The organism is Amycolatopsis rubida (assembly GCF_900115345.1).
In the GTDB taxonomy this organism is placed as follows: domain Bacteria; phylum Actinomycetota; class Actinomycetes; order Mycobacteriales; family Pseudonocardiaceae; genus Amycolatopsis; species Amycolatopsis rubida.
On record NZ_FOWC01000008.1, the window covers coordinates 284,755 to 341,844 of the forward strand.

Below are 57,090 nucleotides of genomic sequence, written 5' to 3' on the forward strand. Positions count from 1 at the left end.
GCGCGGGCGGCACGCGGAGGCCGCCGCCGTGTTGCGGGGTCTCGGTGCGGACATCCCGGCCAGCACCACGTTTTCCGTCGAGGACGCCGACCGCGAGGCGGGCGCGGTGCGCAACCTGTTCCGTGCGCCGGTGCGCCGTCGGTTCCTGCCGATGCTGCTCACGTCGTTCACTTTCAGCTGGGGTTATTGGGGTTTGCAGACGTGGCTGCCGGTCCTGCTGCAGAACCGCGGGCTGAGCGTGTCCGGCGCGCTGTGGTTCGTCGCGGTGACGCAGGTGGTGTCCGTGCCCGGCTACCTGCTCGCCGCGTGGCTGACCCGCCGCCACGGGCGCAAGCGGATCTTCCTGCTGTTCGCGCTCGCCTCGGCGATCGGCGGCGTGCTGTTCGGTCTCGCCACCGGTTCCACGCAGCTTTACGCGGGCAACCTGATCCTCGCGTTCTTCTCGCTCGGCGCCTGGGGCATCTGGAACACCTGGTCGGCCGAGGTCCTGCCGACCGGGCTGCGCGGCGTCGGCTATTCCTGGTCCACCTCGGCGATCCTGCTGGCGAACACCGTTTCGGTGCCGGTGATCGGCGCGATGATGGACCACGGCGTGGCGTCCTCGCTGACCGTCGCGTCGATCGTGGCCTTCCTGGTCGTCGCGCTGCTCGCCGTCCTTCCGCTGCCCGAGACCGAGGGTCACGCGCTCACCTGATTTCCCTTATCCGACAAGGAGTTCCCATGACCTACCGGGTCGCCATGGACATCGGCGGCACCTTCACCGACGTGGTCGTCCACGACGGCGCGACGCAGCGGCTGCGCGCGGGCAAGGTGCTCACCACCCCCGACGACCTCGCGCGCGGCGTTTTCGGCGCGCTGGAAGGATTCGACCTGCCGTTCGCGGAGATCGAGTTCTTCGTGCACGGCACCACGCAAGGCCTGAACGCGCTGCTCGAACGGCGCGGCGCGAAGGTGCTGATCCTGACCACGAAGGGGATCGGCGACGTCTACCGGATCGCGCGCGGCAACCGGAACCGGCTGTTCGACCTGCATTATCGCAAGCCCGCGCCGCTCGTCGGCCCGGAAGCGGTCGCGGAGGTCGCCGGACGGCTCGACGCCACCGGAGCGGAACTCGAACCGCTCGACGAGGACGCCGTGCGGACGGTCGCGAAACGCGTGCGCGAAGAGGGCTTCGAGGCCGTCGCGGTGTGTTTCCTGTTCTCCTACTTGGATTCCGGGCACGAACGGCGGGCAGGCGAGATCCTGCGCGACGAGCTGGGCGACGACGCGCTGGTCGTGCTCTCCCACGAGGTCGCGCCGGAATGGCGGGAGTACGAGCGGACGTCGACTGCCGTGCTCGAGGCCTACACCGGCCCGTCGGTGCACCGTTATCTCGACCGCATCGAAGCGCGGTTCACCGAGAAGGGCCTGCACGTCCCGGTGCACGTCATGCAGTCGTCCGGCGGCCTGGTCAACGCCGGGTTCGCACGGCGGCATCCGTTGCAGACGCTGCTGTCCGGTCCGGTCGGCGGCACGATGGGCGGCGTCGCGGCGGCGAAACTGCTCGGCCGTCCGGACCTGATCTGCGTGGACATGGGCGGGACCTCGTTCGACGTCTCGCTGGTGATGGACTACGCCGCCGATGTTTCGCCGGACGGCGAGGCGGAGGGATTCCCGCTGCTGATGCCGCTGGTCAACCTGCACACTGTGGGCGCGGGCGGCGGTTCGCTCGCCTACGCCGAGGGCGACGCGCTGCGGGTCGGGCCCGAGTCGGCGGGCGCGGTGCCCGGTCCGGCGTGCTACGGCCGCGGCGGTGCCCAAGCGACGGTCACCGACGCGAACTGCGTGCTCGGCCGGGTCGATCCCGAGTCGTTCGCCGGCGGGGGCATGCCGCTCGACCTGGACGCCGCGCACACCGCCGTCTCGACGCTGGCGCAGCAGCTCGGCATGGATCCGGTCGAGCTGGCGTCCGGGATCTGCGACGTCGGCAACGCCAAGATGGCGCAGGCGATCCGCACCCTGACCGTCGAGCACGGCCGGGAACCGGGCCAGTTCGCCCTGCTCGCGTTCGGCGGTGCGGGACCGATGCACGCGGCGTTCATCGCGCGGGAAATCGGCATCACCGAGGTGATCGTGCCGCGGTTCCCCGGCGCGTTCTCGGCGTGGGGAATGCTGGAGGCCGACGTCCGGCGGGACTTCACCATGCAGTTCTTCGCCACCGGAGCCGAACTCGACACCCGCGCGTTGCGTACCGCTCTCGACTCGCTTCGCGATCAGGCGCTGGAGGCGTTGCGGGAACAGGGAATCCCCGAGGACCGCCGGTCGGTGACGCACGGCGTCGACATGCGGTACGAAAGCCAGGACTACACCCTGACCGTCCCGATCCTGGACGGCGATCCCGTTGACAGCCCGGAATTCCTGCCCGCGGTCGAGGCGCGGTTCGCCGAGATCCACCACCAGCGCTACGGCCACGCCACCCCCGGCGCGCCAGTGCAGTTCGTCGCGCTCCGCACCACCGGACACGGCGTCGTCGACCGTTCCGCGGCGGCCGCCGAAGCGAACCCCGAGCGGCCGGATCGAGTGGTCCGCGACGTCGTCTTCGCCGGACAGCCGGTGCCCACCACGATCGTGGCGCGCTCGTCGCTCGGCCCCGGAACCCGGTTGCCGGGACCCGCGATCGTGCACGAGGAAACCGCCACCACGGTCGTCCCGCCGGACGCCGAACTCGCCGTCGACGACCACGGCTTCCTGGTCGTCACCCTCGCGGCCGCCGGCCACTTGCAGGAGGAGCACGCGTGAGCATCAGCCCCGTCACCACCGAAATCATCCGCTCGGCGCTGATCCAGGCGGCCGAGGACATGAACATGACCCTGATCCGGTCGTCCTACACGCCGACGATCTACGAGGGCAAGGACTGCGCCGTCGCGCTGCTGGACCGGCGGCACCGCGTCCTCGGCCAGTCCTCCGGGCTGCCGATTTTCCTGGGAAACCTGGAGATCTGCACCAGGCACACCGAGGACCTGTTCGGCGCGGACGTCTGGCAGCCCGGCGACGTGTGGGTGCTCAACGACTCCTACATCGGCGGCACGCACCTCAACGACTGCACCGTGTACGCGCCGATTTTCGTCGGCGAGGACCTGGCCGGCTTCGCGGCTTCGCGCGCGCACTGGATCGACATGGGTTCCAAGGACCCCGGCGGTTCGATGGATTCCACCACCATCTACCAAGAGGGCCTCCGGATGGGTCCGACGCGGATCGTCGCCGGTGGCGTCGAATGCGCCGACATCCTCCGGCTGATCGAGACGAACGTGCGGTTTCCGTATGTGACCCTCGGGGACATGCGCGCGCAGATCGCGTGTGCCCGGATGGGCGTGCGGCGGCTGGGCGAGCTGTTCGCCCGCTACGGCGCGGAAACCGTCGACGCCGCGCGCGAGCAGATCTTCGCCCAGACCGAACGGCTGGAACGCGAACGGATCGCGGCGATCCCGGACGGCGACTACGAAGCGACCGGCTACCTGGACAACGACGCGCTCGACCCGGACACGCCGCTGAAGGTGCGCGTGCGGGTCGCCGTCGAGGGCGAATCGATGACGATCGACCTCACCGACTGCGCCGACCAGGCCACCGGCCCGGTCAACTGCGGCCGCTCCCAAGCGATTTCGGCCGCACGGGTCGGGTACAAACTGCTGATCTCGCCGCAGGTCAGCCTGAACGGCGGTTCGTTCGCGCCGCTGGACGTGCGGGTCCGCGACGGGTCGATGCTCGGCGCCCGGGAGCCGGCGGCCTGCCAGTACTACTACTCGAGCCTCGGCATGCTCATCGATCTCGTGGTGGCCGCGCTCGCCCCCGCGATGCCGGACCGGGTCGCCGCGGCCAGCTACGGCGATTCGATGATCGTGCAGTTCGCCGGCGACCACCCGCGGACGGGGGAACCGTTCGTGACGCTGGAGGCGACCGTCGGCGGCTGGGGCGCCTGGGATGGCGGCGACGGGGAGACAGCGCTGATCAACAACGTCAACGGCTCGCTGCGCGACCTGCCGGTCGAGGTGGTCGAAACGCTGTATCCGGTGCGGGTGAACGAATACCGCATCCGCACGGGTTCGGGCGGCGCGGGCCGCTGGCGCGGGGGCGACGGGGTGATCCGGGAGTACGTGATGGCCGCGGATCAGGACCTGTCGCTGTGGTGGGAACGCTCGGTGACGCCCGCGTGGGGCCTGTTCGGCGGGTCGTCGGGTGCTCCGCCGCGCGTGGTGCTGAACCCGGGGACGGCCGACGCTCGGGAGATGCTGAAGGTGAACAGCCTCCGGGTGCGCCGGGGTGATGTGCTGCGCTGCGAGTCTGGCGGGGGAGGGGGTTACGGGGCACCGGAAGCTGCTGGCGCGTAGCTTTTCACTCCGGCACGGGCTCCGTCGAGCGCACCGGTGGAAGTCCGTGAGGGGAACCTGATTCCGTCAGGGTTCCCCTCACGGACCTCTGCGCAGGTGATCCGGGTGCACTGGAAAGACCCGGACCCTGGTCGAATGGGCGGACGACGAGATCACCGACGGCGACCGGGAATGGGTGCGGACTCGGCATGCTGGACCTGCGCTTCTGCACCGCGCCGAGCCGCGGCGCGGATCGCCGGGCTGGACGCGTACCTCTGCGAAGAGCCTCCGCACATCGGGCGGTGGCTGGACACCTCGGAGCTGACCGCCGAGCGGGCTGCGGACGAGATTCCTGCCCGCGCCGAAGCGGCGGTCTGACCGGCGTCAGTTCGGGGGCCGCTGCGGCCCTTCGCCCGGGTTGGACTGCGGCGGCAGCGGCTGGGCGTAACCGGACTGCTGACCGGGATCCGCCTGCGGATAACCAGGCTGCGGCTGCCCCGGCTGCGGCTGAGCGGGATAACCCGGCTGCGCGTACCCAGCCTGCGGATACCCGGCCTGGCCGTACCCGGTCTGCGGATACCCGGGCTGCCCGCCCATCGGATGCCCGCCCGGCGCGAAACCGGGCTGCGGCGCGCGATTGCCCTTCACGACCGCGAGCACGACCAGCAGCCACGACAGGATTTCGAGAAGGCTGAGCGAGATGCTCACGACGAGGACGATCGTCTGCACCTCGTCGGCGCTCAGGTGGTCCGAGGCCATCCAGGACGGCACGTTCGACAGCATGAGCTGCCAGGCGATGCTCAGCGCCGTCGTGACGAGCATGACCGCGAAGGCGGCCACCATCAGCCCGGAGCCGCCGCGCGAGCGCCTGCCGATCGAGAGGATCAGCCCGAACAGCCCCACGATCAGCAGCAATGCCTGCGGGATGATCTCGAGGATCGTGTACGTGAAGGTCGTCATACCTGCTCTCCGCTCACCGAACGTCAGGCAGATCCTAGGAGACGTCCCCGTCCCTCGTGGCCGGTTCGCCGAGGAGGCCGGTCTCGAAACGGCGTCAACTCCGGTATCCGGCGAACCGCTCGTCGACCTCCTCGGCGGTCAGGCCGAAGTCGGCGAGGTCGTAGCGGTGCCTCGGCTTCGCGTCGCCGGTGCGGCTCCGCTCGTGCAGCGCGGTCATCGCTTCGCGCGCCTGCGGTGCGAGATTCAGGCCGAAGTGCTGATAGACGCCCTCGACGGTGCCGATCGGGTCGGCGACGAAGTCCTCGTACCGGACGTCGCAGAACTGCGCGGGGTCGTGCCGGGCGCGGGCGGCGGCGAACTGTTCCGCGCCGCGGGCCCACAGGTCGAGCTGGCTGCGGCCGACGACCTCGCCGCGGAAGGTGTCCGACCAGCCCTCCGAAGCCTGTTCGGTGAGGCTGCAGACCGAGGCGATAATGGTGCTGGGCGCGCGATGGGTCTGCACGACCAGCGCGTCCGGATAGACCTCCAGCAGCGCGTCGAGGGCGAACAGGTGGCTCGGGTTCTTGAGCACCCAGCGGCGGCCGGCGTCGGGCAGGCCGATGAGCTGCAGGTTGCGCCGGTGCCTGCGGTAGGCGTCGGTCCAGTCCTGGTCGTCGAGCCAGCGCGAGTAACCGGGCACGTGCGCGAGGCATTCGTACGAGACGGATTTCAGCGACTGCCGCAGCAACTGCCAGCATTCCTCGACCTGGCCGGCCGACATGTGGTGCAAGCCCATGAACTCCGGATGGTCGACATGGTGCTGGTCGTATCCGGCCTGAATCGCTTGGAACACCGGGTTTTCCGGCCACGTCTCGCGCGGTGGGCGCGGCTGCGGCATTTCGGTCAGCCACACCTGGAGGCCCTGGTGTGCGGGGTCCTCGGTCAGCAGCCGGTGCAGCGCCGTGGTCCCGGTGCGCGGCAGGCCGGTCACGAAGACGGGCCGCTCGATGGGCACGTCGGCGTAGTGCGGATGCTGCTTCCACGAAGCTTCGCTCAGCAGCCGCGCGACCAGCGCGCCACGCAGGAAAGCACGGTGGACTTTGTTGCCGTACGGGGTCAAATCGGCTTCGCCGGCATAGGAATCGAGCAGCACCCGGAGGCCTTCGAGATAGTCGTCGCCGCCGAAGTCGTCGAGGCCGGTGAGTTTCGTGGCGGACGCGTGGAGGTCTTCGACCGTGCCGACGCTGTCTCGTCCTGGACGCATGCTCTTCCCCTCAGTGATGGTATTCGCCTGCGTTGACGTCGAGGCATTGCCCGGTGACGCAGCGGGCGAGCGCGGACGCGAGGAACACGACGGTGTCGGCGATCTCGTCCGGTTCCGGGAGGCGGCGCAGGTCGATCGTCTCCGCCGTCTCCGCGTACACCTGCTCCGCGGGCACGCCGCGTTCCTTGGCCAGGTAACCGAAATACCACTTGAGCGAGTCCGCCCAGATGTAGCCCGGGGCAACGGAATTCACTCGGATCCCTTGCGGGCCGAGTTCCGACGCGAGGCTCTGCGCGAGTGCGAGCAAACTCGCCTTCGCCATTTTGTACGCGCCGAAAGTGCGGCGCGAATGCCGCAGCACCGCCGAGTTGATCATCACGACCGAACCGGCGCTTTCGGCGAGCGCGGAGGTGCAGAGCCGGGTCAGCCGGAGTGCGGCGAGCACGTTGGTTTCGAACCCGGCGCGCACCGCGTCGAGGTCGACTTCGGCGAGATCGGTGATCGGCGGGATCGCGAAAGCGTTGTTCACCAAGGTGTCCAGCCGCCCGAACTCGCTCAGCGCGGTCTCGACGAGTTTGGTCGCCGAGGCGTCGTCGGTGATGTCGGCGGGGACCGAGACGGCACGTCGGCCGAGCGCTTCGACCTCGGCGGCGACCTCGGCGAGCCGGGATTCGGTGCGGGCCGCGAGGACGACGTCGGCCCCGGCCGCGGCGGAGCGCAGGGCGATGGAGCGGCCCAGTCCCGGGCCGATTCCGGAAACGAGAACGACTTTGCCGGTCAGGAGATCCACGGGGTCAGCCCAGCATCCTGGCCGCCACGGCGGCCTGTCGAGCGGCGATCCGCTGTGCCCATTCCTCCGGGGTCACGCGGGCCTCCTGGCGGTAAGGCAGCCGGTCGGCGAGGTCGCCGAACTTCACGACCTCGACTTCCGGGCCGTCCTCGGCGGTCAGGTCCCGGGAAAGCCGCTGCCAGCGGATCTGGACGTAGCCGCGGTCGTGGCCGGTGCGTTCGAGCCAGTTCGCGACGCCGGGGTCGCGTTCGCTGATCACGAACCGCATCCTGCCGTCCGGGTCGACGCGGGCCTGGTCGGCGGTGAGGCTGGTCTGGTGGTTCAGGTAGTCCAGCGAGACGTACCAGCTGCTGCCGAGCTGAATGCCCTGGTACGGCGCGTCCGAGCGGGGCACGGTGACGATCATGACCTCGTCGTCGGCGAGGTCGTAATGCCCGGCCGAGGAGTACTGCGTGGGCAGGCCGCCGGGCGTGCTGCGCGGTTCGGTCATCGTGTTCGCCGGCAGGTTCAGGTAGAACCACTTCGGGAAGGCGAGGAACGTCCGGATCCGGCTGAGCAGGATCTTCCCGGTGACCCCGTAGCGTTTCTCCATCGCGGTGCGCGACAACGCGGGCGGCGCCTGGCCGGTGGTGCCGGCGCAGCGGAGCCGGATCGAGCCGCGGCGTTCGGTCGCCCAGTCGCTGTAGACCTCGCGGACGACGAGCATCGACGAACCCGGGCCGAGCACGAAATAGCCGGGCTCCGGGTCGGGTTTGGCCGGGCCGAAGCGGATCTCGAAGGAACCGTCGGCGGCGACGGGGATGTCGCGGTCGTCGAAGGCGGTCATGCTGTCGGGCACCTCGACCGGCGTGTAGTCCCCGTTGAGGACCTGGAAGCTGAGGTCGGCGGTGGTGCCCCGGGCGCCGGTGACGACGTACTCGCGGTCCTCGCGGATGTTCGCGTTGAAGTACAGGGTGTCCGGGTTGTCCAGGCCCATTTTCGTGTACGGGCCGGTGGACTGGGCGAAGTACGGGAAGTCCCGGTCGTAGGCCCACGCGGTCTGGATCGAGGCCCGGATGCTGCCCGCGAGGTAGTCGTAGCCCTCGATCAGGTCCTGTTCGGTCCGGACGTGCGGCGCCTCGGCGATGATCTTTTCGGCTTCGGCGATCGCGCCGGCGAGCGGTTCGGTCAGCACCGGAGACTCCTCACACTGGTCCAGATCTGTACCGGAGTGGTACGTTCAGGGTCGATTGAGACTAGAACGCGTTCTAAGGACGGGTCAATGGCGGTTGCCCGGCGCTCCCCGCCTACGCAGCGGGTCGTGCGGCTGCTGGACTATTTCGCGGCCCGGCCGGGGCGGCGCTTCGGACTGTCCGCGCTGGCTCGCGAACTGGACCTGAGCAAACCGACCTGCCTCGGCATCCTGACCGAGCTGACCGCGGGCGGCTACGTGGTCCGCGACCCGAGTACCACGACCTACCGGCTCGGACCGGCGATGATCGCGGCCGGACGCGCGGCGGGAGAAGGCTTCGGCGCCAGCGAAATCGCGCGTACCCGCCTGGAAGAACTCAGCGCCCGGTACCAGGCGACGTGCACCGCGTCGGCGGTGGTCGACGGGCGCATCCTGATGCTGCAGAGCGCCGGGCCGGGCAAAGTGCGGCTCGGCGAGACGTATCCGTTCGCGCCGCCGGTCGGGCTGATGTACGTGCTGTGGGACGCCGGCTCCGCCTTCGACGCGTGGCTCGCGACGCCGCCCGCGGTGCCGGTCCGGCTGGACGAGGCGTACCTGCGGCGCGTGGTCGCGGAGTGCCGGGAACACGGCTATCTGGTGGAAAGCCTGACGTCGGCGGGCCGTCGGCTCTACACGCTGATGGCGGGCGTGGCGGCGGGAGATCTGCCGCCGGAGGTGCGCGGGCTGGTCGGCGAGCTGGTGTCGAGCCTGGGCGAGCGGGTGTACCTCGGCGCGGACCTGGAACCGCGGAAGAAGCACGCGGTGAGCCTGCTGGCCGCCCCGACCTTCGACGCGTCGGGGCGGCAGGAACTGGTGCTGACGTTGTCGGTCGGGGAGCCGGTCACGGGCGCGGAGATCGCGCGGCGGGGTGCGGCGCTGGTCGCGGTCGCGGACGCGGTGACGGCCGAGGCGGGCGGGGTCCGTCCAGATCAGGCCGGCTGACCCCACATGTTCGCGGTCAGCTTCCAGCCCGGCTGGTCCTTCATCGAGACCAGGGTTTCGTACAGCCGCTCGTACCCCGTGCTGCTGATCCGCCACGCGCCGTCCTCGCGCCGGTAGGTGTCCTCGTAGTACGCGGCTCCCTCGATCACCACTCGGTGCTCGGCGACGATCACCTTGTCCTGGAACATCCACCGGCCGGTCGCGGTGCCGCCGTCGATCTCGATTTCCGGGTGGCCGGCGAAGTGCATCGTCGTGATGCCGGGGCCGACGGCGGTGCGCAGGAACTCCATGAGCGCGTCGCGGTTCTCGAAATCGAGCGGTTCGCCGTAGGAGGGCGTGCCGTAGTGCACGCGGGCGTCGGCGGTGAGCGTCTCCGCCATCTCGTCCCAGCGCTTCAGGTCGAGGCACCGGAGATAGCGGAATTTCACGCGGCGGATCTCTTCGAGTGCGGCCAGGTCCATGCGCTCAGCGTCCTCCGCCGCTTGACCGAGCGCAAGAACTTGTTCTAGTTTTCTTCCTTCGAACCTCGGAAGGACGGATCCGATGGCGACCCAGGCCTACGAGCTGAGCCACCTCGGTGCGCTCGAAGCCGAAGCCGTGCACGTCTTCCGCGAGGTCGCGGCGACCTTCGAACGGCCGGTGCTGCTGTTCTCCGGCGGGAAAGACTCGATGGTGATGCTGCACGTCGCGGCGAAAGCGTTCTGGCCAGCGCCGTTGCCGTTTCCGGTCATGCACGTGGACACCGGGCACAATTTCGACGAGGTGATCCGGTTTCGCGACGAAACCGTCGAGCGCCGCGGAGTGCGGCTGCTGGTCGTCAGCGTCCAGGACGACATCGACGCGGGCCGGAGCGTCGAGGATCCGAAGGCGGGCCGGAACCGGCTCCAGACGGCCACGTTGCTGCGCGGCATTCGCGAGAACGGCTTCGACGCGGTGTTCGGGGGTGCGCGCCGCGACGAGGAGAAAGCCCGGGCGAAAGAACGCGTGTTCAGCTTCCGCGACGAGTTCGGGCAATGGGATCCCCGGCGGCAGCGTCCGGAACTGTGGAATCTCTACAACGGCAGGCATCGCAAGGGCGAGCACATCCGCGTTTTTCCGCTGTCGAACTGGACCGAGCTGGGCATCTGGCAGTACGTCGAAGCGGAGGACGTGACCCTGCCGTCGCTGTATTACGCGCACCGCCGGCCGGTGGTCCAGCGCGACGGGATGCTGCTCGCCGACACCCGGTTTCTTGCCGTGGGCGAGGGCGAAGTTCCTTACCCGGCAACGGTTCGATTCCGCACGATCGGCGACGCGACCTGCACCGGCTGCGTCGAATCGGCCGCTTCGTCGCCGGCGGAAGTGGTGGCCGAGGTCGCCGCGACCCGGGTGACCGAACGCGGCGCGACCCGGGCCGACGACCGGATTTCCGAGGCCGGGATGGAAGACCGCAAAAAGGAAGGCTACTTCTGATGAGCCGGGTCACGACGGTGCGGCTCGCCACGGCGGGCAGCGTGGACGACGGCAAATCGACCCTGATCGGCCGGCTGCTCTTCGACTCGAAGACGGTGTTCACCGACCAGCTCGAAGCGATCGAGCGCACCAGCCGGGACCGCGGCGACGCGTATCCGGATCTCGCCCTGCTCACCGACGGCCTGCGCGCGGAACGCGAACAGGGCATCACCATCGACGTCGCGCACCGGTATTTCGCCACGCCCCAACGGAAGTTCATCATCGCCGACACCCCGGGACACGTGCAGTACACCCGGAACATGGTCACCGGAGCGTCCACTTCGGACGTCGCGCTGATCCTCGTCGACGCGCGCAAGGGCGTGCTCGAACAGTCGCGCCGGCACGCGTTTCTCGCCAGCCTGCTGGGCATCCGCCATCTGGTGGTGTGCGTGAACAAAATGGACCTCGTCGACTGGTCGCAGGAACGGTTCGAGGAAATCCGCGAGGAATTCCGCCGGTTCGCGATGAAATTGCAGACCCCGGATCTGGCTTTCGTGCCGATGTCCGCGCTGCACGGCGACAACGTGGTGCACCGGGGCGCGAGCATGCCTTGGTACGAAGGCACTTCGCTGCTGCACCACCTGGAACAGGTGCACGTCGCTTCCGATCGGAACCTGGTCGACGCGCGTTTTCCGGTGCAGTACGTGATTCGCGAGCACAGCCGGGATTTCCGCGGCTATGCCGGGACGGTGGCGGGCGGCGTTTTCAAACCCGGCGACGAGGTGACTGTGCTGCCGTCCGGGTTCACCACGACCGTGCGCGCGATCTGGGGTCCCGGCGGGGTCGAGGTGCCCGAGGCGTTCGCGTCGCTGGCGGTCGCCATCGAGCTTGCCGACGAGCTGGACCTCGGCCGCGGCGACCTGATCTGCCGTCCGGGCAACCGTCCGCACGTGGGCCAGGACGTCGACGCCATGGTGTGCTGGTTCTCCGAACAGGCCTCGCTCGCCCCGGGCGCGAACTACCTCGTCCGGCACACCACGCGCGAGACCAGGGCCGAGGTCCGCGCGCTCGACTACCGGCTGGACGTCACCACGCTGCACCGCGACGAGGCCGCGGAATCGTTGTCGCTCAACGAAATCGGCCGGATCCGGCTGCGGACCCGGCAGCCGCTGCTGTTCGACCCCTACGCCCGCAATCGGCCGACCGGCGGTTTCCTCCTGGTCGACGAACACTCCGGCGACACCGTCGGAGCGGGCATGATCACCGGCCCGAGCGCGACCGCGCCGAATGTGGTCTGGCATCCGGCGGCGGTGTCGCGGGACGAACGCGCGACCCGCGGCCGGACGGTCTGGCTCACCGGGCTGTCCGCCTCGGGCAAGTCGAGCGTGGCCGTGGAACTGGAGCGCAGGCTGGTCGCCTCGGGCCGCCCCGCCTACCTGCTCGACGGCGACAATCTCCGGCACGGGCTCAACGGCGACCTCGGGTTCGCCCCGGCACAGCGGGCCGAGAACATCCGCCGCGTCGCGGAGGTCGCGAAGCTGTTCGCGGACGCCGGGGTGGTGGCGGTGGTGTCGTTGATCAGCCCGTACCAGGCTGACCGCGAACTCGCGCGAACTGTCCACGAAACCGCGGGTTTGCCGTTTTTGGAAGTTTTCGTCGACACCCCGCTCGAAGTGTGCGAGGACCGCGATCCGAAGGGCATGTACGCCAAGGCGCGTTCGGGTGAAATCACCGGATTCACCGGAGTGGACGCGCCGTACGAACGGCCCGCGTCCCCGGACCTGGTGCTGCGCCCGGAAAACGGCGACCCGGCCGCGATGGCCGCGCTGGTTCTCGCTGCCCTGGAGTAACGCCCAGGCGGCGCAGGATCTGTTCGTACGGCTGGGCTAATGCGCGCGCGGCCGGATTTCCGGCCGAGAGCCGATCGGGCAGGCGTCGCGGTTTCTTCGGGTAACGACCTTTGACCTCGCGTCGCGGGCGCTGCGAGGCTGGAGTTCTGCCTCCGGCGGATTGCCCGGTGGGTGCTTCGGCAATGGTGCTGGGAGTGTCAGGCGTGGATGTCACTTTTTTCGAAGAAGCTTTGCGACGCGAAGTCCGGCCGGGTTCCTTCACCGTCGAAATAGGGGACAGCGCGCTGCCGGTCGCTCCGCAACCGCTGGAATGGTGGAAACGGGAACCGGGAGCGAAGCCGCCGGTCGGCTCGGATGTGCTCGATTGGGTCCAGGACGGCTACGTGCTCGACATCGGCTGCGCCACCGGTCGTGACCTGGAGATACTCGCCCGGCGAGGCGTGCGCGGGCACGGGATCGAGCTGATCCCGGCCGCCGTGGAGATGGCGCGCGCGGCGGGTGTTTCCTGCGTGCGGGCGGACGTTTTCTCCTACGTGCCGCCGCGAACCGTGGACGCCGTGCTCGCGGTCGGCGGAAACGGCGGAATGGCGGCCCGGCTCGCCGCCCTGCCGGAATTCCTGCGCCGATTGTCTTCGTGGCTGAGCGAAACCGGCCGCATCGTGTTCACCAGCACTGATTGGCGCAAGCTTCCGCCCGGAACGTTCAACGACGGCGAACTTCCCGAAGGCGGGTACCGCGGGGACATCCGCATGCGGCTGTGGCTTGAGGACGTGGCGGGACCGTGGTTCCCGTGGCTGTTCGCCGATCCGGAAGCGCTGGAAAAGGCCTGTTCGGACGTGGGGCTGCGGATCGCGGACCGCAAGGAATGGCAGGGCGGGATCGCGTACGCGGCGCTGCTCGAACGAGCGGCTTCCGCCTGATCGCCCGGGAAATCCGCCCCCGAATTTCCCTGACCTTCAGGGAAAGGTGAAAGAAAGGAATACCGGCATGAACGAAATCGTGCTGCCCACGGCCGCCGAACTGGAAGCCGACCTGGCGAGCGTGCGCTCGGAAAAGATCTCGACCTTCCAGTCGCCGTTCGCCGAGGGCGTGGCCGAGAGCAGCGAACTCTGCGGCTGCTGACCAGCGTCGGGCTGGCGGCGGTGCCGCCAGCCCGATCGGCACCGAGGAAACGAGGGGAAGATGACGCAGCAGGCGGCCCGGGGTACGGCGAAAGTGGTGTTCGACGGAACGCACCGGAGCCGTCGGCCGGAGGAGACGTGGGAGTGGGTCAAACCGAAACTGCCGCGGCTCGGCATCACCCGCGTCGCGGACGTCACCTGGCTCGACGAGATCGGGATCCCGGTGTTCCAGGCGATGCGGCCGAACGCGCTGACCCTCTCGGTCTCGCAGGGCAAGGGCGCGAGCGCCGCGCTCGCCCGGGTGTCGGGAGTGATGGAGGGCGTCGAGCTGTGGCACGCGGAGCATCCGCTGGACTTCTCGACCCAGACGGCCGCCGCCGGCGAGGCGGAGCGGTTCACCGGATATCGCGTCGACGAACTCGCCCTCGCCGCCCGGAACTGCCTCAATCCGGACACGCGCCTGGAGTGGCGGACGGCGCGGCTGGTCGAGGGCGGCGGCACGTCGCTGGTGCCGGTCGAGCTGATCACGCTGGACTTCCGGTTCGACCAGCGCTGGCTCCCGCCGCTGTTCCGGATCAGCAGCAACGGTCTGGCCAGCGGAAACACCCTGGACGAGGCGCTGCTGCACGGGATGTACGAGGTGGTGGAGCGCGATTCGATGGCACGCAGGGGCCGAGGGGAACAGTCGTTGCTGGTCCATCCGGAGACCGTCGGGAACGCCGGGCTGGGCGCACTGCTGGAGAAGTACCGGGCGGCGAAGGTGCACGTCCAGATGAGCTTCCTGCCGAATCCGTTCGGCATCCCGGCGTTCGACGTGCTGATCTGGAGCGACGCCTTTCCCGCGACGTTCACCGGTTCCGGGGCCCACCTCGACGCGGCAGTCGCGCTGTCCCGGGCACTCACCGAGGCCGCCCAGTCCCGTGCGACAGCCATCGCGGGCGCACGGGACGACATCGGCAAGGCGCCCTACCGGGAGGCCCGGGTCTTCGGCGTCCGGCGTTCGTCGGATTCGCCGCCGTTCAAGGACGACGACGGCCCGGCAATCCCGTTCGGCGAAATCGAGTCGGCACCGCTGGCCACTTTGGACGGTGAAGTGCGCGACGTCGCGGCGCGGGTCAAGCGAGTGACCGGACATGCCCCGCTGTACGTCGACCTGACCCAGCCGGAGATCGGCATCCCGGTGGCGCACCTCGTCTGCCCTGGCACCTCCTTCCAGCACCAGTGACCCGGAACGGACGCCTCATGCCCCGTCGCATTCTTTTCGCCGGTCCGAGCCTGCCCGATGCCGCGCAGCTGGCGCGGGATTCGGAGATCGAGGTGCTGCCGCCGGTGGCCGCGGGCGAGCTGCCCCGGCTGTCGCTGGCCGAGGGCGACGCGGTCGGCATCGTCGACGGCTACTTCCACCAGATCGGCACGGTGCGGCACAAGGAAATCCTGGCGTTGCTGGGCGAGGGCGTGCGGGTGCTCGGCGCGGCCAGCATGGGCGCGTTGCGGGCTGCCGAACTGGACGTCTTCGGCATGGAGGGCATCGGCCGGATCTACGCGGACTACCGCGACGGGCGGCTGGAGGCGGACGACGAGGTCACCCTCCTGCACAGCACCCCGGAGGAGGACTACCGGCCGCTGTCAGAACCCTTGGTGTGCATGCGCGCCACCTTCTCGCAGGCCGTGGCGGCCGGGGTGTGCGACAGCGCGACCGCCGAACGCCTGATCGCCGTTCTGGCCCGCTGGCCCTTCGGCCGCCGATCTTACGACGGCCTGGCCGCGGCCGGTCGAGAAGCCGGGATCGAACCGAAGCTGGTCCGCGAGATCGGCCAGTACTGTGTCGCGCACCGGCTGGATCCCAAACGCACCGACGCGATCCTGCTGCTGGACGCCTTGCGCCGCGAACGGCAGGCCCCGCTCGACCCGCCGGCCGTGAACCGGACTTCCTTCCTCTATCTGTGGCAAACGGCCGCGTTGGGTCTGGAGATCGGCGACTCGCCGCATCAGGGCGACCTCGGCGCGCTGCGCGCCTGCCAGCTGTTCGCAGCCGACTATCCGGAATTTCACCGAAAGGTGATTTTCCGCGCCCTGGCGGCGAAATGCGTCGAGAAATGCGGCACCGCGCCCTCGGTCGACGATGCGGAGACTGCTGTGCGGCACGGCGAACACCAGGGCGTCTACCGCCTCCCGGCCGACCCCGCGCGGCTGGAGTTCCTGGCGCAGTGGCTGACCGCGGACGAGCGCGAAACCCTGCCTCCGGCAGAGCGGCTCCGCACCTTCCTCGTCCGCAGCTTCCGGGTGAATCCGGGCCTGACGTGGGAGGAACTGCCTCTCCGGCACCTGCGCGAGAAGCCGTCGTGGCAGCAGGCGCGGGACCTCGTCCGCGTTGCCTGGGAGGTCAACGACCGGGTGTTCGCCGAAGGAGAGGAACGCGACGTCAACGACCTCTCATCCGAGAAGATCCTCGACCTGTTCGCGCAGCGGTGGGAAGTCGCCCGCGAGGAGCTGGAACTGGCGGCGATGGACCGCGGGCTGGAGTCGCTGGACAGCCTGGTGATGGCGGCCCGGGCGTTCTACCTGCTCGCCCGGTACAACCCGGACCTGGTGCGGCTCACCGTCGAGGCTGAGGTCCCGGCGGTGAGCCGGAGTGCTGGCTAGCGCGACAGGGCCAGGCACCGGATCCCGAAACGGTCGCCGTATTTGGTGAAACAGGGGACCAGGCTGAAGCCCTTGGCGACCCAAGCCGGATTCTGCCAGCGGCACGCGGCGCGGAATAGCCGAGGGAGTTGCAGCATTGGTTGACCGCGATTCCGCCGACGTCGGCGTACGCGGACGGATTGGCCCAGCATCGGCCGCCGTTGTTGGGCACGGTGAAGTCGGCCTTTACCCGGTCGGAGAATTGCCACCGGCAGGCAGCGGTCAGCGGAACCGCGGTGTCGATTTTGTGGTTCCCGACGCAGAACCAGACTTCGGCGCGCCGGGTGACGTCCGCGAAGCGGTTCGCCTGGCAGAACTCGCGGAGCAGCATGCCGCCGCGGCCAGCGCCTCGCGAAGCGGCCCGGGTATCGTCGCGCGCCGGACGGGTGAGCACAATCAGCCCAGGAGCGTAAGGTGCCGCGTCATTCGTGCTATGCGGCGGAGACGTCGTCGATGATGCGGCGCGCGAGCGCGGCCGAGGAACCCGGGTTCTGGCCGGTGTAAAGAGTGCGGTCCACGATCACGTGCGACTTCAGCGGCAGGCCGGACGTGTAGTCCGCGCCGGCTTCCTTGAGCCGGTCTTCCAGCAGCCACTTGGCTTTCCACGCGAACGGGTTCAACCGTTCCTCGACATTGGACAGCCCGGTCATCCGGTAGCCCGCGAAGGGCCAGCTGCCGTCCGGGTTTTTCGCGGCCAGCGCTGCCGCGGGGGCGTGGCACAGCAGTGCGAGCGGCCGGGCCGAGGAGAGCCGTTTGGTCAGCAGTGCGCCGGAAACCGGGTCGAGGGCGAGGTCTTCCATCGGGCCGTGGCCGCCGGAGTAGAAGACGACGTCGAAGTCGTCCGGGTCCGCTTCGGACAGATCGGCCGGCTCGGCCAGCACGGGGGAGAGGCGGTCGAGTTCGGCGCGCAGTTTCTTGGCGGTGTGCGGAAGAACGCCGCCTTTGACGCCGAGGCTGAGCTGGTCGACGACGGGCTGCTTGCCGCCGGGAGTGGCGACGGTGACGTCCCAGCCCGCTTCGGTGAACAGCGTGCAGGGGACGACGAATTCCTCGGCCCAGAAACCGGTCGGGTGCTCAGTGCCGTCCTTCAGCGTCCAGACCCGGGCCGCGGAAAGCACCTGGAGAACCTTGGTCATCGCGAAACTCCTTGCTGGGGAACCGAGTACGGGACCGGCAGGTGCAGGGCGTTCTGGCCTTCGGCGAGCACGTCCAGCCGGACCGGACGGGTCGGGTTGAGCGAGCGCAGGTCGTCGCTCATCCGGCCGCGGCCGAGCCGGAGATCGACGTGGCGCGGGAAGGTTGTGCTGCCCGCCGACAGGGCGTTGGTCTGGCTGAGCGTCGAGTGCCAGGCACCGTTGACGGTGGTGTAGGAGGTGAGGGCCGAAACGCGTTCGCCGCTCGGGTACCTCGTCTGCGCGGGGGTGGCTGCCGACAGCGACAGGTCGAGTTCGCCGGAGTCGTTGGCGACCCGGGCGGTGGTGCGGCCGGCGTCGATGTCGACGTCGAGTCCGGTGACCCACTTGGGGAAGCCGTAGCCGTCGTGGCCGCGGACCTGCGCGATGTCGGTGTTGACCGGCAGCGAGAGGACGTAGGTGTCGAGGTGGTCGTTCTTCAGCGCGGCGAGCAGGTCGACGAATCCGAGCTTCCCGTGCCGTGCGGGCCGGACCGCGATGCCGACGGCGGCCTCGGTGTAGAAGTCGATGTCGCACACGTCGTAGCGGAAGAACATCACCGACACCAGGCCGAGGCCGGGCGCGACCTCCAGCGGCGCCAGCTCCCTCGGCAGCCGGGCGCGGATGGCGCGGGACCGGGCGAGCATGGTCAGCCGGGCCGACGACATCCGGTAGTAGAAGTTCGGCGTCAGCGTGGGACCGATCGGCGACTCGACCCTCGTCTTGGGCAGCCCGCGGAAGAACTCGACGCCGCTGACGCGCGGGTCGCGGGCCACCTCGTCGAGGTCGGTGTCCATCCGGTAGCGGTCGAACAATCCGCCCTCGGGGACAGTGACGCGGCGGCCGCCGAGGTCGACCTCCACGGATCCGGCCGTTGCCGGGCTGCTCGGTGCCATCGCGGGCGCTCCCATCGGGTCATGTATGCAGTGCTTACATGACGGTAGGCCTCGATGTGAGCACTGTCAACACGAGGGTCGTCACTCACCCGTACGGGCGGCGAAGACCGCGGTGAAAGACGCCCGGACCTGGTTCGCGACGTCGTCGGCGGAGGCGCTGGGGAGCTTGCCGTCGAGGTGCAGGCAGGCCAATCCGTGCACCATTCCCCAGCCCGCGATGGTGATGGCGGCCAAGTCGGCCTCGGGGAACACGTTCGCGACGGCGTGGGCGAGGGTCTCGTGCACGGCGGCGGCGGCGCTGACGCGATCGTCGCTGGTGTCGTCGCACGCGTTGCCGAACATGAGCCGGAACAGTGCCGGGCGGCGGAGGGCGAAGCCGACGTACGCGACGCCGAATTCGGCCAGTTCGGCGACTGTTTTCGGCGGGGTGCCGCCTTGGCTCAGGTCGGCATTCAGGTCGCGCAGCCCTTGGGCGGCCAAGGCTGATTCGAGGGCGTCGCGATCGGCGAAGTGCCGGTACGGGGCGGTCGGGGAGACGCCCGCTTTCCGTGCGACAGCCCGCAGGGAGAACTGCTCGCCCCGTTCGAGCATCTCCATCGCGGTCGTCAGCAGCGCTGCCCGCAGGTCGCCGTGATGATAGCCGTCCTTCGTCGAAGTTGACACTGCTTACATCGCCTCCTACTCTCATGTGAGCACTGCAAACATACCGCACGGATCGAAGGAATCATGACGACCTCGCCCCTGTTCACGCCGTTCGCGCCCGCCCACGGGCCCGCGCTCGCCAACCGGATCGTCAAAGCGGCCATGGAGGAGAACATGGCCGGCCCCGGGCAGCTGCCCGGCGAGCGGATCCGCCGCCTGTACCGCCGCTGGAGCGAAGGCGGCGCCGGGCTGATCATCACCGGCAACGTGATGGTGCACGCCGAAGCGATGACCGGCCCGGCGGGCATCGTCCTGGACGAGCAGTCGCCGCTGGAGCCGTTCCGCGCGTGGGCGGACGCGGCCAAGAGCGGCGGCGCGCGGGTGTGGATGCAGATCAACCACCCCGGACGCCAGGTGATGGCGAACATGCCCGGCGTCGCGTGGGGTCCGTCGGCGGTCAAGGTGAACGTCGGCAAGCAGAGCAAGCGGCTCGCGCGGCCGGCCGAGATGACGGCAGTCCAGATCGGACAGACGGTGGCGCGGTTCGCCGAGACCGCGCGTCGTGCCGAGGAGGCTGGGTTCGACGGGGTCGAGATCCACGCCGCGCACGGGTACCTGCTGTCGCAGTTCCTTTCACCGCTGGTCAACCGGAGGGCCGACGAATGGGGCGGCAGTCTGGAGAACCGGGCGCGGCTGCTGCTCGACATCGCGCGCGCCGTGCGCGACGTGGTGTCACCGGCGTTCGTGGTCGCGGTGAAGCTGAACTCGGCTGATTTTCAGCGCGGCGGTTTCGACGCCGCAGACGCTGGCCGGGTGATCGAGATGCTGGCTCCGCTCGGGGTGGACGTGGTCGAGCTGTCCGGTGGCAGCTACGAAAGCCCGGCGATGTCGGGTCGTTCCGCCGACGAGCGCACGGTGGCGCGGGAGGCGTACTTCCTGACGCTGGCCGAAGAACTCGCCCGGACCAGCCCGCTGCCGTTGATGCTGACCGGCGGCATCGTCCGGCGGCCGGTCGCGGAGCAGGTGCTGGCCGGGGGTATCGACCTGGCCGGGATGGGGACGGCGCTGGCGGTGGACCCCGACCTGCCGAAGAAGTGGCTCCACGGCGAGGATGCCGCGGTGGAGCTCGCTCCGGTGGCGATCAGGGACAAGGCGCTGGCCTCGGCCGCGGGGATGGCCCGGGTGCGCCGCCAGTTGCGGCGGGCGGGAGCGGGCCGTTCGCCGCGACTGCGGACGAATCCCAAGCTGGCGCTGGCGAAAGAGACGGTGCTGCAGCAACGCGCGTTGCGTCGCTACCGCGGTTGGCTCGACCGCCGCGGCATCAGCAGGACGTTTTCCGCGCCGCAGCCGTGACCGCCTTGTTCCACACTGTCGCGGCGGACCCGTCGGCCCTGATCTCGACGACCGGGCACGGCTTCTCGACCGGGTTGCCCTACCGCGCCTGATCGGGGCTGAACTGGATGGTCCCGCTCGCGCCTCGGCCGACGTTGTGGCACCGCATCGTCCTCGATGAGGCCGAGTTGGGACACAGGCGTGCGCACCGCCGTGCCGGCGTTGCCGTTCGCGCACGGCGGCCGTGATGGCGTCGTGGGCGAGGATGCCTTCGCCGCGGCCCAGGTCGGCGACGGAGAACGGCAGCGGGCGGCATCGTCGTCCGCGCGGACCGGCCGTTGCACACGCTGGGTTTGCCGGTGCAGACCGCCTGGAATGTGGTGCATGCGGCCGGTGGGCCCCATTCGTCGGGGCTGGCCAGAGAAGTGAACAGCACCCGGACGTGGCCGCCGCGGACGATCGACAGCCCGGCGGCGCGGCGAAGGGCAGGCCGCCGGAGAGCCGCTGGACGACCTCGTCGAAGACAGCCGGTTCGGCGGGATCGGGGCGAGGTTGGGCGGGCGGTTCAGCCACACGGAATACCCCGCGCGGGTCGGAGAGCCGCCCCTTTCGGCAGTGGTGCCCAGATGATGGGTCCACTGCTCGAAATCGGCCGGGGACCGCGAGGGGATGCCAGGGCAGTCCGTCTTCCTCCGCCACGGCAGAAGGTGGATCGGTTCGGATGCGGACCGTGTCACAGGCATCGCGGCGGTTCACTCAAAAGTGCGGCTCTCGCGGTCGATCGCGCAAGCGGCTGTCCGGGCGTGTTCTGCTCAGCGGAGGTCAGGCTGCGCCACGATCGGGCGAAGGATTCTTTTCCTCGCGTTCGCGGGCGCTTTCTTGTCGGGGCGGCTGCTTAGAGTGCGGTCATGGCAGTGGACGAGCGCGAACGGGCGCGACGGGTGCTGAGCTTCGCTCTCGACGTGGCGATGCAGATGTTCCGGCAGGGCATCGAAACTGCCGTCGTCGTGCGCACGGTCCGCGGGCTGGCGTCGGCAGGCGGCGTCGAGGATCTGCGGATTTCGGTGGGAGTACGGGCTATTCACCTCCAGTATTGCGGCGGCGGGGAAGAACCGCTGGTGCTGTTCGGGAGCGTGCAGGCGAACGACGCGCGCGACATCGGCCGGATGGGCGACTGGGAGGCGCTCGCCGTGCGCGCCGCCGCCGGTACGATTTCGCCTGCCGAAGCCGAACGTGACGCCGGAATCCTCGCTCAAGCGGGGCCGACGTGGCCGTGGTACGGAAGTTTGCTCGGCGGCTGCTTGCTCGCGGCGATGATTTGCCTCCAGGCGAACGGGACCGTGCTCGCCGCCGTGGTGTCCGCCGGGTTGTTCGTTTTCGCCAACCGCGCCGGATGGGCGTTGAGCACGGTCGGCATCGCGGAGTTCTTCCAGGTCGCGGCCAAAGCGAGCGCGGTGCTGGCCGGCGCGGTCTCGTTGCTGTCGCTCGGTGTGCTCACCGGGCACGAGGCGGCGAGTCTTTCGGCGGCGAATCTCGTGCTGTTGCTGCCGATTCTGTCGCTGGTGTCGCTGGTCGAGGACGCGGTCGGCGATTTCCCGTTGATGGCGGCCGCCCGGATCGTGACAGTGCTGCTGCTCACCGGGGCGATCGCGACCGGCGTGATGGTCGTGGTCTCGGTGGCGAACGACCTCGACATCCTCGGCGAGGCCAGCCGGGTGCACCTCGCCGCGCTGCCGCTGGCCCTGGTGCCGGTGACGGCCCTGGTCGGCGCGCTGGGCAACGCGATCCTCATGGGCACTCCCGCGCGCTGGTGGCTGCTCGCCTGCGGGGCCGGGGTCGTGACGTCGCTGGCGAACTGGACGGGACGGTCGGTGCTCGGCCTGTCGGCTCCGGTGTCGATCTTTCTCGCCACGACGGTGCTGGGCGTGCTCGCTGGGGCGGCGGCGCGGACGCTGAAGGTGCCCACTGCCGCGGTCACGATCCCGGGTCTGACCGGTGTCGTGTTGCCGGGGCCCGCGATGTATTTGAGCCTGTCGCAGGTTTTCGCGCGGGTCCCCGGCTCGGGGGACGCGGTGGCGGAGGCGATTGTGTCCACCGCGGCGATCGGGGTCGGCGTTGTGCTCGGGTTGCAGCTTGCGGCACTGCGCCGGCCTGCGGCCGCGATGTCGGGGAGCCCGCTTGCTTGACTGACATCGGACCGAGTGCTGCCGGGGGTCCGCCACCGCCGCGACGACATCGACGCTCAGTCACGGCATCGGCGGCGCTGTCCGCGTGCTGTTTTCGCTTATCGACCCGATGCGGTCAATCTGCGCGCGAATCCGCCGTGCCGCCGGACGAGCTTGCTCAGCACCGTGCCTGGTCCGCTGTCCACCATGGTGCGGACGCCCTGGGAGGCTGCGAAGTCCAGCGCGGCGGCGAAACGGACCGGCAGCACCAGCGCGCGCACGAGCGCCCGCCGGATTTCGGCTGGTGTCGCGCACAGCCGCACCTCGGTCGACGACACGAAGGGAATGCGGGCTTCGCGGATTTCCACCGTGTCCAGGAACTTCGCCCAGTCAGGCACTGCGCCTGCCATATGCGGACCGTGAAACGCTCCCTTGATCGGAAGGATCCGTGCCTCCGCGGCATGCGCGATCGCGTCCTCGGCGGCGGTGTGCACAGCGGGCCGGTCGCCGGACAGCACCAGCTGCCGGGGCCCGTTGACGGCAGCCGTCTCCAGCTGCGCTCCGGGCAGGTTTCCCAGCACCCGCCTGCGGAGCCATTCGACCTCGGCCGGGGGCAGGCCGAGGATCGCCACCATCGCGCCGTCCCGCTGCAGTGACTGCTTCCAGCACAGCTCGCCCCGGATCGCGGCGACCCGCAGGGCGTCCTCCTCGGACAGGCAGCCGACGTAGGCCAGTGCGCTGATTTCACCGAAACTGTGTCCCAGTACCAAGGCGACATCGCCGGTACGGGGCGCCATCGCGCGGGCACCGGACAGGCTGAGCGCCAGTATCGTCGGCTGCACGACCCTTGTGTCAGTGAGGTCCAGGTCGTCGAGCGAGTGAGCCGACAGGGTCGCCAGCAACCGGTCCGCTCGGCCGGGGCTCAGCCGGCGCAGCCCGCAGGCGAGATCGGCCGCCGGTATTCCTTGGCCGGGGAAGCACAATGCGACCTGGTCAGGTTCGCCGGTCATCGGAGCCGTCCTTTTCAGCAGAGCGAGAAACCACCGTCCACCACCAGGTTGTGACCGGTGACGGCGTCGTTGTCGAGCAGGAAGAGCACGGCCTCGGCCGCGAGTGCCGGATCGAGCGGCCGGTTGCGGACGGTGCGGGCCAGAATGGCGGCTCGGGCCTGCTCGGAGACGTCGACGGTGAGTTCGCTGTCCATGAATCCTGGTGTGACTGCGTTCACGAGGATGTTCCGCGGCGCGTATTCGGCGGCGAGCGTCCGGACCAGGCCGAGCAGTCCTGCCTTGGCGCTCGCGTACGCCGACTGCCCGGGTACGCCGCGCAGAGCGGACGGGGACGACGCCACGACAATGCGGCCGTACCTGCGTCGGACCATCGACGGGAGAGCGCACCGGATAACGCGGTAGGCTCCGACGAGGTTGACGTCGACGACCTCGCGCCAGGTTTTCTCGTCCTGGTCGATGATCAGCCCATCGGCAGCGGTCGCGGCGCAGTGTACGAGGATTCCCACCGGGCCGAGACGTTCGCGCACCTCGTCCATCATGGCCTCGACTTCCGAGGAATTCCCGAGATCGGCCCGGACGGAAATCTGCGGCAGGCCCGGTGCCGGCGACGGATTCCGGTTCGCGTAGTGGTGCGCGGTGGGAATTCCCCGTCGGCCAAGGAGGTCAGCGACTCGCGCGCCGAGCAGGCCGGATGCTCCGGTCACGAGGGCGACCGGCGCTGCGGCCGTCACCGGCTGTCCCGCGCTGGCCACGACGAGAGCGTGAGACCGCCGTCAGCGACCACAGTCTGCCCCCGGATCCAATCGGATTCCGGTGAGACCAGGAACCCGACGAGCCTGGCGAGATCCTCGCCTTTTCCCAGGCGTGCGGCGGGGGTCCGCGCCACGAGCGAGTCGTGGACAGAATCGCCCGCCGCGAGCGCGGACAGCGCGGGAGTGTCCAGCGGTCCCGCGGACGCGCAGTTCACTCTGATGCCCAACGGAGCGAACTCGTCGGCGAGATATCGGGTCAATGCTTCGACTGCGGCCTTCGTTGTTCCCACCGCGGCGTATCCTGGAACTGTATTGTGCGCTCCAGTCGAAGAGAGATTGCAGATCACTCCGCCGCGATGCATCATCGCGGCTGCTGATCGGGAGCAGCGGAGTGTGCCGTACAGGTTCGTGTCCACCGCTCTCGTCCAATCCTTTTCAGTAAGCGTGCGAATGCTGCCAAAAGCGCCGGAAGCAGCATTGTTCACGAGGATGTCGAGAGCGGGCCACCGGTTCGCAACCTGCTCGAACAGGTGTCGTACGCTTTTCTCGCGGGCCACCGAAGCTCGAATCAGTTCTACCGACGCACCGCGTCCGAGCAGTTCCTCCTCGGTTTCCTTTGCCGCTTCTTCCGCATGGCAGTAATTGATGATCACGTGCGCGCCGAGCCGGGCGATCCGGTCGGTGACAGAACGACCTATTCCCTTGGCCCCGCCGGTCACCAGCGCGACCTTCCCTTCGAGTGCTCCTGATTCGAGCGGCATCCTGCCCTCGCCCGGTCGTCGGTTGTCCTTGGCTCAGTCTCGCCTTCGGCGGGTCGGCATTTCAATGCGACCATCGGCACGTATTAATACCCGGAACCGGCTCTGTGGTTATCCCTATTGGCGGTCACGACTACTTTACGTAAACGCTACGCTGTTGTTATCCGAGGAGGAGGGTTCAAGAGACTGTGCGTGCATCGAATCTCGATGGGTGGGGCGAGATCGAAGGCGTGATCTCGAGTCTGCGCAACGCTGTCGAATCACAGCAGGCGGCAATCGACAAGCTGCAGCATCTGCACTCCCTTTTTCCGGCTCCGGTGCCCGTCGCGAAAAGCGAATTTTCGGGAAATCCGGCTGCCCCGCCGGAGGTGCGGGAGTCTGCTTCGTTCACGAAACGGCAGGCGGAGGTACTCGACCTGCTTGCCCGAGGGGCGAGCAATCGCCGGATCGGCCGGGCGCTCGGCATCAAGGAACAGACGGTGAAGGCCCATGTGCACGCGGTCTTCCTGAAGCTCGGTGCCACCCATCGGACCGAGGCGGTGAGTCTTGCCTACCGCCTCGGCATACTGTCCACAGGGGACGGATCGGGATGGCAGGCGGCGAGGAGCGATATCGCGTAGGCAATGACTCCGGTGGCCGGGAAGCCCGGTTCGCCGTCCTGCTGCTCGTCGTACTCGACGGTCGCCATCCGGTCGATCTCGTCGCGCGACACCACGGTGCCCGGCGCGTACCCGGCGTGGAAGCCTTGACGGTAGACCGGGGCGAGGACCCGGGCACCGGGGCGCGGCAGGACGGCGGGAGACTCGGGATTCGGGTTCGGCCGGCATTCGACGTAGACGGACAGGTCGAGCAGGAACTGTGCGCGCCGCGCTGTCACGGCTTCTTCCTCTTGTCCGTCCGGCGCAGACCCCCGGCGACGACGCCGAGTATCTCGTCGGCCAAGATATCGGGGTCCGAGCGGCGCCTCGGCGAACGCCATTCATAGGTCCAGTTGAGCGCACCGAGCAGGACTCGGACCGAAGGAGCTACGTCCGTCTCGCGATAGGCTCCCTCGGCGATCGCCTTGCGCATCGCGGCGCGGAACAACCCCTCGTACCGCCGCCGGAGCGAGATGATCTCTCGCTGGTGTTCGTCGCTCAAGGTCCGCCAATTGTGAAAGTACACGATCACGGCGCTCGCCCGGTCCGTCATCACGCGCATGTGGGCTCGGCACAGGGCGCGGAGCTGGTCTTCGCCGGTGTGCGCGGGCGCGACGGCGGCAAGGGCGGAATCGGTGAACTCCCGGGCGACGTCGAGCACGATCTCGCGCAGAATCTCGGCTTTGCTGCCGACGTGCGAGTAGAGGCTGGCGCTCTTGATCTCCATCGCGCCCGCGATCTGCCGGATCGTGGTTGCCTGGTAGCCGTTGCTGCTGAACAGTTCCGTCGCGATCTCGATGAGCTTGCTGTACCGGGGCCGGGCGCTGTCGAAGACGGCGGCGCCGGTCACTGCGGAGCCAGCGTCTGAACGAGAAAGTAGCTGTTGTCTTCCGGGTCGCGGAATCCTGCCATGCGTATTCCCCATGCCTCTTCGGTGACGGGCTCGCTGTCGAACGCGACTCCCCGGTCCCGCAGTTCCCGGTAGGTCTGGTCGACGTTGTCCACGGTGAAGCTGACGTGGTCGAAGCCCGGCGGATTGCCGATCAGATCGCTGTGCCGCTCCGCGGCGGCCGCGGACGACTTGACCTCGAAGACGTACAGGTACTGCGAACCGGTGGTGACCTGGGCCGACGGTGGCTCGCCGGCCAAACTGAGCTCAACCGGCAGGCCCACCTTGTCGCGGAAGAACTCCGCTGCCCGCCGGACGTCCTTGACCGCGATCCCGATGTTGTCCAGTTGCTTGATCGGCACAAGCGTCCTCCTGTCTCCGAGGCTATCGACCGACAGCCCTATCATCCGCTAGCCTCCCGCGATCCGCAACGCGGAAAGACGCGGCCTTGAGCACCTCGCCGTCGCGGGTGCTCGCGAACAGCCGGAACCGGGCGGGGTCCGGGGTCGGGCCCACCGAGAACCGGACGGTCGAGGGCAGGGGCACCGGCCGTGCGAATCTGGCGATCGCCTCGGTCAAGTCCCCGTACCGCGCCACGCCGAGCTTCGGCCACGGACCGCATCTTTGCCTGGGCGCCCAGATGGCGCGGCTGGAACTGCAGGTCGCACTGGCGACGCTGCGGGCTCGGTTTCCGGATCTGGAGCTCGCGGCCGAGGTGCCGTGGCTGACCGCACGACCGCAGCGGCTGGAGCTGACCTGGAAGACGGCGTTGCCCGCGTGGTGGCCGAGGGTTCGCCGGGAAGTCTCCCGGCGAACCCGCTCGCGCCGGGCCGAGGTCCATCCGCTGGCAGCGAGAGCTCCGGGAACTCACGGACCAGCAAGCCAGCTGAGCAGTATCAGGGCCGCGAGGACGAGCCACACCGTGAACCACGCGGGCGCGGTTCGCTCCGGAACCAGCCGGAAAAGCAGGCGTCCGGCAGCGGTGCCTGCGGCGCGGGGGCCAAGATCGCGGCTTCGTCCCGAGGGGCCGGCTCATGCCCGCGAAGTTGTCCGGCGAAGAGAATTTATCGCAGCGCTCGCGAGAGGGCTGGTGGTGAATTGCAGGCGAGCCGCGTCACCACCCGCTGCGGTAAAAACTCCGCGACACGTAACTGCTGGCCTCCGCCGCCCGCAGCGCGCACAGTTCCTGCTTCACCGCCCGCGCCTGCTTCACCAACGGATCGTCCCCGGGCGCGAGCGCCAGCAAATCGATGACATGCAACGCTTCCTGCACTCGCCCGTCCCCGCGCAGCCGCTCGGCCTGGTCGAGCACCGCCTGCTTGTCCGTGATCGCCTCCGCGCGGGCCGCGGCCGCCACGTCCGGGCGGGACGGGTGCAGGGTCGTCGGATTTCCGTCCCACCAGCCGGTTTCCGAGCGGACGATGTCGCGGACGATGTACTCCCGGTGGCCGTAGTGCTCGCGCATCCACGGCACGTCGAACAGTTCGGCCGGATACCGGAGATCGTGCACGATGTCGTCCACCCGCCGGCCCTGGTTGAGCTGGTCCACGACCGCGCCGCGCAGCCACCGGAGCGCGGCCGCGGTCATGGTGAGCTGCCGGACCGGGTCCTCGCGCACGACCGGGCCGAACTCCGGCACCAGGACGGCCGGGTTCAGCGCCGCGAGCCGGTCGAGCGTGTCGGCCCAGCGGACCGTGTCGCGCATGGTCCGCATGGGTGTCCCGATGTTGGGGATGCCGTTGATCACCGCGGCGCTGCCGTACAGAACCCGCTGGGACGGCAACCAGACCGCGGTCACGTCGTCCGTTTCGGACGGTGCCCACAGCAGCCGGACGTCCGGGGCCAGCGTCAGCGCTTCCCGGTAGGTCTGGTCGGGGAAGGTGATGGGCGGAGGGGCCGCCATATCGGCCATCGGGCGGCGGAATTGCCGGGTGTTGATGTGGTTTTGCAGCCCGGCGGTCTCCAGATACCGCTGATAGCGCCGGACGACGTTCTCCTGCGCCACGACGGCCGGGCGGCGCTCTCCGTGCGCGGCGGCGTAGTCGAAGAACCCGGGCACGCCGTAGTTGTAGCCGAGATGCCCGTGGCTGTAGACGATCCAGCGCACCGGTTCGCGCAGCTGGTCCAGCACCGGCGCGACGAGGTCCGGGGACGGTCCGGTGTCGACCACGACGAGGCCCGACGCGGTTTCCACCGCCAGGCTGTTGCCCTGCAGCCCGATCGAGCGGACGCCGGGTGCGACCTCGGTGATCCGGCCGCTGCCGTAGAGCGGGTTCTTAGTGTCCTGAAAAGGCATCAGCCGACCACCTCGGTGCGGAGCCCGAGCCGCCGCGCGGTGCGGTCGGGGTTGACGAAGAACACGGCAAGCAGACCGCCCGCGAGGGACAGCAGGCCGCTGATGGTGAAGGCCAGCGTGAAGCCGCTGACCGGCGACGAAGCGGCCTGGATCAGCCGTCCGGTGAGGTACGGAGCGAGCAGTCCGGCGGTGGTGACCAGGCCGACGGTGATCGACAGCACCGCGCCGCGCTGCCGGGTCGGGCTGATCTCGGCGTTCATCGTGACGCCGAGGGCGAACACCACCCCGCCCAGGCTGAACGCGACGGTCAGCAGCGCGATCTGGAACCAGCCCCCGGTGTGCGGGAACAGCAGCATCGCGAGACCCGAGACCAGCACCGCGATCCCGCCGAGCACGCCGCGGGCCACCCGGCTCGACACGCCGCGCCGCATCAGCCGGTCGCTCAGCATGCCCTGGGCGAGGTTGAACACGACCGACGCGATCCACGGCAGCGCGACCAGCGTCCCCGTGGTCACCGTGCTGTAGTGCAACGCCGTTTCGAGGTAATGCGGCACCCAGGCGACCAGCACGGCCAGCGCCCAGTACGCGGCGAATCCGGCGAGGAACCCGCCGAGCCAGGTGCCGTTCAGCAGGATCCGCCGGTAGGGCACGCGCGGTTCGTCCGCTTCGGACTTGACCGCGGTCGCGTGCACGGAAGCGGTTCCGGCGACCTTTCCCTCCCGCCCGAAGATCGCCCACAGCACCGACCACAGCAGGCCCACGACGAGCAGCGCGAAGAACGCCCATCGCCAGCCGTAGCCGACGATCAGCGCGGTCAGCAGCGGCGACGCCAGCGCCACGCCGATGCCGGAACCGGCGTTCAGCAGCGCGCTGGGCAGGCCGCGTTTCTCGTTGGGGAACCACTTGTACGCCGCGTGCATCGCCAGCGGGTTCGCCGGGCCCTCGGCCGCGCCGAGGACGATCCGGCTGACCAGCACCGCGCCGAACCCGACCGTGCCGAGCATCGGGGCCTGCGTCAGCGCCCAGACGACGCCCAGCACGAGCAGGATCCACTTCGTCGGCACACGGTTCGACACGAAGCCGACCACGATCGCGGAAATGCTGAACAGGAAGTAGAACCCGCTGCTGATCAGGCCGTACGCCTCGGGCGACAGGCCGAGATCGTGCATCAGCGGTTTCGCGGCGAGCCCGAGCACGGCCTTGTCCGCGAAGTTGATCAGCATGAACACCAGCAGCAGCCCGGTGACGACCCAGCCGCGGGCGCTGGTGCCGCCGGCGCGCCGTCCGGCGGCGGTTTCGGCGGGGAGAGCGGGAGCGTTCATCGTGGGGTCCCCATTTCAACGTCGTTGTCGGACGGGGCGGCGGGTCAGAAGGCCCAGCGGGTGCGGCCCGCGGTGCGGGCGCGCAGCTGCTCTGCGCGGTCGGTTCCGTCGAGCACGGCTTGGGATTCGGCGGCGGCCCAGGCATAGACGCCCTTGGCCATCGTCGAGGTCGCGGCTTTTTCCAGTGCGGTGAACACTTCCGCGCGGGCGGTGTGCGCGGTCTCGTCGTCCGGGGCCGCGTCGACGGCGAGCTGGGCGAAGTGCCCGGCCAGCCGGTGCTCGCCGGCGGCGAGCAGTTCCCGCGCCCGCGCGGCCAGCCGGTCGGAGCCGCCGGACAGGTCGGCCAGTTCCCGCGACAGTTCGGCGCGGCGCGCGGGCTTGAGGTTGGCCGGGTTGCCGTCGTACCAGCCGCCGTAGAGCCGCCAGACGTTGCGGACGACGAATTCCGGCTCGTCGTAGGACGGTGTGAGATACGGCTTGGCCAGCAGTTCGGCGGGCGCGGTGACGCCGTGCACGACCTCGTCGAGGGTGGCTCCCGCGTTCATCGCGTCCACGGTCTGGTCGTGCAGGGTTTCGAGGAACTCGGCGGTGTCGGCCAGCGCGGTCCGGATCCGGTCGGCGCCGGCGATCGGCACGCCGTGCCCGGGCAGCAGCAGTTCCGCGCCCAGCCCGGCCATCCAGCGCAGCGCCCGCGCCCACTCGGCGGCATACCGCTGGACCTTCTGCGGGTTGCCCGGGTTGGGGGAGGACCAGATGAAAAAGTCGCCGCAGCACAGGATTTTCCGGTCGGGCAGCCACGCGATCGTCGCGTCGTCGGTCTCGCCGCGGCCGTGCGTCAGCCGGACGTCGAGGTCGCCGATCCGCAGCGTCGTGGTGTCCCGGTAGGTCACGTCGGGATGCCGGTACCGGTCGGGCCAGCGGAATCCGGGCGACTGGAACTGCCGCTGGTTGATCACCGTGTTGTAGCCGCGGGTGCGCTCGTAGCGGTCGAACCGCGGCGGCGTGTTTTCGTGCGCCAGCACGGACGGGCGACGCCAGCCGCGCTCCTGCGCTTCGAGATCGAACGGGCCGACGCCGAAGACGTGGTCGATGTGGCCGTGCGAGTAGACGGCGGTGTGCAGCGGAGCGCCGGTGCGGGCGCGGGTCGCGCCGAAAAGGTCTTGCGCGGTGCGGCGTTCGCCGGTGTCGAAGCAGAACAGGCCGTCGGCGGTGGGGAAGAGGAAGACGTTGCCGAACGCCGGCCACATCCAGACGCCCTCGGCCAGCTCGTGCAGACCGTCCTTGCGCAGCGTGCCGGTGTGGTAGACGCGGGTGTCGGCCTCGCCCCGCCAGACCTTGTCGGCGTAGTCGAGCAGGTCAGTCACGGGATGCCTCCTGAACGTTCTCGGTGAACAGCGCGTCGACGGCGACCAGGTCGTCGCCGGTGACGCAGAGCGGGTTGAGGTCGGCTTCGGCGAATTCCGGATGGTCGCCGAGGATGCGGGCGAGCCCGTCGATCGCGGCGGCGACGGCGGGGACCGGGGCGGCGAGGACGTCGCCAGCCCAGGCGGCGAGTTCAGCTCGCTGCGCTGGGGTGGCCGGGAGCAGCAGCGCGCGGCGGGGTGCGGTGGGGTCTTCGGCACGGTCACCACCCGCGCCGAGGACGATTGCGGTGCCGTACAACGGATCCCGCGTCGCGCCTAGGGCGAGTTCGGCGGTGTGCGGCAGCAGAGGTTGCACGACGAGGGTCCGGTCCGGATCGGCGGAGACCTCGTCCAGCCGCGCTTGGAGCGTGGCCAGCACTGCGGGCAGTTCGGCCGCCGTGACGCCGACGCGCACGAGCCCGGCGCGGGCCCGGTGCGGCACGTCGGCGGCATCGCCTTTGACCACGTACGGCTCCGGCCAGCCGTTTTCCGCGACGGCGGCAGCGAGATCGATTCCGGCGACGGTGTCCACGTGCGGGATGCCAGCGTCCTCCAGCAGCGGAACGGCTCGCAGTTCAGTCCACACTGGACGGTCATCGGGCGCGGCGTGGTCCGCGGGCTCGGGGACCCGGTCCGGGACCAGCACCCGGAGCCGTCGCACGAGAGCGCCGATGCTGGGCAGCACGGTGTCCGGCCGCCCGACGTCCGCCAGCTCGCCGGGCGGCGCACAGGCCCAGACGAACCACGTCGGCGTCCGCATCGCGGCGGCAGCCGCGGCCAGCCGGTGGTAGGCCTCGCGGAACCGGTCGCCGAACGTCAGATAGAGCACGACGCCGTCCAGCTCCGGGTCTTCGTCGAGCACGCCGAGCAGATCGCCGACCCGGTCGAGCCAGCGGTCGATGTTGCCGCCGAGGTCGACGGGGTTCTCCTCAGCCGCCTCGGCACCGCCGGCCTCGGCGAGTTTCGCGCGGGTCGCACCGGACAGCGGCGGAATTCGCACCCCCAGCGCGGTCAGGTTGTCGGCGAGGATGCCGCCCGCGCCACCGGACATCGTGAGCACGGCGAGCCGCGGTGCCGGGGGAAGGGTCGTTCCTTTGCGGGCGCAGAGCACCGCGTCCACCAGCTGGTCGTCGTCGGTGACGAGGTGGATCCCTTCCTGGCGGCACAGCGAGGCGAGCAGGAAGTGATCACCGGCGACGGCCGCGGTGTGCGACAGCGCGGCCTGGCGACCGGCGGCGCTGCTGCCCACTGCGAGCGCGACCACGGTCTTGCCCGCCGCCCGTGCCTGCCGGCCGAGCGCGCGAAGACCGTCCGCGTGGCGCACGCCTTCGAGGTAGAGCACGAGCACCTCGACGCCGGGCTGATCGAGCAGGTCGCTGCCGATTTCATGGCTGGACAGGCAGGCTTCGTTCCCGACGCTCGCGTAGTAGGAGTAGCCGATCCCGGCCTGTTCGAGCAGGTCAGCGAGCACGAACCCCATCGCGCCGCTCTGCGTGACGATCGCGATCGGCCCCGGCGGCACGCGCTCGCGGTCGAGGAAAACCGTCGTCGAGAGCTGCACGCCCGCCGGGTGGCTCACCACGCCCAGGCAGTTCGGGCCCAGCACCGGCAGGTCTCCGGCGGCCTCGCGCAGTTCGTCCTCCAGCGCGGTGTCTCCGCCCTCGGCGAAGCCCGACGCGAAGACGATGACCGCGCCGGAACCGAGTTCGCGGGCTTCTCTGACCAGCGCGGGAACCGTTTCCGCCGGGGTCGCGAGGACCACGAGGTCGGGGCCGTAGCCGATCTCGGCGAGCGAGCCGACCGTGCGGACGCCGGGCAGGCCGAGCGGGCCGCGGGAGACCGCGAAGACCTCGCCGCCGAAGCCGCCGCGCAGCAGCCGGTCCAGCGCGATCCGTCCCCAGGACAGCGCGGTGGTCGCGGAAACGCCGACCACGGCGACCGATTTCGGGCGGAACAGCGGCTCGCAGCGCATCGGTGCGGGACCTCCTGTGATCGCGGTCATGGACACAACCCCAACTGTCGCCGCTGGCCTGCCCAGCTGGTAGCGCACATTGCCCAGGTTTTCGGCTACCGTGCTGTGACATGTCACAACTGTCGTGGCGCAGCTTCGAGCACCGGCTGCCGAAGGCGGTCGAACGGACGATCCGCCGGTATGTGGCGACCTCGCCGCACTACCGCGGCGAGGTGCCCGCACACCTGCACCTGCACATGGCGCACACCATCCGCGAGTTCGGCCGGCTGTTCGCGCGCGCCGCGCGGGAGGGGAGCGAGCCGGGCGAGGACGGGCTGGAGCTGTTCCGCCAGCGCGGCCGGGAGCGGGGCGCGGAGGGGCTGCCGGTCAGCGAGTTCGTGCATGCCTACCTCTTGGCGGCCGAGGAGATGTGGGCCGAGGTCGACGACGTGTCCGCCGGGTCTCCGCCGGACGGCACGGCGGCGGTGCTGCTGAAATGCCTGCACCGGGTGATGAACGCGGCCGTGCAGGCGCACCAGAAGGAATTCCAGACCGCGGACCACGAACAACGCGAGGCGGCACGGGCCCTGGTGCGGCGGCTGGCCGCGGGGGAGTCGATCCCGGAGCCGGCGGACGTCCGGCTCGCCCCGGCGTACGGCGTGCTGGCGCTGCGGTTCGCCGCGGACCCGGCGGATTCGGTCGGCGACGCGGTCGGGCGCCATCTGGCCGGGCAGCGGAAGGCGCGGCTGCTCTTGCAGCACCTGCGTCGCGAACTGTCCGGTGACGTGCTGGCCGCGTTGGATCCCGACGGCGGTCTGTTGCTGATTCCGGCTGCTTCGGACAATGACGAAGCGGCGCTGGCCGAGGCCCGGCTGGCGGTGCCGCGGGCGCACCAGACGACGGGCGTCGAGATCACCGGCGCGTTCGCCCACGCGGCCGAGCTGCCGCACATCCCGGCGGCGGTGGCGGAAGCGGAGCGGTTGCTGCGGGTGAATTCGGTCCCCGGCACGGTCGCCGTGCTCGCGGACCACCTCTTCGAATACCAGCTGAACCACGACAGCGCGGCAACCCCTCAGCTGCGCGCGCTGGCGGCGCGGCTCAGCGGCGAGCCTGATCTGGCGGCGACGCTCCGGACTTATTTCGAGACCGACTTCAACCGCCGGGAGACCGCGCGGAAGCTGCACGTCCATCCGAACACAGTGGACAATCGCCTGTCGCGGATCGCCAATCTCACCGGTGCGGATCCGCGGACCGCCCAGGGACTTTTGCTGCTCGGCGCTTCGCTCGGGCTGGCGGGGTGATCATCCGGCGAGGGAAGCGCTGCCGTGGGGTCCGGTCACCGTGACGCGGATGGTGCGTGCGGAGGGCAGTGGCACGACGGTGACCTGCCAGGTCTGCGGCGTTCCGACGTCGAGGGTCTGCAAGGCTTTCCGGACCAGACGAGGGATCTCGTGGACGGGCAGGGTGCGGAGGTCGAATCGCGGGACCTGGACACCGGCCGGGGCGAAGACGACCGTCAGCCGGTGTTCCCGGACGACCGCGGTGAGCGTCTGCGAGACATCCGTGCTCCGGGCCAGCCCGGCGACGACGCGGCTCAGTTCGCCCTCGTCCAGGAGCGACTGTCGCGGGCCGACATCGACGGTCGCGGAGCCCGAGGAGGTTACCGCGGCAGGCGGCTCCGGCTGAGCGGCACTGGGTTCCGGCGCGAACAGCTCGGCCCGGAAAAGCCCGAGGACGGCGCCCGCGCCGAGGAGCAGCCCGACGAGTGTGAAGACACCGGCGGCGCAGCCCTCCGGCGGCGAATGGACCAAAGTGGATTCGGCCGCGGGCGGGATGACCGCGTTCGCCGCCCGGCGCTGCCATTCCGGCGGCGGGCTGGACACGATGCGCACCTTCCACGGCCGGCCCGGCGGGTAGCTCACCACCAGGACGTCGCCCTTGCGGTAGTCCGGAAGATCCACCAGATTGACCGTGTGCGTCGCCTCCACGCGATGGGACGGCGCACCGTCCGGCGCGACTGTGAGGATGAAGCTGACGGGAAGATCGCCCGTTTCGGTGCCTCCGGCGCGCAGGCTGTCGATCCGCGCGAGCGCCGTTGTCGGCGGGACCGCCTTCTCCCGGGCACGGCGCGGCAGGCGGCCGAGGTACAGGAGGATGCCGTAGCCGAGCGGAATTCCCAGCCCGGCCACGAACAACGGAACGCTCTCGACGATGGTCCCGACGACCAGCGAACACAGCGTCGCTCCGATCACCAAGCCGGTGAGGAACCCGGACGCGATCGTGCGGAGGGCCGCCATGGCAGTAGTCCCTTCTCGGGCGGTCAGCGGGAACCCGGTTCCACCAGAACGGCTTTCGGATCCCGCGGGTCGTAGCGGACCCGCACTGCCGAGCCTGCGGAAGGGGCTTGGAAGAGCGGTGTGATCATCGTGGTCACGGCCTCGCGTTCGCCGGTCTCGGTGGGAAACCGCACGTGGACGGTGAACCGCGGATTCCCCATGACCCAGACGTTGGTGAAATCCACGCGGGTGAGAACGCCCGTCGCCTGGCGGCCGCAGTGCAGCAGTCCCTGTTCGCGGTCGTCCGCCTCGGCCGCGCGGAGAAAAGCCCGCAGCAGCACCACGATCAGGACCAGCGCGACGAGCCCGGACACCGCGGGGACCAGAAGCGGCTCGTAGTAGACCACCCAGTCCACATCGGACCACGGCTCGGCCTCGCCGTCGAGGAAGGGCAGCCGTTCGCCCACGGATTCCGGCGGCGTCCACGACGGAGCCGCCACGCCGCTGCCCAGCGTCACGCCGAGTGCCGCCGCCAGCGAGCTGGCCCGGAAGCTGACCCCCATGCGGCGCAACGACATTCCGCCGCCCCACAGCATCGCGAAACCGAGCGACGACGCGACCGTGACCGCCAGGCTGAAGAACAACACGAGCGAAGCCGCCGGTCCCGCGTCGGCCCCCCACGCGCCGACGCGGTTCAGCGACATCAGCCGGAAGCCGTCCAGCAGTCCGAGCGCGCCGGACCAGCCGGCGACCGCCCAGGCGAGCGTCGCGGGAATCCCGAGAAGCCACAGCCGCCTGCTCGACGCCCGGGTCTGTTCAGGGTCGTCCGGAAGGCCGAACGCGAAGGAACTGAACACCGCGGCCGCCTACGCGATCGGGCCGAACACGGCGACCTTCGCCGGATCGGCGGGGTCGAGCCGGGCCTCGTGGCGGGTGCCGGGCGCGTACTGCTGGATCGTCGCCCGCGGCGTGATCAGCGGGGTGACTGCCCGGTACATCATGCCGTCGGCGCGGGTGACGTCCAGGGTGGCGGTGTACCGGGCCTGCCCGGCGACCGTCCGGCCGGTGGGCTCCAGCGCGCGGATCACCAGCGTGGCCTTCTCCCCGGTGTCGTAGAGCCGGCGCAGTTCGGTGCCGTAGGCCTGAAGTTCCTGCTGCTGGCGCAGCTGCTCCTGCGTCGGCAGCGCCAGGAAGGCCGCCGTCTCCGGGTCGGCCGCGACGGTGCGGTAGGCCTGCGCGGCCAGTTGCGGCGTCGGCAGCTGCGGGGTGATGTCGTGCCCCTGCGCGGCGGCCGCCTGCCGGAACTGCTCGGCGTGCTGCTGGAAATCCTGCGCGCCGCGGGCCATGCCCTGCTGGGTCGCTTCGGTGATCTTGTCGCGGATCTTCTTGAACATCGGGTGCCTTTCGCTGTGCCGGTGTGCTGGACACAGCTTCGGGCGGGCGGGCTGCTACCGAACCCAGGTTTTGCCGTCGTCGGTGGCGTCGAGGCAGGTCAGAGCCGCCCAGAAGACCGGCGAGCGGGCTGGCTCGGACTGTTCGCGCCAGCGGGCGAGCCGGGTCCGCTGCCAGGCGCACAGGTCGGCTACCGGATCCGGCCCGGCGAGCGCGGTGTCGACGGCGATGACCAGCTCGGCCATCGGATCCGCGCCGGGCGCCGCGGCCGACGTCGGCAGCGCCCAGACCGTCGCGGCGACCAGCCCGGCCCCGGACGCGACCGCGGCGAGCAGGACGCCGAACGGTTCGGGCAGGCCGAAGTCGCTCGCGCTGGCGCAGCCGATCAGCGCGACCCGCGCGGGCATGTCCACTTCGGACAGTGCGAGGTCGGCAGCGGTGAACGGCCGGTGCGCCCCGATCGGCGCGGCGGTGCCCGGCAGGTCGGCCGGGCACGACAGGTGCAGGGCGGTCTGCGCGCCGTGGACGTCCTGGATGCGGCTGACGTGCCCGGCGAACACCAGCCGCGAACACGGTTCGGCCAGCAGACCGGCGAGCAGCCGCCGGTCGGTGTCGGTGCGGCGGACCAGGTCGAGGCCGCGCGCGGCGGCGGGCCGGGCGGGCCCTGCGGCGAGCTGGGCGTCGAGGTGGCGGATCAACGGGGAAGCCGCGTTTTGCTTGCCGAGCACGGACCCCAGTTCGCCGAACGCGCTGTGACCGGGGATCCGCGGGTCGAGCAGGTAGACGGGCGGTCCGGCGGGGGCCGGTTCGCGGCGAGGGATTCCGGCGGGGGCGAGCAGCGAGACGTCGGCGAGGTCGAGGATCCGGGTGTCGCTGTCGAAGCAGGTGTCGACCGCGTCGGCGTCGAGCACGTGGTCCGGACGGCGATCAGGCAGGGCGAGCAGGCCCCACGGAACCGCGGCGAGCGCCGGGGACGGCTGGATTCGCAGCAGCGGACGCGTGGCGCGCCGGAGTTGCGCGACGAGATCGGCGGGCAGGAGGTTGAGCGCGAGGACGCGGGCAAGGCGTTGCTCCGCGGCGAAACTGCCGAAAGCGTCGAGTGAACGACGAACCGCTTCGGCGACCGGCTCGCCTTCCCGCGGTGTCGGGGAAGCTTCGGCGAGGAAGCCGCGCGCGGTGTCGACGAGATCGGCGTCGATCGGGTGCGTGTGGACGGTGTCGAGGTCGCTGGTGGTGCGCCAGCTGAGGTAGGTGTGCCCGGCGTCGGCGTAGCGGAGGATGAAAGTTTCGCGACCGGGTGCGGCAGCGGGCCAGGTCTCGACAGTCCCAGGCGCCACCGTGCACCCGTATCGCTCGGCGGCCAGCCGGGACCAGGCGTCCAGCTCCATCGGCGAGGACGGCGACCAGCGCAGGCCGGGCGGCGGGGCGAGCCGGAGCGGGAGCGACGAGGTGACCGAACCCAATGCGGCCAGCGGAAGCTGACCGTCCTCGACCGGCGGTGCCAGCGCGGGGAGCGCGCCGGTCAGGTTCAGGGAACGGTCCTCCGGGTACGCCCCGACCGCGCACGCGCGCTCGATCAGCTCCGCCGTCAGCCGCGTTTCGCCGAGCCGGGTCAGCAGGACCATCAGCAGTGCCGTCGCCGGACCCGCGACGCTGTTCGCCCACGCAGTGCGCGCCGGGGCCGACGCGAACGCGAACCGGTACTCCTGCGCGGCGAGGGCCGCCGGCAACAGCAGGTCCAGCACCGCTCGCGGGTCTTCGCCGCGTTCGCAGCCGATCGCGGCCGAGAGGTAATCGGCTCGCAGGCACTCCAGCCATTCGCCCGACTCGCGGGCCGCCGCCCGGAGCTGGGCCACGTGCTCGTCCGCCGACCTCCAGTCGCCCTCGGCCGCCGCACAGCGAGCCAGCGCCGAGGCGAGCCGGCGCGTGCCCGGGGTGTCGCCGTTCGCGGCCCACAGCTTTCCCGCGTGCTCGAACTGGTCTCGCGCCCGCGCCGCATCGCCTGCGAGCAGGAGCAAGGTGCCCAGCGCGTAGCTCGCCTCGGCGACGTCGCCGGTCACTCCGGCTGCCGCGAGTTCGTCTCTGGCCTTGACGATCGTCGCCATCGCGCCGGGGAAATCTCCGTCGAGCGCGCGGGTTTCGGCCAGGCTGATGGCGAATTTCGCCGCCGTCGGACCTTCGTGCCGGGCATTGAGCCGCAGGAGATCCGCCGTCGCGTCCGCTTCCTCGCCGCCCGCCTGGCGGATGCGGGCGCGTTCGGCCCGCGCCATTGCCCGCAGCGACGCCACCTGGTCGCGGACCTCGTCGACCTCCGCGACGCGGTCCAGGCCGGTCAGGATCTCGTCGATCGCGTCCCGCGCGCCCGCCGGATCCCCGGCGGCCACCTGCACGCGCACTTCGAGGATGCGCAACTCCAGCTCGTCGGCGCCGTGCGGGTCGAGCTGTGCACGCGGGAACTGGCCGGGTTCGGCGGCCTTCCGGAACGCCGCGCGACGTCGCTGATCCGCGAGCAGCTCGCGCGCTCGGCCAAGGTCACCATCCTCTGTGGACAGGGAAATGAGGACGCGCTCCGCCACCTCGCGGGAGCCTTCGAGCATCCGCAGTTCGGCATACTGTCCGAAGTGGACGACAGCGGCGGTGCTCACGGCGAAGACGCTGAGCACTGCTTCCGCGCACTGGCGCGCGTTGCGGAGATCGCCCGCCGAGTAGCAGACGGTGGCCAGATCGCTGACCGCGGCGACTTCGAGGCTGACGCGGTCGAGCTGCCGGGCGAGCTGCCGCATCCGCGCGTACGCCTGGTGCGCACCGGCGACATCCCGCGTCGCGGCGAGCCGCTTGGCCTCGGCCTGGACGGCGAAGGCCTCGGCGAGCAGAGAGTTGTACTCAGCTTCGGTCAGCGCGCACGCGGGCGACTCCAGGCAAGCCGCCGGGTCGAGGCCGAAATGCTCGGCGACGCAACGGCAGTTGTAGCCGTGCGAAACCGCGCCGGCGAGTTCCGGGGGCGGTGGCCGGTCCGGCGGCGCGAGCGGTGGCGGAAACCCGGCGAGCACGTCAGAACTCCTCGTCGGCGTCTCTGCTCGCGGCCCGCTCGGCCAAGGTCTGGACCTGAGGGGGCAGGGCCTCGCGAGCGCGCACCAGGGAAACCACCTCGGCCCGGTCTTGCGGCGTGGTGCCTTCGACGTCCTGGCCCGCTGCTCCGACGACGAGATCGAAGCGGAGAGCGGGCGTCGCGGCGAGCCTGGCTCCAGCCTCGTCCAGGTCGGCCGTCCCGGCGAATCCGGCGCTGCCGAGGTCGAGGGCGGCTTCGGCGAACGGTTCGCCGTCGTGCGTCGCGACAGCGGTGAGGGACGCGTCGTCGAGCGCTCCCGCCACTTCGACCTCAAGCCGGGCGGCAGCCGGGGTCGCGACGATCCGCCAGGTCACCGTGTCCTCCGCGGCGTCCAGTATGCCCGGCGGCACCCGAGCCCAGTCGACGCTCGCGCGTCCCTCGGCCAGCACGCCCTCGCCGGACGCGCCGGGACCGGAGCCCGCGGCCAAGGCGTAGGCACGCCGACCAGGCGCGACGGACTCCAACCGCGCGGCGAGACCGGCCGCCGCTTCGGCTCGCACGAGGTCGTCCTGGCTGTCGAACCAGGCCGAAAGCCGCGCACACCGGAGCCGGACTTCGCCGGGCACCGGACGCGCGGCCGCGAACAGGCCGGAGTTGCTCGCCTGGTCGAACAGTTCGGCCGGACTGGCCTCGAACCCGTCGAGCAGCCCCTCGGCGACGTCTTCGACCGCTGTTGTCGCCACGGCCGCTTCGAGGTCCAGCAGCGCCGGATCGAGCGACGGGATTCCGAGCGTCGGGCTCGCGGGCCACCAGCGGCGGGCCCACAGCAGGAGCGCGAGAGCGGCCAAGTCCGGCTGGGCCGGGACCTCGGCGTGCCCGGCGCGGAGCGCGGTCAGGCTGGCTTCGGGGCCGACGAGCCTGGTCAGCCACGGTTCGGCGGCGTCAGCGTCGAGGAGTTCGATCCGCATCGACTGCGCCTCGCCGCCGAGGAGATCGGCCAGGGCGAAACGGAGGACGCCGCCGTCGGCCGCGATCACCGGAGTGTGCACCGGATGCTTCACGAGACCGCCTCCAGCCGGGGCAGGCCGGCCACGAGCGCGCGGCGCACTTTCGTCCGCAGGTCCAGCGAGGTCGACCGGACGACGCCGGTGAGCAGGTCCCGGATGTCGGCCGCGGCGGCCGGAGTCTGGCCACTGACGTCGAAACCGTGCAGCCGGACCCAGAGCCGGGCGAGGAATCGCTTCGCGAACTCGCGCAGCTCTCGCAGGATATCGGCGTCCGCTCGCGCGGTCAGCGGTGTCGAACCGGCCAGCGCTCGGCGCGCATACAGCACGTATCCCTCCCGCGCGACCTGAGCGTTGAGCCGCTGTGCGAACGCGGGAATTCCGCCGGGCGCGCTGCCGTCAAGGGGCCTAAGCGCGGGGGAGAGGACCACACCGAGCACGAAACACGTTGCCAGCACCGGCGTTTCGAGCCCGAATCCGGCGGCCGTCCGGCTGAGTTCGTCATCGACCAGATCGGCGATGGAAGCCGGTTCGGCGGCGGAGAGGCGGCGCAAGCTCGCGCGTACCCGCCGTTCGATGCTGCGTTCGAGAAGCTCGCCGCCTGCCTCGTCGCGCTGGTTCAGCGGGGGTACGGCGGTGCGGTCGCCGCGTTGCAGGCCGAGATCAGGGGCGGGCAGACCGGAAACCTCGTGCACGGCCCGGGCGAGGGCGGCGGCACCGCCGGGGCGGCGCAGCGCGAGGCCGAACGCATGTCCGGCGGGGGAGCCGGCGAGTGCCTGCCAGTCCTCGTCGGCGAAGCCGTTCGCGACCGCGTCGAGCAGGGGAACGAAGTCCGGTGCCACCGGGTTGTCCGGCGTCGTGTGCCAGCGGCGGCGCAACTCCGCGGTCAAGTCGGCCGTGGCGCGGGGATCCGCCAAGTACGCGCTCAACTGATCGACCGCGGCCGCGCTGTCTTCGCCGTGCCACTCGCGCAACGCCGCCGCGGCCTGTTCCGGCGCGGAGGCGTCGGGCCTGCCGAAACTCGTCGCGAGTTCGTAGGCGAGGGGGAAACACACGTCCTGAACATTGCCCGCCGTAATGCGCAGGGCGCGGCGCTGCCGCTTCAAGTGCGTGAACCACGCCGCCGTGGCACCCAGCCGCGCCGCGTCGGCCAGCAGCAACTCCGTCACTTCCGCCGCCGCTTCGGGAGCCAGCAGCGGACGGCCCAGCCGAGGCCGCGCCGCGGTGCGGAGCACCAGCGGATCGATGATCTTCTTCACCGTGCGGGTCAGCGGTCCGCCGTCGCCCGCGGAGAGGACCTCGACGCCCGGGATCCGCCGCCAAGCCTGTGCGAGAACAGCCGATCGCAACCGGGACTGCTGCTGGCCTGCCGTCTTCACGCCCCGACTTTATCCTGCCGCCGGCTGACGCTGCCCCGCCGCCGGGATTGACCAGACGGCGGTTTCTTTCGGCAGTGGCGGCCACCGGCGCGGACCGATCTGCGCGGCGACCGGCGAACCGCGTCTTTCGATTTCCCGCGGCACCGGGGCGAGATCGGGACAAGGCGGCCGGCCGGCCCGGGAGCCGGTGACCAGGTCGGCCTGCGGCGGGAAACCGGCCACGGATCCACCCGGGAGCACCGGCCTGGACATCGAGCGCATCTGGTGTCCGTCGCGGCCTCGTGATCAGCCCGAGCGGCGCGTCCGGCGGTTACCGGCCGCGGAAATTGTCCAGGACGTTGGCGATCAGCCGGGAGACGGGGTTGCGGTACCGGTTGTGGGACAGGCTGCCCAGGAACGCGATCGAACCGGCCGAGAACACCGCGCCGCCGGAAGTGTGTTCCACGAGGACCAGATCGGAGCGGACGGCGGGGTTGCCCGGGCCGCTGAGCCCGGGCCGGATCTCCATCACGTCCTCCACTGCCTGGTGGTAGTTCTCGTCGTGCGGCTGGGAGGTCGCCAGCACCACCGTGTGCGGCGGGCTGCCCAGCGCCGGGTCGCAGCGGTCGAGTTCGTCGCCGCTCGCGCCGTTCATCACCAGGCCGAAATCGCCGAGCACGTCCTCGGCGATGCCGTCGAACACCCATGCCCAGCGCGGATCCCGGGAGGCCGGGGTGCGCAGGTAGCCGCGGCCGCGCTCGCTCCAGCCGTGCGCCGCCATGCCGACTCCGGTCAGCGCGTTGGGGGAGCGGCCGCGGTGCCGCCACAGGCCGCCGGGCTCGCCGGTGCCCGCGTGGTGCCCTTCGCCCGGCGCGGTTTCCCAGCTGCGGACCCCGCTGGAGCGGCGCACCTCGATGATCTCCGGCCGCGCCGGACGGGACGAAGTCACCCAGTAGAACCCGTTGCCGCCCAAGTACATCAAGCACCGGCCGGCCCGGACGTGCCCGTGCAGCGCGTCGAGCGTCGCCGAGCTGTGGTACTCGGGGTGCGACCCGGTGAGCACCACCTGGTAGCCCTCGATCGCGGCCGCGCCCTCGGCGTGCAGGTCGTGGTCGGTGAGAACGTCGAATTCGACGCCGGCGTGTTCGAGCCAGTCGGCGAGATAGAGGTCGGCTCCGAAGTGTCGCGGCGCGTCGTAATGCCAGTGCCGGTAGTCCGGACGCAGCGTGAGGATGGGCCGCAGCGCTGTCGAATGACAGATGCCGGAGCCGTCGAGGTGGCGGTCGTAGAGGCTTTTGCCGAAGCCGGGATGCTCGCGCAGCGCGACGTCCAGCGGGTGGGTCATGACCGCTGGGTCGCCCGTCTGTTCGTTGGCGTAGGCGAGGTAGGTGAACGTCGGCAGCAGAAAGGCGACGTCCGCCGGTTTGCCCGTGGCGCGGACCGCGAAGGGGATGTGGTCGGTGTGCCCGCCGGAGCGCAGCCGGACCGCGTAGATCCCGCTGCGGAGGTCTGAGGGCAGGCGCAGGAGCGCACCGGCCGCCCAGCCCGCGTCGGCCAGGTCGTCACCATGGAAGTGCACGGCGCCGTACTGCTCCGGCGCCGTCCGCCAGTCGAGCGTCTGCCCGGTCCAGCCAGGTCCGGTCATCGCTCGGGCGGGTGCGTTCACCAGCCGCCCGTGTTTTTCCCGGCCGGACACATCGATCGCCCGGTCGCCGGTCATCTCCCGCTCGAAGGCCCAGCTCGCCAGGGTCAGCCCGGTGCCGTCCCGGACCTCGGGACGTTCGAGTTTCCCGTGATAACAGCCGATCGGGCGGGGCAGCGCCGCCACCGCGGCGGCGACCGCGCCGGACGCGCCGGCGAGGCTCAGCCCGGGCCCGACCGCGCGACCCGGTTCCTCGTCCCCGGGCACCGGGTCGAGCGGGACGGCCGTGAGCTCGGCGCTGTCCTGGTTCGCGGTGGCGGTGAGCCGGTACCAGCGGCGCTTGAGCAGCGGCCGGCCGAGCCGGGCCGCTGTCGCGCCGTCGCCCGTGCGCAGGTGCGGATGACCGGTTTCGTCCAGGGCGAGGGAAAGCACTGCGGAACCGTCCGCTGTGGTCAGGCTGAGCAGACCCTGCGGGGTGCCCGCGGCGGGCAGGGCAGGCCAGGCGAGCACCGAAAGCCGGACGGCGGCGGTCCCGGCCGGCACGACCTCTTCGGCGCGCAGGAACGATCCCGGGTGGATCGGTTGCTCGCCGCCGGCCGCGGTGACCGGCGGGACAGCGCGGATCTCTTCGCTGCGGAAGCCCGGGCCCGCCGGGGAGGCGTCGCCGTGGATCAGCCGGACGAGGTCCGCGGTGACCGGGCCGGCCGAGGTGAACCGGCACGCGACCTCGTCGCCGGGCTTGAACGAGAACCGGTCGAGATACCCGAAGACGCTCATGCCGGCACCGGGCGCGGGGCCCATCGCGAGGCCGCCAGCGCGAGAACGCCGAGGCAGGCGATGGCGAGCGGGACCGTCGCCGGTCGCGACGCCCCGGCGAGCCAGCCGATCGCCAGCGGGTGGGTCACGCTGCCCGCCATCTCCGCCACCAGCAGCATCGCGTTCGCCTGCCGGACGGTCGTGACCAGCGTCGCCAGCCACGCGATCACGGTCGGGAAGACCGCCGCGAGCGCGAACCCGGCCACGGCATAGGCATACGGGGCCGCGGCGGCCACAGCCGCGACGGCGGTCGCGGCTGTGGCGGCGAGCAGGCACCAGCCCACGATCCGCCGCGGTCCGCGCGCGAACAGCGGGACGACGAACCGGCCGGCGGTGATCCCCAGCCAGTACAGCGAAACCCACTGCGCGGCGGCCGCGGGGGTCAGCCCGGTCCAGGTCAGGTGCGTCGCGGCCCAGGCCCCGATGCCGGTCTCCAGCCCGGCGTAGCAGAACGCGAGCGCCAGGAACGGGGCCAGCACCGCGAACGCCGGTTTCCCTTCGCGGGCACCAGGTTCGCCGGCCGGGCCGTCGGCGCACCGGTACGCCGGGAAGGACAGCAGAGCGAGCGCGCCGACGCCGAGGAACACTGCGGGCACGTCCGGGCCTGGGATGAGCCCGACCACGAAGGGGCCTGCGACGGCGCCGATCCCGAACGTCGCGTTGACCAGGTTGAGCATAAGGACCGCGCGGTGCCCGGATCCGCGTGCGAACGCGGTGTTCACGTGCAGCACCGCGCCGCCGTAGCCGCAGCCCGCCACCGTGATCGAGATCAGCAGGACCGGCCACGAGGGAGCGAACCCGGCGCCCGCGCAGCCCGCGGCGAACAAGCCGATCACGACAGCGAGTTCGCGGCGGGGTGCGACAGACCGTTTGCGCACGCCGCAGCCGACGATCGCCAGCAGTGCGCCGGCGTTGTAGACACTGACGAGCAGCCCGCCCGAATCGCCGGTGCGGGCGAACCGCTCGGTGACGGCGGGCAGCGCGGCGCCGAGACCCGCTGTCGCCGCGCCGAGGGCCAGAAACAGCGGGAACGCGGCCGCGCTGCCCAGCCGGACGCCCGGCAGCTCCCGAACTCCGGTCACTGCCACGAAACCACGCCGACCGAGGCGAGATCGGGCACGGTGTGTTCGGTGTCCAGTTCGGCCGTGCCGAGGGTGCCCGCCACTCCGACGACACGGATTCCGCCCGCCCGTGCCGCCGCGATCCCGGCCGGCGCGTCCTCGAACACGACGCAGTCCCGCGGCCGGGCTCCGAGCCGGGCGGCGGCGGCGAGATACCCCTCGGGATCCGGCTTGCTCTTGGCGACGTCATCGGCGGTGACGAGCACGCCGGGCACGGGCAGTTCCGCGACGCGGAGCCGGGCCCGCGCGACCCCGTCGTTGCCCGAGGTCACCACCGCCCACGCGGCAGGCGGCAGCGCTTCGAGCGCCGCGCGGGCGCCCGGCCGGGCGGTGATGCCGTCGACGTCGTCGACTTCCCGTGCCTCCATGAGCCGCGCCTCCCGCTCCGCGTCGAGGGCCGGTGCGACGAGCCGGACCAGGTCGAGATTGCCGCGCCCGTGCGACAGTTCCACGACCTGGTCCGGTTCGAGGCCCCTCCCGGCCGCCCATTCCCGAAGCTGCCGGACGATTGTCGGCATCGAGTCCACGAGCACACCGTCGAGATCGAACAGCACGGCGCGACAGGACAGGACGACGCGGTCCGGCAGGGTCAGGCTGATGGGCATGGTCGCTCCTGATTGTGCGGGAAAGCGGTCAGCGGGCGAAGAACTCCCGCACACCGTCGCAGACGAGGCTGACCTGGTCGGCGGTCATCGACGGGAACAGCGGCAGGCACAGCGTGGTGCCGGCGAGGTCCTCGGCCACCGGGAAGTCCCCTCGCCGGTGCCCGAGGAACGCGAACGCCTCCTGCAGGTGGATCGGGTGCGGATAGCGGACGACGGCGTCTACGCCCGCTTCCCGCAGATGCGCGAGCAGTTCGTCCCTTCGCTCGGTGCGCAGCTGGAACAGGTGGTAGACATGCTCGCCGGCGCCCGCACCGTCCTGAAAGGACACCGGCAGCCCGGCGAGCCGCTCGCGGTACTCGGCCGCGACCGCCACCCGCCGCGCGGTCCACTCGTCCAGCTGCGGGAGCTTGTGCCCGAGCACGAGTGCCTGCAGCGTGTCCAGCCGCGAGTTGAACCCGACCACGCGGTGCTCGTTCTGCTTGTCCTGCCCGAAGTGGCGCAGCCGCCGCAGCACCGCGGCGAGGCGGTCGGCGTCGGCTCCGCCGAGCGAGATCGCCCCGGCGTCGCCCGCCGCCGCGAGATTCTTCGACGGCGCGAAGCTCCAGCATCCCGCGTCGCTCGTCGTTCCCACTCGCACTCCGCCGGAATACGCGCCGATCGCCTGTGCGCAGTCCTCCAGCACGAGCAGGTCGTGCCGCTTCGCCAGTGCGTGCGCGGCCGCCATGTCGACGGACTGCCCGAACAGGTGGACCACGAGGACGGCCCGGGTGCGGTCCGTGATCGCCGCTTCGGCCTGTTCGAGGTCGATGAGGTAGTCGCCGGGACCGCAGTCGGCGAGCACCGGCGTCGCGCCGACGCGCACCACCGCTTGTGCGCTCGCGTGGAAAGTGTTGGCCACGGTGATCACCTCGTCTCCGGGGCCGATTCCGAGGGCGTGCAGCGCGAGGATCAGCGCGTCGGTCCCGGAGTTGACGCCGACCGCGTGCCGCGCGCCGAGGTAGCTCGCGAACGCGTGCTCGAAGCGGTCGACCGCCGCGCCGAGCACGTAGTCGCCGCGCAGCAGTGTTTCGCGGATCGACGGCAGCAGTTCGTCGTCCAGCCCGGGGAGCTGGCCGGGATAGTCGTAGCGGCCGACCCGGTATTCGGCCACGTCAGTCCCGCCCCTCGTGCTCGGCCGCGACGCGTCCGTCGCCGCGCCCGAAATCGTCGGACAGCCGGATGACGTCGTCGAGTTCCGGGGTTGAAACCTCGACCAGGGTGAGGTCGGTGGCCGCCTCGATCCGGTGCACGGCGAGCGGCCGCACGTGCACGATGTCGCCGGGGGCCAACGCGCGGGCGGCGAGGTCTTCGCCCGCGCGGTCGGCGTAGCGGAGGACGCCTTCGCCGCGCACGATGAGGTTCGCCTCCTCCTTCTGCTCGTGGTATTGCAAGCTGGTGCGTTCGCCGGCTTTGAGGTGGATGACTTTGAAGCCGAACGGCGCGTCCTCCGAGACCAGCCACCGCTCCTCGCCCCAGCCCTTGCGCACGACCTTCGCTTCGTTCAGCGAGGTGATCGTGAGGCCGCCGGTGGCCAGGCCCGGGCCGCTCGCGCCGGCCGCCGGGAAGATCTCGTGCAGGTAATCGCTGGAGACAGTCATGCCGTGCGGACGCTTTCTGCGAGGACGGGCGCGACGCTCGCGCCGGTGTGGACGAGGTAGTGCAGCTGGGCCGCGTAGACCGCCGCGCGCAGCCGGGCATCGAGGTCGATCCCGGGGGCCTGGGCGGCGATCCGGTCTTTGAGTTCGCGGAACTCGCCGGTGGCGAACACGTAGTGCCCGGCGATGACCGCGCGCTCGTGGTCGGAGGTCGTGGTGCCGGGTTTCAGCCACTTCCGCCACGCGCCCGAAGCGTGGGCGATCCGCAGGAATTCGTCGCGTTCGGCGGCGAGGCCCAGTTCGTCCAGCAACTCAAGCAGCGCCCGGGTCTCCACGACGCCGAACTCCGGCGCGACGTTCACCGCCGCCACCCCGCGCTGCATGAGCCGCCGCAGCGACTCCGCGGGGAGGTAGTCGGCGTTGTGCGCCTTGAGCGAGCTGCCGACGTCCGCGCACACGCGGGCCAGTTGCGCGACCGCGAACCCCACCGCGGACGGAGCGGTGAGCAGCGCGCCGGTGTTCTCGGTCTCCAGCACCTTCGTCCCGGTCTGGGCGACGACGAACTCGGGAGCGGGCAGCCGGTCGGCGGCGAGCCGGGAGCACACTTCGGTGACCTGGTCGCGGAACTCGGCCGGGTCGTTCGTGTCGACGCCCTGGCCCTCGAAGCCGATCTCGAACCGCACCTCGCGGCCGAGTTCCCGGGCTGTCTCGTGGCACTCGCCGTACAGCTTCACCAGCCGGGCGATCGCCCGTTCGAGCGCGGCGGAGCCGTCGAGATCGAGGCAGGTGTCGATGTGCAGCAGATCGAATCCGGCTTCGATGTCCGCGCGGAAGGAGGCGAGGCTGGCGGCCATCGCCTGCTCCTCGGAGTAGTTGCCGGCCCGCTCGGCCGGGTGCTGCCAGGGCCCGCCGTGGTCGCGGCAGAGCAGCAGCAGGCCGTCCTTGTCCTGGTCGCGGACGTAGCCGGCGAACTCGTCGGTGGTCCAGCGCTCGACGTACCCGCCGCCGAGCGCGGCGGATTCGACCTGACGGCGGCTGGGGATGAGCATGATCCGGGTGTCGTGGTCCCGCGCGAGCTCGACGGTGGCGTCCACGGCGTTCTTCGACATCGGCCCGACACCGAGCGTCGGCATCCGGGGTGGTCCGTTTCTGGTCATCTGGCCTTCTCCTCTGCTCCGAACCAGCTGATGGCCTGAAGTGTTCGCTGGTCGCGAGCGCACCGGCGGGCTTGCGACGAGAGGGTTGGGAGACGTCCGAGACGCTCCTCCCGGGCGAACGGCTGGCCGGATCGGTCACGACCAGTTATGTTCGCCCGATGAACAAAGTAGTGGTTCAGACCACGTCGGCATACCCCCAACCGAGCGAGGGCGCCGCGGCGAGGCTGCTGGACCTTGTCCACCGGACCGGCGGCCTGACCAGGGCCGAGGCGACCGCCCGGCTGGATCTGCCGCGCAGCACCGCAGGCGAGGCGGTCGCGGAACTCGTCGAACTGGGGCTGATCGAGCTGGGCCCGGCCGCGCGTCAGGCCGCCGGCGGCGGAGCCGTGCGCGGGCGGCCGTCCCCGCTCTTGCGCCCGGACCCGGCGGGCCCGGTCGTCGTCGTGGGCAGACTGGATTCCAGCGAGGCCGAACTGTCGGTCGCCGGACTGGGCGGCACGGCCGGGCCCCGGCGGCGGATCCCGCTGCCGTCGCCGGGAAGCGACCCGCGACGGGCGCTCTCGGCGCTGGCCGCCCGGATGCGCCAGGCGGTCGAGGAGAGCGGCCGTCCGTGCGCGGGCGCGGCGGTCGGGCTGGCCGGCATGGTCAGGGCGACCGACGGGCTGGTTCATTCGGCCCTGCACCTGAACTGGACCGCGGTCCCGGCCGCGGAGATCCTCGCCGCCGAGCTGCCGGAGATCCCGCGGGTCGACGTCGGCAAGGACGCCTCCTTCGCCGCGCTCGCCGAACACCGCCGGGGAGCTGGCCGCGGTGCGCGCACCCTGCTGATGCTGGCCTGCGAGCACATCGGCATCGGCGGAGCCGTGCTGCAGCAGGGGGTTTCGTTCACCGGGGCCGGAAACGCGGTCGAGGCGGGGCATGTCGTGGTCGACCCGGCCGGCCCGCGGTGTCCGTGCGGCATGCGCGGCTGCCTGGAAGTCTCGGCGGACGGCCGCGCCCTGCTGGGCCGGACGCCCGCCGACCCGGGCGACCCGGCCGAGGTCAAGGAGCTGTTCCGCCGGGCGGCGGCGGGCGAGCCGGGGGCGGCCGAGCGGATCGGTGCGGCGGCCCGGTGCCTCGGCCGGGCACTCGCGAGCCTGGCGAACCTGTTCGACCCGGACCGGATGGTGCTGAGCGGGGTGCTGGGGGAGTACCTCCGGGTCGCCCCGGGCCGGATTCACGAGGAACTGGCGGCCTCGGTCGTGGCGCGCGCACAAGCTCCGGCCGTGGTGGCGGGAACCGTCGCCGGCCCGGTCCTCAGCGGGGCGGTCGAGCATGCGTTCGGCCCGTTGCTCGCCTGCCCGCGCTTGCTGGCGGAACCGGCCTAGGCGGCACTGACGGTTCGGAGAAGACTGAGCTGTCCTCGCGTGTGCCGTGAAGCGGGAGTCCGCACTCGACGGTGCGCCGTGGCGACGATCGAGCTGGCGAGCACGCTTGCAGAGCGAAGCGCAGGCCAGGCCGTCGTGCCCAAGAGATCCTGCATCTCGCATCGTCGCGACGGCCCCGATGCGTCGTGGCCGGGCGTGCCGGCCAGGACCCTTCGCAGCGGCGGCACCGGAGACGTCGGCTGCCCTGCCGGCCCGGCCATCTCGCACATCACCGGCGAAGATCTGCCCGCGAGACACCGCGGCCAACTGGCCCGGTCAGCGGAGCGGCGGCCGCCGGGGCAACTGTCAGCCGCCTCGCGCGTCTCCTGAACAGTGATCAACAATAGCTGGCAACCTGACTTAGGAGGCATCATGGCTACCGGCCGCGTCATCGGCGTTGCTGGCATCAGCGCACTCGCACTCGTGCTGGCGGGCTGTGCTGGGGGAGGGAACCAGGCGGGAGCCGGGAGCGCCAGCAGTGCGGCCGGCGGGGCGGCGAAGTCGGCACCGCACGACCCGTCTCCCGCCTCGGCGGAGACCTCCGGGCCCTCCCGCAGCGCGGCGGCCCCGGCGGAGCAGCCCGCGGACGCGTCCTTGCCCGCGGCGGAGAAGCTCGTGCGCAGCAAGGGCTACACCCCCAATTCCGACACCTCCTGGCCGCGGCCGAAGGACCTCAACGTCATCGTGGCGCTCAAGTCCGACGCGCAGACTTCGTCCAGCCAGATGGCCTTCTTCTTCCACGACGGCCGGTTCCTGGGCACCGACACCGCCACGCCCAGCGCCAACATGAGCAAGAAAGCACAGGACAGCACCACGATCACCCTCTCCTACCAGCTGTACCAGGCGAATGACCCCAACGCGGAGAACACCGGCGGAGCGGCGGACGTGCGCTACCACTGGACCGGGTCCAAGCTGGAGCCGCTGGACCCGATTCCGACCGACGACCCCAGCGCCGACCACAGCCGCCGGTAGCCCTTCTTCGTCGCCGGGCCTGATGCCCTGCCGTCGGACACGTATCCAGCTCGTCCGGCGTCCCTCGCGCATGCGGGAGCGGGTTTCGTCGGCCTGACTGGGCAATTCCGGTGCGACGGGGCTTCGTGCGGGCATGGCCGGGCGTGCTCGCGGCTGTTCCCATGCGCTGGATCTGTCGCTTGTGGACACCGAGGCCGATGTCCGGCGGCAGCGGCGTCTCGGCGCGGACCGTGAACCACGCCGGTGCCTCGCTCGCACGGCCGACTCGGGTTCGCACCCGCAGGAGGCGGTCCGGAGCGGTACCGGGCACGATCGGTGCATGAGCGCTATCCCGTGGACCGGCAGGCGGGGCCCGCTCGTGGCCGAGATCGCGGTGCTGATCGTCCTTGGTGCCCGTCGACGCCGTGCTGTTCGCGCGTTCCGGTCCGGCGACCGGGTGGCTAGCGACGGTCGCCGCCGAGTTCGCGCCCGGTCTCGGTCCGGTCGTGGCCGTGCTGCGGCGACGGTTCCCCGGGCACGTCGCGGCGGTCGCGACAGCGGTGTCGGGGTTATCGCTGGTCAGCACCGCGCTTGTCGCCGCGCTCGGGCAATGGCTGCCGCCCCAGCCGAGCGGAGCGGAGGCGCTCGCGATCGCGCTGGTTGTCGGCTCGGCGTGCCACCGTTTGCGGCCGCGACCCGCCTTCGCGCAGGCAGTGCTGGGCGGAGTCGCGACGGTGCTCGGCTCGCCCACAGCGTTGTTCGCCGCGGCCGCCGCCGTCGCGTGGGGTGCGGCGCTGGCCGTCGGGCTGCTGCTGCGTGACGCCGACGCCCGCGCCGGTGCCGCGGCCGCCGAGGTGCGCACCGCCGAACGGTTGCGGCTCACGCGTGAGCTGCACGACCTGGTCGAGCACCAGATCACCGGGATCGTCGTGCGGGCGCAGGCCGCGCACCGCGTCGCCCAGCGCCAGGGCGGCGATCGGGCGAGGCTGATTGCCGTCGAATCAGGTCATGGATAGGTGAAGCTGTCCCAGCTGGATCGAATTTCATCGATTTCGCGAAGCTGCTTGGAAGAATGAACCGGCGGATTCTTGGTTCGAGCCCGCGCGGCGGGCCAAGCCCAAGTCGGCGACCTGGACTTCGCCTTGCCTGCAAGCGGGGGCGATTTAGTAGTGAATCGCGGTCAGGGGCTGACTGGTGCCTCATGGGTGCGACGATCGAGCTAAAGCCGCGATGAATCCAACTTCATTGCCGCCGGGAATTTTCTTTCCCGCGCTGATAGGCATGGCGAAGCGCGTCCGGCGGGTCGCGCGTGTTGTGGCGCTGCCCCCGTATCGGGGTGGCCGGATGTCACTGACCTGCGGTTATCGCAAGTCCGCAGGAGCAACACCGGCCGGCGTCCTCGAAAGCATGGCTTTGCTCAAGTTCTGCTCCGGAAAACTGGCATGAACGCGCGGTCCGAGTTTGCGCAGGCGGCCGTCTCGCCGAGCAGGGCCGCGGCGCCCAGCGCGCCCAGGTTTATCGACGGTCTCCGAGGACTTCGCGGGCTTCACGAGACGGCCTCGGCGAGCAGGGACTGGTTGCGTTCGCGGATGCCGGGCGGAAGACGGTCCAGGAGGTTGGCGACGGTCACCGACCGCAGAGACGCGCGCCAGGCCTGGTCGGCCTCGTTCATCACCGCGTAGATGGCGCACGGTTCGCGACACTGGCGCGTGGTCAGGGCGCCGGCGCCGCGCTGCCGGATTTCCTGGCAGACGAAGGGCGCGGCCGATCCTTCGATGGCCTCGACGACGTCCAGCACTGTGATCGCGGCGACCGGCCGGGCCAGCCGGTAGCCGCCTTTGGGGCCGGTGACCGCGTGCAGGAGCCCCGCTCGGGCCATGGCCTGCAGATGCTTGGCCAGGACGGTTTCGGGCAGGCCGTAGTGTCCTGCCAGGGTGTCGCGGCGGACGCTGGCGGACGCGGGCGCCAGGCCCAGCAGCGTGACGCAGTGCAGGCCCCACTCCACTCCTTGCGAAAGCTTCATGACCCGAGTATAGCTATTCCGGTCATTAAATGTCTGTAATAACTGGGGTGAAGGTGCGCGGATTGCACGTCCGCCGGTGGGGTGCCGGCGGCCAGGTGGCGGTGTTGGTGCACGGCATGAGTGCCGACTCGGGCAGTTGGTCGCGCCTGGGGCCGGAGCTGGCCGGGCGCGGTTACGAGGTGCTGGCGGTCGACCTGCCCGGTCACGGCCGGAGCCCGCGATGGCCCGGTTACACGTTCGAGGAGATGGCCGACGCGCTGGTGGCCGCGGTGCCGCCGGGCCCGGAGCTGATCGTCGGCCACTCCCTTGGCGGGCGGTTGGTCTCGATGGCCGTGGACCGGATCCGTCCCGCCAAGGTGATCTACGAGGACCCGGCCTGGTCCGCGGGGACCGAAGAGGTCGCCAGGGCTTTCGAGGCTCGCCGGAACGCGACGGCCGAACAGCTGCGGGCGGCCTCTCCCCGCTGGCCGGAGGCAGCCCGCCAGGCCACACTCGCCGCGCTGGAGCGATGGGACCCGGCGACGGCCGGCCTGGTCCGCTGTCAGCACGCACACTGGCCCGCCGTCGCGTCCGGGACGAGCGCGCTGGTCGTGCTGGCCGACCCGAGCCCGGTAGTCCCGCCGCAGGCCGCCGCTCGGCTGGCCGGCGACGGGTTCGTCGTCCGCACCGTGCCCGGGGCCGGGCACGTGATCCACCATGACGATTTCGACGGGTTCGTCTCGGCTGCCGGGCGATGCTGGTGACCGCGACGACGACCCTGGGCCCGGCGGTCCGGCTGCGTGGGCCGACGCTGGTGGTGCTGTTGTCGGCGTGGTTTCTGGCCCAGTTCGACTTGTTCGTCGTCAACGTCGCCGTGCCCTCGCTCGCGCACGGTCTGCACGCTGACGCCGGCGCGCTGGAGCTGATTGTCGGCGGCTACGCCTTCACCTACGCGGCAGGGATGATCACCGGCGGCCGATGGGGCGACCGGTTCGGTCATCGGCCGGTGTTCGTCGCCGGCGTGGCGGGATTCGCGCTGACCTCGCTGCGGTGCGGGCTGGCGGCCAGCCCGGACCAGCTCATCGCCGCCCGGCTGGCCCAGGGCCTGGCCGGTGCCGTGATGGTGCCGCAGGTGCTCGCCGTCATCACCGTCAGCTGTCGCGGCGGCGCGCGGACTCGTGCGCTCGGCTGGTACGGCGTCGCGGGCGGCCTCGGCTCGATCGCCGGGCAGGTCCTTGGCGGCTTGCTGCTGCACGCCGATCTTCTCGGCCTCGGCTGGCGGGTGATCTTCCTGGTGAACGTCCCGGTCGGCGTGGCGGTCGTCCTGCTGGCGCACCGGCTGCTGCCCCGCACCGGCCCCGGCGGACCCGGCCGCCAAGACCCGGTCGGCGCCATCGGCCTGGCCGCGACACTCGCGCTGGTGATGGCGCCGCTGACTCTTGGCCACAGCCAGGGCTGGCCGCCCTGGACCTGGGCTTGCCTCGGGTTGAGCATCCCCGCCGGGTGGGGGACGGCGGCGTGGCTGCGTCGCCTGCACGCCCGCGGCGGCACACCGGTGATCGAACCGGCGTTGCTGCGCCGCTCGTCCTACCGGGCCGGGCTGGGGACCGTCACGGCATTCATGGCCTACTTCGCGTCGTTTCTGTTCACCCTCACCCTGTTTCTGCAGGAGGGTCTGCGGTTGGACGCGGTCACCGCCGGGTTGGTGTTCGCTCCCATGGGCGCGCTGTTCTCCGTGAGTTCCGTCCTCAGTTCTCGTTTGGTCGCCCGGCACGGAGCCCGCGCCGTCGCTGTCGGCGCCGTCCTGACCGGACTCGGGCTGGCCAGCTTCGTCCTGTGCTTGCACACCACCGGTATCGCGACGGCACTGGGCTGGGTCATCGCCTCGCTCGCCCTCGTCGGGATCGGCAACGGCCTGACACTTCCGCGACTCATCGGCCTGGGTCTGGTCGATGTCGAGCACGAAAACGCCGGGATCGGCGCGGCCGTGCTCACCACCGCCCAGCAGTTCGCGGCCGCAGCGGGGGTCGCGGCGCTCGGCAGCGTCTTCTTCGCCGTCGTCCCGCACGACGGCACGGTCCGCGCCATGCAGTGGATCGCATTGGCAGACCTGGGCCTCATCGCACTGGTGTTCCTGCTTCTTGTCCGCACTTCGCGGCGCTAACCGCACTCAACCTGGAGATCACATGTCCATGCGCACCACCAACTTGGGAACCACGGGTCCGGTCGTCTCGCGACTGGGGCTCGGCTGTATGAGCATGGCCGGCAGCTACGGATCCGCCGACCCGGAGGAGGCACGGGCCACCCTCGCGGCCGCTCTCGACGGCGGCATCACTCTCTTCGACACCGGCGACTTCTACGGCGACGGCGCCAACGAGGAACTACTCGGCTCGGCCCTCGCCTCCCGTCGCGACAAGGCTGTCCTGGCCACCAAAACCGGCGTGCGCCGAACCGCCGACGGGCTGGTGGCCGACGGCCGCCCCGACTACCTGCGCCAGGCCTGCGACGCCTCGCTGCGCCGGCTGCGAACCGACCACATCGACCTGTACTACCTCGCCAGAATCGACCCCCAGGTACCGATCGAGGATTCGGTCGGTGCGCTCGCCGGACTGGTCGAGGCGGGCAAGGTGCGCCGTATCGGGTTGTCGGAAGTCTCGGCAGCCACTCTGCGCCGTGCCCACGCGGTGCACCCGATCACCGTGCTGCAAACGGAATACTCGCTGTGGGAACGCCACGTCGAAGACGATGTCCTGCCCGCCCTCCGCGAACTGTCGATCAGCCTGGTCGCCTACAGCCCGCTCGGCCGGGGCCTGCTCACCGGCGCGGTTCGCGCCGGCACGCGCTTCGCGTCCGGAGATTTCCGTGCCACCGCCCCGCGC

The 57,090-nt window shown here is 70.7% G+C and carries 52 protein-coding genes (2 of these 52 cut by a window edge); 21 read left to right on the forward strand and 31 right to left on the reverse strand.

Annotated features, from left to right (window positions below; translation table 11 throughout):
- From BM362_RS28800 to BM362_RS46955, 4 genes are all read left to right on the forward strand, one after another.
- A protein-coding gene (locus BM362_RS28800) for an MFS transporter (protein ID WP_208865367.1) crosses the window boundary here: on the forward strand, window positions 1–694 show its 3' portion. 641 nt of this gene lie to the left of the window's left edge; 694 of the gene's 1,335 nt are visible here — the last part of the coding sequence; its start codon lies beyond the left edge, outside the window; it ends in the stop codon at window positions 692–694.
- Between the two features lie 26 nt (window positions 695–720).
- On the forward strand, window positions 721–2,778 hold the full coding sequence (locus BM362_RS28805) for a hydantoinase/oxoprolinase family protein (RefSeq protein WP_067592637.1): 2,058 nt from the start codon (window positions 721–723) through the stop codon (window positions 2,776–2,778).
- On the forward strand, window positions 2,775–4,364 hold the full coding sequence (locus BM362_RS28810) for a hydantoinase B/oxoprolinase family protein (RefSeq protein WP_093575246.1): 1,590 nt from the start codon (window positions 2,775–2,777) through the stop codon (window positions 4,362–4,364). The genes BM362_RS28805 and BM362_RS28810 overlap by 4 nt, the downstream gene beginning before the upstream one ends.
- Before the next feature lie 171 nt (window positions 4,365–4,535).
- On the forward strand, window positions 4,536–4,721 hold the full coding sequence (locus BM362_RS46955; protein ID WP_093575247.1) for a hypothetical protein: 186 nt from the start codon (window positions 4,536–4,538) through the stop codon (window positions 4,719–4,721).
- A 6-nt stretch (window positions 4,722–4,727) separates the two neighbouring features.
- On the opposite strand, the gene BM362_RS47675 is transcribed toward BM362_RS46955, so the two are convergent.
- The 4 genes from BM362_RS47675 to BM362_RS28835 form a co-directional block, all read right to left on the reverse strand.
- Window positions 4,728–5,303, reverse strand: a complete 576-nt coding sequence (locus tag BM362_RS47675) for a hypothetical protein (RefSeq protein WP_093575248.1) — start codon at window positions 5,301–5,303, stop codon at window positions 4,728–4,730.
- Between the two features lie 94 nt (window positions 5,304–5,397).
- Window positions 5,398–6,546 carry a sulfotransferase family protein gene (locus BM362_RS28825; protein WP_093575249.1) on the reverse strand — a complete coding sequence of 383 codons (1,149 nt, stop codon included), beginning with the start codon at window positions 6,544–6,546 and terminating at the stop codon, window positions 5,398–5,400.
- Window positions 6,547–6,556: 10 nt separating this feature from the next.
- A complete protein-coding gene (locus BM362_RS28830) occupies window positions 6,557–7,336 on the reverse strand; it encodes an SDR family oxidoreductase (RefSeq protein WP_067592621.1) in 780 nt (259 codons plus the stop codon).
- Between the two features lie 4 nt (window positions 7,337–7,340).
- Window positions 7,341–8,510, reverse strand: coding sequence for a DUF1214 domain-containing protein (locus tag BM362_RS28835; RefSeq protein WP_093575250.1), 1,170 nt, complete (start codon window positions 8,508–8,510; stop codon window positions 7,341–7,343).
- A gap of 87 nt (window positions 8,511–8,597) precedes the next feature.
- On the opposite strand from BM362_RS28835, the gene BM362_RS28840 reads away from it, so the two are divergent.
- On the forward strand, window positions 8,598–9,488 hold the full coding sequence (locus tag BM362_RS28840; protein ID WP_093575251.1) for a helix-turn-helix domain-containing protein: 891 nt from the start codon (window positions 8,598–8,600) through the stop codon (window positions 9,486–9,488).
- On the opposite strand, the gene BM362_RS28845 is transcribed toward BM362_RS28840, so the two are convergent.
- Window positions 9,476–9,949, reverse strand: coding sequence for a nuclear transport factor 2 family protein (locus tag BM362_RS28845; RefSeq protein ID WP_093575252.1), 474 nt, complete (start codon window positions 9,947–9,949; stop codon window positions 9,476–9,478). The genes BM362_RS28840 and BM362_RS28845 overlap by 13 nt on opposite strands.
- Before the next feature lie 82 nt (window positions 9,950–10,031).
- Here BM362_RS28845 and cysD point away from each other — a divergent pair, with 82 nt between their 5' ends.
- The 6 genes from cysD (at window position 10,032) to BM362_RS28870 (ending at window position 16,533) form a co-directional block, all read left to right on the forward strand.
- Entirely contained in the window at window positions 10,032–10,940 is a 909-nt protein-coding gene (gene cysD / locus BM362_RS28850) for a sulfate adenylyltransferase subunit CysD (protein WP_093575253.1), read from the forward strand.
- Window positions 10,940–12,769 (forward strand): adenylyl-sulfate kinase, encoded by a 1,830-nt coding sequence (cysC, locus tag BM362_RS28855; protein WP_093575254.1) that lies wholly within the window; start codon window positions 10,940–10,942, stop codon window positions 12,767–12,769. The genes cysD and cysC overlap by 1 nt, the downstream gene beginning before the upstream one ends.
- Window positions 12,770–12,972: 203 nt before the next feature.
- Window positions 12,973–13,689: a class I SAM-dependent methyltransferase gene (locus tag BM362_RS28860; protein WP_157905114.1), complete on the forward strand. Its 717-nt coding sequence runs from the start codon at window positions 12,973–12,975 to the stop codon at window positions 13,687–13,689.
- A 67-nt stretch (window positions 13,690–13,756) separates the two neighbouring features.
- Entirely contained in the window at window positions 13,757–13,891 is a 135-nt protein-coding gene (locus tag BM362_RS50045; protein WP_255366215.1) for a hypothetical protein, read from the forward strand.
- A 60-nt stretch (window positions 13,892–13,951) separates the two neighbouring features.
- Entirely contained in the window at window positions 13,952–15,115 is a 1,164-nt protein-coding gene (locus tag BM362_RS28865) for a YcaO-like family protein (RefSeq protein WP_093575255.1), read from the forward strand.
- A gap of 17 nt (window positions 15,116–15,132) precedes the next feature.
- Window positions 15,133–16,533, forward strand: a complete 1,401-nt coding sequence (locus BM362_RS28870; RefSeq protein WP_093575256.1) for a TfuA-like protein — start codon at window positions 15,133–15,135, stop codon at window positions 16,531–16,533.
- Between the two features lie 470 nt (window positions 16,534–17,003).
- Here the strand turns inward: BM362_RS28870 and BM362_RS28880 are convergent, their stop codons facing one another.
- From BM362_RS28880 to BM362_RS28890, 3 genes are all read right to left on the reverse strand, one after another.
- Window positions 17,004–17,708, reverse strand: coding sequence for a type 1 glutamine amidotransferase domain-containing protein (locus BM362_RS28880; RefSeq protein WP_067592592.1), 705 nt, complete (start codon window positions 17,706–17,708; stop codon window positions 17,004–17,006).
- Window positions 17,705–18,640: an acetoacetate decarboxylase family protein gene (locus BM362_RS28885; protein ID WP_067592588.1), complete on the reverse strand. Its 936-nt coding sequence runs from the start codon at window positions 18,638–18,640 to the stop codon at window positions 17,705–17,707. Before BM362_RS28885 ends, BM362_RS28880 begins: the two co-directional genes overlap by 4 nt.
- Before the next feature lie 81 nt (window positions 18,641–18,721).
- Entirely contained in the window at window positions 18,722–19,303 is a 582-nt protein-coding gene (locus BM362_RS28890; protein WP_093575257.1) for a TetR/AcrR family transcriptional regulator, read from the reverse strand.
- A gap of 63 nt (window positions 19,304–19,366) precedes the next feature.
- Between BM362_RS28890 and BM362_RS28895 the strand changes: the two genes are divergently transcribed.
- Both BM362_RS28895 and BM362_RS28900 read left to right on the forward strand, forming a co-directional pair.
- The gene (locus tag BM362_RS28895) at window positions 19,367–20,635 is read left to right on the forward strand and encodes an NADH:flavin oxidoreductase/NADH oxidase family protein (RefSeq protein WP_093575258.1); all 1,269 of its coding nucleotides are present in this window, start codon (window positions 19,367–19,369) and stop codon (window positions 20,633–20,635) included.
- A gap of 887 nt (window positions 20,636–21,522) precedes the next feature.
- Window positions 21,523–22,800, forward strand: coding sequence for a threonine/serine exporter family protein (locus BM362_RS28900; protein ID WP_093575259.1), 1,278 nt, complete (start codon window positions 21,523–21,525; stop codon window positions 22,798–22,800).
- Between the two features lie 98 nt (window positions 22,801–22,898).
- Here BM362_RS28900 and BM362_RS28905 read toward each other — a convergent pair whose 3' ends face one another.
- The 3 genes from BM362_RS28905 to BM362_RS28915 are packed head-to-tail and all read right to left on the reverse strand — an operon-like array spanning window position 22,899 to window position 25,260.
- On the reverse strand, window positions 22,899–23,789 hold the full coding sequence (locus tag BM362_RS28905) for an ACP S-malonyltransferase (RefSeq protein WP_093575260.1): 891 nt from the start codon (window positions 23,787–23,789) through the stop codon (window positions 22,899–22,901).
- A 14-nt stretch (window positions 23,790–23,803) separates the two neighbouring features.
- Window positions 23,804–24,541 carry an SDR family NAD(P)-dependent oxidoreductase gene (locus BM362_RS28910; protein ID WP_093575261.1) on the reverse strand — a complete coding sequence of 246 codons (738 nt, stop codon included), beginning with the start codon at window positions 24,539–24,541 and terminating at the stop codon, window positions 23,804–23,806.
- Window positions 24,517–25,260 (reverse strand): SDR family oxidoreductase, encoded by a 744-nt coding sequence (locus tag BM362_RS28915; protein ID WP_167545475.1) that lies wholly within the window; start codon window positions 25,258–25,260, stop codon window positions 24,517–24,519. The genes BM362_RS28910 and BM362_RS28915 overlap by 25 nt, the downstream gene beginning before the upstream one ends.
- A gap of 227 nt (window positions 25,261–25,487) precedes the next feature.
- Between BM362_RS28915 and BM362_RS28920 the strand changes: the two genes are divergently transcribed.
- Entirely contained in the window at window positions 25,488–25,919 is a 432-nt protein-coding gene (locus tag BM362_RS28920) for a response regulator transcription factor (RefSeq protein WP_244287315.1), read from the forward strand.
- Here BM362_RS28920 and BM362_RS46960 read toward each other — a convergent pair.
- From BM362_RS46960 to BM362_RS28955, 7 genes are all read right to left on the reverse strand, one after another.
- A complete protein-coding gene (locus tag BM362_RS46960) occupies window positions 25,850–26,176 on the reverse strand; it encodes a hypothetical protein (protein WP_067592569.1) in 327 nt (108 codons plus the stop codon). The genes BM362_RS28920 and BM362_RS46960 overlap by 70 nt on opposite strands.
- Entirely contained in the window at window positions 26,173–26,787 is a 615-nt protein-coding gene (locus BM362_RS28925) for a TetR/AcrR family transcriptional regulator (protein WP_067592566.1), read from the reverse strand. Before BM362_RS28925 ends, BM362_RS46960 begins: the two co-directional genes overlap by 4 nt.
- A complete protein-coding gene (locus tag BM362_RS28930; protein WP_157905112.1) occupies window positions 26,784–27,188 on the reverse strand; it encodes a VOC family protein in 405 nt (134 codons plus the stop codon). The genes BM362_RS28925 and BM362_RS28930 overlap by 4 nt, the downstream gene beginning before the upstream one ends.
- Before the next feature lie 752 nt (window positions 27,189–27,940).
- Entirely contained in the window at window positions 27,941–29,122 is a 1,182-nt protein-coding gene (locus tag BM362_RS28940; protein WP_093575265.1) for an alkyl sulfatase dimerization domain-containing protein, read from the reverse strand.
- Window positions 29,122–30,444 (reverse strand): MFS transporter, encoded by a 1,323-nt coding sequence (locus BM362_RS28945; RefSeq protein ID WP_093575266.1) that lies wholly within the window; start codon window positions 30,442–30,444, stop codon window positions 29,122–29,124. The genes BM362_RS28940 and BM362_RS28945 overlap by 1 nt, the downstream gene beginning before the upstream one ends.
- Before the next feature lie 44 nt (window positions 30,445–30,488).
- Window positions 30,489–31,808 (reverse strand): alkyl sulfatase dimerization domain-containing protein, encoded by a 1,320-nt coding sequence (locus BM362_RS28950; protein ID WP_093575267.1) that lies wholly within the window; start codon window positions 31,806–31,808, stop codon window positions 30,489–30,491.
- On the reverse strand, window positions 31,801–33,849 hold the full coding sequence (locus BM362_RS28955; protein WP_244287316.1) for an acetate--CoA ligase family protein: 2,049 nt from the start codon (window positions 33,847–33,849) through the stop codon (window positions 31,801–31,803). The genes BM362_RS28950 and BM362_RS28955 overlap by 8 nt, the downstream gene beginning before the upstream one ends.
- Before the next feature lie 80 nt (window positions 33,850–33,929).
- Here BM362_RS28955 and BM362_RS28960 point away from each other — a divergent pair, with 80 nt between their 5' ends.
- Window positions 33,930–35,099: a PucR family transcriptional regulator gene (locus BM362_RS28960; RefSeq protein WP_067592547.1), complete on the forward strand. Its 1,170-nt coding sequence runs from the start codon at window positions 33,930–33,932 to the stop codon at window positions 35,097–35,099.
- Here BM362_RS28960 and BM362_RS28965 read toward each other — a convergent pair whose 3' ends face one another.
- The 12 genes from BM362_RS28965 to BM362_RS29025 all read right to left on the reverse strand — a co-directional run bounded on the left by BM362_RS28965 (window position 35,100) and on the right by BM362_RS29025 (window position 49,852).
- The gene (locus tag BM362_RS28965) at window positions 35,100–36,095 is read right to left on the reverse strand and encodes a hypothetical protein (protein ID WP_093575269.1); all 996 of its coding nucleotides are present in this window, start codon (window positions 36,093–36,095) and stop codon (window positions 35,100–35,102) included.
- Window positions 36,096–36,118: 23 nt separating this feature from the next.
- On the reverse strand, window positions 36,119–36,931 hold the full coding sequence (locus tag BM362_RS28970; protein ID WP_093575270.1) for a DUF3592 domain-containing protein: 813 nt from the start codon (window positions 36,929–36,931) through the stop codon (window positions 36,119–36,121).
- A gap of 9 nt (window positions 36,932–36,940) precedes the next feature.
- A complete protein-coding gene (locus BM362_RS28975) occupies window positions 36,941–37,468 on the reverse strand; it encodes a hypothetical protein (RefSeq protein ID WP_093575271.1) in 528 nt (175 codons plus the stop codon).
- A gap of 54 nt (window positions 37,469–37,522) precedes the next feature.
- Window positions 37,523–40,516 carry a CHAT domain-containing protein gene (locus tag BM362_RS28980; protein ID WP_093575272.1) on the reverse strand — a complete coding sequence of 998 codons (2,994 nt, stop codon included), beginning with the start codon at window positions 40,514–40,516 and terminating at the stop codon, window positions 37,523–37,525.
- A 1-nt stretch (window position 40,517) separates the two neighbouring features.
- On the reverse strand, window positions 40,518–41,576 hold the full coding sequence (locus tag BM362_RS28985) for a hypothetical protein (protein ID WP_093575273.1): 1,059 nt from the start codon (window positions 41,574–41,576) through the stop codon (window positions 40,518–40,520).
- On the reverse strand, window positions 41,573–42,898 hold the full coding sequence (locus BM362_RS28990) for a hypothetical protein (protein ID WP_093575274.1): 1,326 nt from the start codon (window positions 42,896–42,898) through the stop codon (window positions 41,573–41,575). The genes BM362_RS28985 and BM362_RS28990 overlap by 4 nt, the downstream gene beginning before the upstream one ends.
- 310 nt (window positions 42,899–43,208) lie before the next feature.
- The gene (locus BM362_RS29000; RefSeq protein WP_143132502.1) at window positions 43,209–45,296 is read right to left on the reverse strand and encodes a N,N-dimethylformamidase beta subunit family domain-containing protein; all 2,088 of its coding nucleotides are present in this window, start codon (window positions 45,294–45,296) and stop codon (window positions 43,209–43,211) included.
- On the reverse strand, window positions 45,293–46,417 hold the full coding sequence (locus BM362_RS29005) for an MFS transporter (protein WP_093575277.1): 1,125 nt from the start codon (window positions 46,415–46,417) through the stop codon (window positions 45,293–45,295). The genes BM362_RS29000 and BM362_RS29005 overlap by 4 nt, the downstream gene beginning before the upstream one ends.
- On the reverse strand, window positions 46,414–47,061 hold the full coding sequence (locus BM362_RS29010) for an HAD-IA family hydrolase (RefSeq protein WP_067592513.1): 648 nt from the start codon (window positions 47,059–47,061) through the stop codon (window positions 46,414–46,416). The genes BM362_RS29005 and BM362_RS29010 overlap by 4 nt, the downstream gene beginning before the upstream one ends.
- Before the next feature lie 28 nt (window positions 47,062–47,089).
- The gene (locus BM362_RS29015; protein ID WP_093575278.1) at window positions 47,090–48,211 is read right to left on the reverse strand and encodes a DegT/DnrJ/EryC1/StrS family aminotransferase; all 1,122 of its coding nucleotides are present in this window, start codon (window positions 48,209–48,211) and stop codon (window positions 47,090–47,092) included.
- Between the two features lies 1 nt (window position 48,212).
- A complete protein-coding gene (locus BM362_RS29020) occupies window positions 48,213–48,698 on the reverse strand; it encodes a cupin domain-containing protein (RefSeq protein ID WP_093575279.1) in 486 nt (161 codons plus the stop codon).
- Window positions 48,695–49,852 (reverse strand): tagatose-6-phosphate kinase, encoded by a 1,158-nt coding sequence (locus tag BM362_RS29025; protein WP_093575280.1) that lies wholly within the window; start codon window positions 49,850–49,852, stop codon window positions 48,695–48,697. Before BM362_RS29025 ends, BM362_RS29020 begins: the two co-directional genes overlap by 4 nt.
- Window positions 49,853–50,010: 158 nt before the next feature.
- Here BM362_RS29025 and BM362_RS29030 point away from each other — a divergent pair, with 158 nt between their 5' ends.
- The 3 genes from BM362_RS29030 to BM362_RS29040 all read left to right on the forward strand — a co-directional run bounded on the left by BM362_RS29030 (window position 50,011) and on the right by BM362_RS29040 (window position 53,225).
- On the forward strand, window positions 50,011–51,219 hold the full coding sequence (locus BM362_RS29030; RefSeq protein ID WP_093575281.1) for an ROK family transcriptional regulator: 1,209 nt from the start codon (window positions 50,011–50,013) through the stop codon (window positions 51,217–51,219).
- Window positions 51,220–51,630: 411 nt separating this feature from the next.
- Window positions 51,631–52,230, forward strand: coding sequence for an LppP/LprE family lipoprotein (locus BM362_RS29035; RefSeq protein WP_093575282.1), 600 nt, complete (start codon window positions 51,631–51,633; stop codon window positions 52,228–52,230).
- 389 nt (window positions 52,231–52,619) lie between these two features.
- Complete coding sequence (locus BM362_RS29040; RefSeq protein WP_244287317.1) at window positions 52,620–53,225, forward strand: histidine kinase dimerization/phosphoacceptor domain-containing protein; 606 nt, start codon at window positions 52,620–52,622, stop codon at window positions 53,223–53,225.
- Between the two features lie 530 nt (window positions 53,226–53,755).
- Here BM362_RS29040 and BM362_RS29045 read toward each other — a convergent pair.
- A complete protein-coding gene (locus tag BM362_RS29045; protein ID WP_067592504.1) occupies window positions 53,756–54,232 on the reverse strand; it encodes an RrF2 family transcriptional regulator in 477 nt (158 codons plus the stop codon).
- Between the two features lie 29 nt (window positions 54,233–54,261).
- Here BM362_RS29045 and BM362_RS29050 point away from each other — a divergent pair, with 29 nt between their 5' ends.
- The 3 genes in view from BM362_RS29050 to BM362_RS29060 are tightly spaced (at most 28 nt apart) and all read left to right on the forward strand, a layout consistent with a single transcriptional unit that may run on beyond the window.
- On the forward strand, window positions 54,262–54,975 hold the full coding sequence (locus tag BM362_RS29050; RefSeq protein WP_208865368.1) for an alpha/beta fold hydrolase: 714 nt from the start codon (window positions 54,262–54,264) through the stop codon (window positions 54,973–54,975).
- A complete protein-coding gene (locus BM362_RS29055; protein ID WP_208865369.1) occupies window positions 54,972–56,375 on the forward strand; it encodes an MFS transporter in 1,404 nt (467 codons plus the stop codon). Before BM362_RS29050 ends, BM362_RS29055 begins: the two co-directional genes overlap by 4 nt.
- Before the next feature lie 28 nt (window positions 56,376–56,403).
- On the forward strand, window positions 56,404–57,090 hold the 5' portion of the coding sequence (locus BM362_RS29060; RefSeq protein ID WP_342029824.1) for an aldo/keto reductase. 294 nt of this gene lie beyond the right edge of the window; 687 of the gene's 981 nt are visible here — the first part of the coding sequence; the start codon lies at window positions 56,404–56,406; its stop codon lies off the right edge, out of view.

Excerpts from the sequence above, each read along its gene's own strand:
- BM362_RS28805 (WP_067592637.1), top strand. The coding sequence starts at position 721 with ATGACCTACCGGGTCGCCATGGACATCGGCGGCACCTTCACCGACGTG.
- BM362_RS46955 (WP_093575247.1), top strand. The coding sequence starts at position 4,536 with ATGGGTGCGGACTCGGCATGCTGGACCTGCGCTTCTGCACCGCGCCGA.
- BM362_RS47675 (WP_093575248.1), bottom strand. The coding sequence starts at position 5,303 with ATGACGACCTTCACGTACACGATCCTCGAGATCATCCCGCAGGCATTG.
- BM362_RS28825 (WP_093575249.1), bottom strand. The coding sequence starts at position 6,546 with ATGCGTCCAGGACGAGACAGCGTCGGCACGGTCGAAGACCTCCACGCG.
- BM362_RS28840 (WP_093575251.1), top strand. The coding sequence starts at position 8,598 with ATGGCGGTTGCCCGGCGCTCCCCGCCTACGCAGCGGGTCGTGCGGCTG.
- BM362_RS28845 (WP_093575252.1), bottom strand. The coding sequence starts at position 9,949 with ATGGACCTGGCCGCACTCGAAGAGATCCGCCGCGTGAAATTCCGCTAT.
- cysD (WP_093575253.1), top strand. The coding sequence starts at position 10,032 with ATGGCGACCCAGGCCTACGAGCTGAGCCACCTCGGTGCGCTCGAAGCC.
- cysC (WP_093575254.1), top strand. The coding sequence starts at position 10,940 with ATGAGCCGGGTCACGACGGTGCGGCTCGCCACGGCGGGCAGCGTGGAC.
- BM362_RS50045 (WP_255366215.1), top strand. The coding sequence starts at position 13,757 with ATGAACGAAATCGTGCTGCCCACGGCCGCCGAACTGGAAGCCGACCTG.
- BM362_RS28865 (WP_093575255.1), top strand. The coding sequence starts at position 13,952 with ATGACGCAGCAGGCGGCCCGGGGTACGGCGAAAGTGGTGTTCGACGGA.
- BM362_RS28870 (WP_093575256.1), top strand. The coding sequence starts at position 15,133 with ATGCCCCGTCGCATTCTTTTCGCCGGTCCGAGCCTGCCCGATGCCGCG.
- BM362_RS28880 (WP_067592592.1), bottom strand. The coding sequence starts at position 17,708 with ATGACCAAGGTTCTCCAGGTGCTTTCCGCGGCCCGGGTCTGGACGCTG.
- BM362_RS28885 (WP_067592588.1), bottom strand. The coding sequence starts at position 18,640 with ATGGCACCGAGCAGCCCGGCAACGGCCGGATCCGTGGAGGTCGACCTC.
- BM362_RS28895 (WP_093575258.1), top strand. The coding sequence starts at position 19,367 with ATGACGACCTCGCCCCTGTTCACGCCGTTCGCGCCCGCCCACGGGCCC.
- BM362_RS28900 (WP_093575259.1), top strand. The coding sequence starts at position 21,523 with ATGGCAGTGGACGAGCGCGAACGGGCGCGACGGGTGCTGAGCTTCGCT.
- BM362_RS28905 (WP_093575260.1), bottom strand. The coding sequence starts at position 23,789 with ATGACCGGCGAACCTGACCAGGTCGCATTGTGCTTCCCCGGCCAAGGA.
- BM362_RS28940 (WP_093575265.1), bottom strand. The coding sequence starts at position 29,122 with ATGCCTTTTCAGGACACTAAGAACCCGCTCTACGGCAGCGGCCGGATC.
- BM362_RS28945 (WP_093575266.1), bottom strand. The coding sequence starts at position 30,444 with ATGAACGCTCCCGCTCTCCCCGCCGAAACCGCCGCCGGACGGCGCGCC.
- BM362_RS28955 (WP_244287316.1), bottom strand. The coding sequence starts at position 33,849 with ATGACCGCGATCACAGGAGGTCCCGCACCGATGCGCTGCGAGCCGCTG.
- BM362_RS28960 (WP_067592547.1), top strand. The coding sequence starts at position 33,930 with ATGTCACAACTGTCGTGGCGCAGCTTCGAGCACCGGCTGCCGAAGGCG.
- BM362_RS28965 (WP_093575269.1), bottom strand. The coding sequence starts at position 36,095 with ATGGCGGCCCTCCGCACGATCGCGTCCGGGTTCCTCACCGGCTTGGTG.
- BM362_RS28975 (WP_093575271.1), bottom strand. The coding sequence starts at position 37,468 with ATGTTCAAGAAGATCCGCGACAAGATCACCGAAGCGACCCAGCAGGGC.
- BM362_RS29000 (WP_143132502.1), bottom strand. The coding sequence starts at position 45,296 with ATGAGCGTCTTCGGGTATCTCGACCGGTTCTCGTTCAAGCCCGGCGAC.
- BM362_RS29010 (WP_067592513.1), bottom strand. The coding sequence starts at position 47,061 with ATGCCCATCAGCCTGACCCTGCCGGACCGCGTCGTCCTGTCCTGTCGC.
- BM362_RS29020 (WP_093575279.1), bottom strand. The coding sequence starts at position 48,698 with ATGACTGTCTCCAGCGATTACCTGCACGAGATCTTCCCGGCGGCCGGC.
- BM362_RS29025 (WP_093575280.1), bottom strand. The coding sequence starts at position 49,852 with ATGACCAGAAACGGACCACCCCGGATGCCGACGCTCGGTGTCGGGCCG.
- BM362_RS29030 (WP_093575281.1), top strand. The coding sequence starts at position 50,011 with ATGAACAAAGTAGTGGTTCAGACCACGTCGGCATACCCCCAACCGAGC.
- BM362_RS29035 (WP_093575282.1), top strand. The coding sequence starts at position 51,631 with ATGGCTACCGGCCGCGTCATCGGCGTTGCTGGCATCAGCGCACTCGCA.
- BM362_RS29045 (WP_067592504.1), bottom strand. The coding sequence starts at position 54,232 with ATGAAGCTTTCGCAAGGAGTGGAGTGGGGCCTGCACTGCGTCACGCTG.
- BM362_RS29050 (WP_208865368.1), top strand. The coding sequence starts at position 54,262 with ATGTCTGTAATAACTGGGGTGAAGGTGCGCGGATTGCACGTCCGCCGG.